Origin of the sequence: Candidatus Vicinibacter proximus (genome assembly GCA_016713905.1) — a bacterium.
In the GTDB taxonomy this organism is placed as follows: Bacteria; Bacteroidota; Bacteroidia; order Chitinophagales; family Saprospiraceae; genus Vicinibacter; species Vicinibacter proximus.
This window is the reverse complement of sequence record JADJOE010000002.1, coordinates 346,027-403,697: the sequence shown is the minus strand read 5'-3', so window position 1 is coordinate 403,697 and position 57,671 is coordinate 346,027. Positions and strand designations below refer to the sequence as shown.

Annotated in this window: 45 protein-coding genes and 1 pseudogene (2 of these 46 only partly in view); 28 read left to right on the top strand and 18 right to left on the bottom strand. The window is 38.2% G+C overall.

The annotated features are described in order from the left end of the window. A protein-coding gene (locus IPJ83_07945; protein MBK7880474.1) for a hypothetical protein crosses the window boundary here: on the bottom strand, positions 1 to 477 show its 5' portion. It extends 474 nt beyond the left edge of the window; 477 of the gene's 951 nt are visible here — the first part of the coding sequence; its start codon is at positions 475 to 477; the stop codon falls past the left edge of the window. A 611-nt stretch (positions 478 to 1,088) separates the two neighbouring features. Between IPJ83_07945 and IPJ83_07940 the strand changes: the two genes are divergently transcribed. The 4 genes from IPJ83_07940 (at position 1,089) to IPJ83_07925 (ending at position 3,588) form a co-directional block, all read left to right on the top strand. Continuing rightward, positions 1,089 to 2,666: a hypothetical protein gene (locus tag IPJ83_07940; protein MBK7880473.1), complete on the top strand. Its 1,578-nt coding sequence runs from the start codon at positions 1,089 to 1,091 to the stop codon at positions 2,664 to 2,666. Positions 2,667 to 3,028: 362 nt separating this feature from the next. Then, on the top strand, positions 3,029 to 3,133 hold the full coding sequence (locus tag IPJ83_07935; GenBank protein ID MBK7880472.1) for a hypothetical protein: 105 nt from the start codon (positions 3,029 to 3,031) through the stop codon (positions 3,131 to 3,133). Between the two features lie 30 nt (positions 3,134 to 3,163). Continuing rightward, positions 3,164 to 3,271 carry a hypothetical protein gene (locus tag IPJ83_07930; protein MBK7880471.1) on the top strand — a complete coding sequence of 36 codons (108 nt, stop codon included), beginning with the start codon at positions 3,164 to 3,166 and terminating at the stop codon, positions 3,269 to 3,271. Between the two features lie 59 nt (positions 3,272 to 3,330). Further along, positions 3,331 to 3,588 (top strand): hypothetical protein, encoded by a 258-nt coding sequence (locus IPJ83_07925; protein ID MBK7880470.1) that lies wholly within the window; start codon positions 3,331 to 3,333, stop codon positions 3,586 to 3,588. Positions 3,589 to 3,603: 15 nt separating this feature from the next. On the opposite strand, the gene IPJ83_07920 is transcribed toward IPJ83_07925, so the two are convergent. From IPJ83_07920 to IPJ83_07910, 3 genes are all read right to left on the bottom strand, one after another. Next, a complete protein-coding gene (locus IPJ83_07920) occupies positions 3,604 to 5,814 on the bottom strand; it encodes a TonB-dependent receptor plug domain-containing protein (GenBank protein MBK7880469.1) in 2,211 nt (736 codons plus the stop codon). Between the two features lies 1 nt (position 5,815). Then, positions 5,816 to 7,021, bottom strand: a complete 1,206-nt coding sequence (locus IPJ83_07915; protein ID MBK7880468.1) for a tetratricopeptide repeat protein — start codon at positions 7,019 to 7,021, stop codon at positions 5,816 to 5,818. Between the two features lie 122 nt (positions 7,022 to 7,143). Continuing rightward, positions 7,144 to 9,162 (bottom strand): DUF4331 family protein, encoded by a 2,019-nt coding sequence (locus IPJ83_07910; GenBank protein ID MBK7880467.1) that lies wholly within the window; start codon positions 9,160 to 9,162, stop codon positions 7,144 to 7,146. A gap of 96 nt (positions 9,163 to 9,258) precedes the next feature. Between IPJ83_07910 and IPJ83_07905 the strand changes: the two genes are divergently transcribed. The 4 genes from IPJ83_07905 (at position 9,259) to IPJ83_07890 (ending at position 12,749) form a co-directional block, all read left to right on the top strand. Then, the gene (locus tag IPJ83_07905) at positions 9,259 to 9,819 is read left to right on the top strand and encodes a sigma-70 family RNA polymerase sigma factor (GenBank protein MBK7880466.1); all 561 of its coding nucleotides are present in this window, start codon (positions 9,259 to 9,261) and stop codon (positions 9,817 to 9,819) included. Between the two features lie 2 nt (positions 9,820 to 9,821). Next, positions 9,822 to 10,601, top strand: a complete 780-nt coding sequence (locus tag IPJ83_07900; GenBank protein ID MBK7880465.1) for an anti-sigma factor — start codon at positions 9,822 to 9,824, stop codon at positions 10,599 to 10,601. 1,335 nt (positions 10,602 to 11,936) lie between these two features. Next, a complete protein-coding gene (locus tag IPJ83_07895; GenBank protein MBK7880464.1) occupies positions 11,937 to 12,293 on the top strand; it encodes a VOC family protein in 357 nt (118 codons plus the stop codon). A gap of 96 nt (positions 12,294 to 12,389) precedes the next feature. After that, positions 12,390 to 12,749 carry a DUF1801 domain-containing protein gene (locus IPJ83_07890; protein MBK7880463.1) on the top strand — a complete coding sequence of 120 codons (360 nt, stop codon included), beginning with the start codon at positions 12,390 to 12,392 and terminating at the stop codon, positions 12,747 to 12,749. 32 nt (positions 12,750 to 12,781) lie between these two features. Here IPJ83_07890 and IPJ83_07885 read toward each other — a convergent pair whose 3' ends face one another. The 3 genes from IPJ83_07885 to IPJ83_07875 form a co-directional block, all read right to left on the bottom strand. Beyond that, positions 12,782 to 13,711 (bottom strand): isoaspartyl peptidase/L-asparaginase, encoded by a 930-nt coding sequence (locus IPJ83_07885; GenBank protein ID MBK7880462.1) that lies wholly within the window; start codon positions 13,709 to 13,711, stop codon positions 12,782 to 12,784. 214 nt (positions 13,712 to 13,925) lie between these two features. Beyond that, the gene (locus IPJ83_07880; protein MBK7880461.1) at positions 13,926 to 14,468 is read right to left on the bottom strand and encodes a hypothetical protein; all 543 of its coding nucleotides are present in this window, start codon (positions 14,466 to 14,468) and stop codon (positions 13,926 to 13,928) included. A gap of 304 nt (positions 14,469 to 14,772) precedes the next feature. Then, positions 14,773 to 18,381: an HYR domain-containing protein gene (locus IPJ83_07875; GenBank protein MBK7880460.1), complete on the bottom strand. Its 3,609-nt coding sequence runs from the start codon at positions 18,379 to 18,381 to the stop codon at positions 14,773 to 14,775. A gap of 246 nt (positions 18,382 to 18,627) precedes the next feature. Between IPJ83_07875 and IPJ83_07870 the strand changes: the two are divergent. Then, a pseudogene (locus tag IPJ83_07870) lies at positions 18,628 to 19,440 on the top strand (KilA-N domain-containing protein). Positions 19,441 to 19,718: 278 nt separating this feature from the next. Here IPJ83_07870 and IPJ83_07865 read toward each other — a convergent pair. After that, positions 19,719 to 20,663 carry an SPFH domain-containing protein gene (locus IPJ83_07865; GenBank protein MBK7880459.1) on the bottom strand — a complete coding sequence of 315 codons (945 nt, stop codon included), beginning with the start codon at positions 20,661 to 20,663 and terminating at the stop codon, positions 19,719 to 19,721. Positions 20,664 to 20,729: 66 nt separating this feature from the next. After that, positions 20,730 to 22,367: an NAD+ synthase gene (locus tag IPJ83_07860; GenBank protein MBK7880458.1), complete on the bottom strand. Its 1,638-nt coding sequence runs from the start codon at positions 22,365 to 22,367 to the stop codon at positions 20,730 to 20,732. A 211-nt stretch (positions 22,368 to 22,578) separates the two neighbouring features. Here IPJ83_07860 and dnaX point away from each other — a divergent pair, with 211 nt between their 5' ends. Next, positions 22,579 to 24,393, top strand: a complete 1,815-nt coding sequence (dnaX, locus tag IPJ83_07855) for a DNA polymerase III subunit gamma/tau (protein ID MBK7880457.1) — start codon at positions 22,579 to 22,581, stop codon at positions 24,391 to 24,393. A 24-nt stretch (positions 24,394 to 24,417) separates the two neighbouring features. Continuing rightward, entirely contained in the window at positions 24,418 to 24,873 is a 456-nt protein-coding gene (locus IPJ83_07850; protein MBK7880456.1) for a GNAT family N-acetyltransferase, read from the top strand. A 38-nt stretch (positions 24,874 to 24,911) separates the two neighbouring features. On the opposite strand, the gene IPJ83_07845 is transcribed toward IPJ83_07850, so the two are convergent. Then, complete coding sequence (locus IPJ83_07845) at positions 24,912 to 26,315, bottom strand: phosphoglucomutase/phosphomannomutase family protein (GenBank protein ID MBK7880455.1); 1,404 nt, start codon at positions 26,313 to 26,315, stop codon at positions 24,912 to 24,914. A 99-nt stretch (positions 26,316 to 26,414) separates the two neighbouring features. Here IPJ83_07845 and IPJ83_07840 point away from each other — a divergent pair, with 99 nt between their 5' ends. After that, positions 26,415 to 27,065: a protein-L-isoaspartate(D-aspartate) O-methyltransferase gene (locus tag IPJ83_07840; GenBank protein MBK7880454.1), complete on the top strand. Its 651-nt coding sequence runs from the start codon at positions 26,415 to 26,417 to the stop codon at positions 27,063 to 27,065. A 237-nt stretch (positions 27,066 to 27,302) separates the two neighbouring features. Then, a complete protein-coding gene (locus IPJ83_07835) occupies positions 27,303 to 28,589 on the top strand; it encodes a hypothetical protein (protein ID MBK7880453.1) in 1,287 nt (428 codons plus the stop codon). Between the two features lie 218 nt (positions 28,590 to 28,807). Here the strand turns inward: IPJ83_07835 and IPJ83_07830 are convergent, their stop codons facing one another. Further along, positions 28,808 to 29,206: a hypothetical protein gene (locus IPJ83_07830; GenBank protein ID MBK7880452.1), complete on the bottom strand. Its 399-nt coding sequence runs from the start codon at positions 29,204 to 29,206 to the stop codon at positions 28,808 to 28,810. Between the two features lie 333 nt (positions 29,207 to 29,539). Between IPJ83_07830 and IPJ83_07825 the strand changes: the two genes are divergently transcribed. Together IPJ83_07825 and IPJ83_07820 are read left to right on the top strand one after the other, a co-directional pair. Continuing rightward, positions 29,540 to 30,712: an acyl-CoA dehydrogenase gene (locus tag IPJ83_07825; GenBank protein MBK7880451.1), complete on the top strand. Its 1,173-nt coding sequence runs from the start codon at positions 29,540 to 29,542 to the stop codon at positions 30,710 to 30,712. A gap of 3 nt (positions 30,713 to 30,715) precedes the next feature. After that, a complete protein-coding gene (locus tag IPJ83_07820) occupies positions 30,716 to 31,807 on the top strand; it encodes a site-2 protease family protein (protein ID MBK7880450.1) in 1,092 nt (363 codons plus the stop codon). Positions 31,808 to 31,859: 52 nt separating this feature from the next. Here the strand turns inward: IPJ83_07820 and IPJ83_07815 are convergent, their stop codons facing one another. After that, positions 31,860 to 32,540, bottom strand: a complete 681-nt coding sequence (locus IPJ83_07815; GenBank protein ID MBK7880449.1) for an SOS response-associated peptidase — start codon at positions 32,538 to 32,540, stop codon at positions 31,860 to 31,862. Between the two features lie 54 nt (positions 32,541 to 32,594). Beyond that, positions 32,595 to 33,365: an SPOR domain-containing protein gene (locus IPJ83_07810; protein MBK7880448.1), complete on the bottom strand. Its 771-nt coding sequence runs from the start codon at positions 33,363 to 33,365 to the stop codon at positions 32,595 to 32,597. Positions 33,366 to 33,693: 328 nt separating this feature from the next. On the opposite strand from IPJ83_07810, the gene IPJ83_07805 reads away from it, so the two are divergent. From IPJ83_07805 to IPJ83_07785, 5 genes are all read left to right on the top strand, one after another. Beyond that, a complete protein-coding gene (locus tag IPJ83_07805; protein ID MBK7880447.1) occupies positions 33,694 to 34,926 on the top strand; it encodes a trypsin-like peptidase domain-containing protein in 1,233 nt (410 codons plus the stop codon). Positions 34,927 to 35,091: 165 nt separating this feature from the next. Further along, on the top strand, positions 35,092 to 35,823 hold the full coding sequence (locus IPJ83_07800; protein ID MBK7880446.1) for a ComF family protein: 732 nt from the start codon (positions 35,092 to 35,094) through the stop codon (positions 35,821 to 35,823). A gap of 408 nt (positions 35,824 to 36,231) precedes the next feature. Continuing rightward, positions 36,232 to 38,319, top strand: coding sequence for a glycoside hydrolase family 97 protein (locus IPJ83_07795; GenBank protein MBK7880445.1), 2,088 nt, complete (start codon positions 36,232 to 36,234; stop codon positions 38,317 to 38,319). Positions 38,320 to 38,702: 383 nt separating this feature from the next. Beyond that, on the top strand, positions 38,703 to 39,737 hold the full coding sequence (locus IPJ83_07790; GenBank protein MBK7880444.1) for a Fic family protein: 1,035 nt from the start codon (positions 38,703 to 38,705) through the stop codon (positions 39,735 to 39,737). Between the two features lie 325 nt (positions 39,738 to 40,062). Next, a complete protein-coding gene (locus tag IPJ83_07785) occupies positions 40,063 to 40,761 on the top strand; it encodes a hypothetical protein (protein ID MBK7880443.1) in 699 nt (232 codons plus the stop codon). Between the two features lie 289 nt (positions 40,762 to 41,050). Here the strand turns inward: IPJ83_07785 and IPJ83_07780 are convergent, their stop codons facing one another. Next, on the bottom strand, positions 41,051 to 41,530 hold the full coding sequence (locus IPJ83_07780; GenBank protein ID MBK7880442.1) for a hypothetical protein: 480 nt from the start codon (positions 41,528 to 41,530) through the stop codon (positions 41,051 to 41,053). Next, positions 41,518 to 42,864 carry a vanadium-dependent haloperoxidase gene (locus IPJ83_07775; GenBank protein MBK7880441.1) on the bottom strand — a complete coding sequence of 449 codons (1,347 nt, stop codon included), beginning with the start codon at positions 42,862 to 42,864 and terminating at the stop codon, positions 41,518 to 41,520. Before IPJ83_07775 ends, IPJ83_07780 begins: the two co-directional genes overlap by 13 nt. A gap of 1,150 nt (positions 42,865 to 44,014) precedes the next feature. On the opposite strand from IPJ83_07775, the gene IPJ83_07770 reads away from it, so the two are divergent. From IPJ83_07770 to IPJ83_07745, 6 genes are all read left to right on the top strand, one after another. After that, positions 44,015 to 47,764: a hypothetical protein gene (locus IPJ83_07770; protein ID MBK7880440.1), complete on the top strand. Its 3,750-nt coding sequence runs from the start codon at positions 44,015 to 44,017 to the stop codon at positions 47,762 to 47,764. A gap of 902 nt (positions 47,765 to 48,666) precedes the next feature. Continuing rightward, entirely contained in the window at positions 48,667 to 50,898 is a 2,232-nt protein-coding gene (locus IPJ83_07765; protein MBK7880439.1) for a tetratricopeptide repeat protein, read from the top strand. Positions 50,899 to 50,953: 55 nt separating this feature from the next. Next, positions 50,954 to 51,580, top strand: coding sequence for a response regulator transcription factor (locus IPJ83_07760; protein MBK7880438.1), 627 nt, complete (start codon positions 50,954 to 50,956; stop codon positions 51,578 to 51,580). Positions 51,581 to 51,845: 265 nt separating this feature from the next. Continuing rightward, the gene (locus tag IPJ83_07755) at positions 51,846 to 52,565 is read left to right on the top strand and encodes a hypothetical protein (protein ID MBK7880437.1); all 720 of its coding nucleotides are present in this window, start codon (positions 51,846 to 51,848) and stop codon (positions 52,563 to 52,565) included. Between the two features lie 49 nt (positions 52,566 to 52,614). Continuing rightward, positions 52,615 to 53,814: a hypothetical protein gene (locus IPJ83_07750; GenBank protein ID MBK7880436.1), complete on the top strand. Its 1,200-nt coding sequence runs from the start codon at positions 52,615 to 52,617 to the stop codon at positions 53,812 to 53,814. Between the two features lie 78 nt (positions 53,815 to 53,892). Then, on the top strand, positions 53,893 to 54,909 hold the full coding sequence (locus IPJ83_07745) for a hypothetical protein (GenBank protein ID MBK7880435.1): 1,017 nt from the start codon (positions 53,893 to 53,895) through the stop codon (positions 54,907 to 54,909). Positions 54,910 to 55,386: 477 nt separating this feature from the next. On the opposite strand, the gene IPJ83_07740 is transcribed toward IPJ83_07745, so the two are convergent. The 3 genes from IPJ83_07740 to IPJ83_07730 all read right to left on the bottom strand — a co-directional run bounded on the left by IPJ83_07740 (position 55,387) and on the right by IPJ83_07730 (position 56,283). Further along, positions 55,387 to 55,644, bottom strand: a complete 258-nt coding sequence (locus IPJ83_07740; protein MBK7880434.1) for a Txe/YoeB family addiction module toxin — start codon at positions 55,642 to 55,644, stop codon at positions 55,387 to 55,389. Then, positions 55,631 to 55,894, bottom strand: a complete 264-nt coding sequence (locus IPJ83_07735) for a type II toxin-antitoxin system Phd/YefM family antitoxin (GenBank protein ID MBK7880433.1) — start codon at positions 55,892 to 55,894, stop codon at positions 55,631 to 55,633. Before IPJ83_07735 ends, IPJ83_07740 begins: the two co-directional genes overlap by 14 nt. 209 nt (positions 55,895 to 56,103) lie before the next feature. Continuing rightward, entirely contained in the window at positions 56,104 to 56,283 is a 180-nt protein-coding gene (locus IPJ83_07730; GenBank protein ID MBK7880432.1) for a hypothetical protein, read from the bottom strand. A gap of 372 nt (positions 56,284 to 56,655) precedes the next feature. Here IPJ83_07730 and IPJ83_07725 point away from each other — a divergent pair, with 372 nt between their 5' ends. Then, positions 56,656 to 56,835: a hypothetical protein gene (locus tag IPJ83_07725; GenBank protein ID MBK7880431.1), complete on the top strand. Its 180-nt coding sequence runs from the start codon at positions 56,656 to 56,658 to the stop codon at positions 56,833 to 56,835. A gap of 161 nt (positions 56,836 to 56,996) precedes the next feature. After that, positions 56,997 to 57,671, top strand: the start of a protein-coding gene (locus IPJ83_07720; protein ID MBK7880430.1) for an HYR domain-containing protein. 20,739 nt of this gene lie beyond the right edge of the window; 675 of the gene's 21,414 nt are visible here — the first part of the coding sequence; its start codon is at positions 56,997 to 56,999; its stop codon lies off the right edge, out of view.

Genomic DNA, 57,671 nt, shown 5'->3' with positions numbered 1-57,671 from the left:
CCCTTTCCACTTTTGCTCCATGGAATCTCTCATGGCATCATTGAGTAAAAGGCTCATTTTCATTTGTATTTCTTCATCCGTAACTCCTTCCAAACATCGCACTTTTGCGAGATTGTACAGATTGAGGTAAAATGCAGCTTTATAGGATCGTTCTCCTATTCGGAAGCTTGTATCTTCCATTAGCCGTGTGATAAGATTGAGTCGAGCATCACGGCTCAACTCTCGTGCTTTCAGGGTGTCTGACTCTTCCTTTAACTCTGTTTTGAGCGGCTCACGTCCCACTAAGTCAATGTATAGCCGATTGACATAGTTTTCTATCTTGAGTCGGGAAATGTTGGTTACAGAAGCAGGATTATTGCCGTCTATAATGTTAATATGATCTTTAGTGCAGCCCAGAAAAAAAAGCAAAGAAATCCACAAAACCAAAATAAACGGCCTGGCAAACAGGCACGGATGACTTGTGAATTTTTTTTTCATTTTGATTCCTTGTAGAGGCAAGGGTTAAAAATAGAATATAATCCAACTGAAAGAGGAAAATTTATCACATATAAATTTAAATAATATGTAATCTTGTATTATGCTGCTTTTTGAAGATTTGTAAATTATCTTTTGCAATTTAGCATCGAATCTGATGCCTCACATCAGTATCGATCAGATTTAATAAAATGATAAAATTACTTTCTAAAAATAAGAAATAGCTTCCCTATTGGGTAATGAGTTGTGAAAGATTTGGATTTAAAAAAGATGCTGAATGAATAAATTGCACTGTCTGATAAAGAAAAATCGAATGTGATGCTAAAAGCTTAAACGAATTTTTATTCAGGTATTGAAAATATATTTTTTAAAGGGACGTAGTAAGCCACTTCTTCTTTTAAAATTCTGATTTTATTAATCCTTGTAATTTAACCAATTACTTACAAACTCCATTTATTTTTACCCCTACATTTTGATGTGCCAATGAAATCTCAGGTTACTGGAATCCTTTTCTTTATTATACAACTAAGCCTGAGTGCCCAGTTTGAGGAAGCCTTTAAAAAGTAGAATACCCGCAAAGGCTAAGACTAATTGATTCGATCTACACCAGTTTCTTGTTAACTGGCCAAAGTTACAGCACCATCCATATAAACCTAGGTAAACTTGAAGCACTCGCAAACTTAAAAAGGGATGAAATTTCATTATTGATGTTCAGAGTGCTTGACCAAAGAACAAAACTGTATGAGGATAGCATTTCGATTGATCAGAAAATCTCAAAATTTCTCAAAGTTGTACATGAAGTTAATATTGATGGCCATGACCTGGTGGAGGCACATTCTTTATTATACCTTGCGCAAATACTAAAAGAAAATGGAAAAAGTGGTACATCTCTCAGTTATATGATGAGAGCCTTTGACCTTTCAAATAATGAGGTAGGCAATGAGATACTTATGCCACAAATGATAGCACTCCGAATAGGAGGCATCTTGTATTTGCTTGGAGATTACGTAATGGCCAAAGAATATGCCATTAAATCATATGCGGATAAAATGAAAGGGCATAGGAAAATACTCTCTTATGATTTACTCTCTCAGATAAGTCTGCAGCTTGGACAATATGACAGTTCCTCCATTTATATAAAAAAATGTATTGAAGTGTATGTTAAAGAGGATACAACTAGCCGGCCCATCAAAGGTTGGAGAGGCATTTTGTATGGATATGCTGGTAAGATACACTATTTTAAAAATGAATTCGAATTGGCTATACCCTTATTCAGAAATGCCATCCCCATTTTAGTGGATGCTGAATTATATAACAATATATCTTCTTTTGCCATAAGGTTGGCGGAATCTTATCTAAGGAACGGTAACATGGCAGAAGCAAGAGCCTTAATGCCTACCATTGAAAAAGTAATATCTCGAAACAAGGATGAACGGAATTTCCTGGATTACTATAAACTCCGAGTTATCCTGGACAAAAATCACCAATCTGTTTCAGGGATTTCATCAGTGTTGGATTCTATTCTTTTTTGGTCAAAAAAATTAAATCAACAGAATGACCAGAACGCCCTCATCAGGCATGAAATGGATTTTGAAATTAATGCGCACAGACAGAGAGAAGCAGAGTTGGCGCGAAATATAAGTAGGCAAATATACACCAGGTCTGTGCTTTGGAGGCTTCTGGGTTTTTCCGTTTTGATGGCAACTTTTATCTTCTATTTTAAGCAAAAGCAAATAAGACGACAAAAGAAAGAGTCACTGAAATCTTTGGAGGAGGCTGCCAGAGAATTGGCCCTTGCAAAAGAACAATTAAATGATTTCAAAAACTCACTGATTGAAAAAAGTCGAAGACTTGAAATCCTGGAGTCAGAAACAGATTCAGCCAGCAATCAACAAGATCTGGAAAGCCTTCGACTCAAAACAATTTTAACAGATCAAGAATGGTTTAAATTCAGGGAATTATTTGACAGAGTACATGCTGGTTATTTTACTCGTTTGAAAAGTCGTTTTCCGGCCCTTACCCAAGGCGAAATCCGAATTTTTGCTTTAATCAAATTATCCTTTACAAATAAGGACATGGCATCAACTCTAGGGGTTGGGCAAGGAGCGATACGTACCATGAAAAGCAGGTTGTTGAAGAAACTGGATCTTGCTGGAGAATTAAGTTTAGAGGAGATTGTTGAGAGTATATGATTCATTAATGATGAGCAATTTTTCTTAGCGAAATTTCTATGGTTAACTTTTAACAATCATACGACTCCCATCCGCTAAATTCATTAGAGCATATTACATTTAATTCAAAACAGTAATGCAAGTTTTTATAAACAAAAGTAATTGTTAAAGTATTTTTCAAACCAAAAAGATATTAAATATAAATTATCGCTTGAATGATTTTAAGTTTTATTATGATCTCATCCAAAACCTTAAACATGATACATTTAACCAACTATCAAAAGTCGACATTATCGAAATTGTATTAATCACAACAATGGAAACCATCAGATATACTAATTATTACAGGAATAGATGGGCCTGGAAAGTCTACTCAAACATTAATGTTAGGAAAGCATCTTTTAAAAATAGGCATGAGGGTACTGCTTACTTATGAGCCCGCCAACCAAACCAGTGATGAAATAATCAGAGAATGTATTCCAGGTTGAATAAGTCTGGATCACCAAACCATTGCAGGATTGTTTGTGGCCAATCGAATTGATCATATTCTCAATAAATCATATGACATGTTGCATAAAATTCACCAAGGTAATTTTGTGATATGCAATAGATATTATCTTTCGTAATGGCTTAACAGGGAGGTCATAAGTTCATGGATTGGATGATATAAGCCAAAAGCATTGCCATGGAATGGCTCAAACCCAATTTACACATATTTATTGACATTGATCCTGAAATTGCCATTGAGCGAATTTCAAAAAATAGGCCACACACTGAACTTTATGAAACACTTGATAATTTAATCATGGTGAGAAATAAATACCACGAAGCCATACAACTATTAAATAATTCTGAAAAAATTGTCATCCTGAATTGCGATCAAACGGAAAAAGAAATCCATCGACAGGTATTGGACATTTTAGAGAAAAACAATATTTTTTAGATTTTATTTTTGCCTCTAAAATTTAGCTTCGATTTTAAATTTGATATTAAATGGAATACCTGGTGTAAAGTGAATCTCCTCTACGGATTGTGCTTCATTTTTCAATCTTGATTCAGTGGTAAACTGCGCTTCATTCCAATTTGTATTCAATAAGTTCTCCGCTATTATCCCGAACTGGAGATTTCTAAAACTATAATTAATATTTGCATCAAGTAGTGTGTATCCTATCGCTGTTAGACTATAGTCTTCGTTGGCAGGTCTGTCACCTAAGTGTCTATATCTTATGCCTCCGGAGAATTGCTTAAAATTAAGCAGACTAATTCCTCCTGATGAACACCACTTTGCAGCTAAGGGTACAAAATTTGCGCCTTCAGGATCATCGGTCGTTTTTGCAATAGTATATGAAACATCCGCGTCTAAGGCAATATACTTCCATAATTGTGATCGAAATCCAGCTTCAAGACCTGTTCTTCTTGTATGACCGCTAGATTCCACAACGGCTTCATCACCAACATACACCAATTCATCTTCCAGATCAATATACCAAATTCCCAAATGAAATAATAAATTATCAAGTGGCCGAAGCTGCATTCCCAAATCAAGATTTGTACTTTGAGTTAATACATTTGGATTCTGATTTTGGTTAATCAATCGTGTGTCATTGGAGTGAAATCCCAATCCACTATTAAAATAAATCTGCATATATTTATTGGCATTGAAATTTAGGTTGAATTTTGGTGAAGCTTTAAATTCAGAGTGCTGGCCTTTATTATCTGAAAGTCTTAACAAATCCTCGTAAGCAATACTAAATAAATCAAATCTGCTTTGTACATTTATTTCCCATTTAGCTTTGGTCCAATATAATTTAACAACTCCATAAAAATCCGTTTCACTTAAATTTCCAAAAGCTTTCCTTTCCAATATTTCTGTTCTATTTTTAGTATTGGATAATTCGCTACCTCTTACCAAATCTGTTCTGTTACCAAAACTAAAACTGTAATCCAAACCAGCCAAGTTGTTTTGGTAAGTAGCCTCCACTCCCAATATCTTTCTTTTTTCTTTTTGCTTTATTTGATCCCCGTTGATACTGTCATTTAGGAAAAAAGTAAAATTAGAATACAGTTCGAAATTATAGTCAGAAACAAAAGCTGCTATCTTAAAATTCTCATGTGCACGGCCTGCAAAATAATACTCCAGCATTAGGTTCTTGCGATCAGTCTGACCACCTTCATTTGGATCGATGGCCCCAAATCTACCCAATCTTCCAGATTCTACTTCTCTGGTTGGTATTTGACCTGAAGCATTCCATTTGGTGTCAAAATAAGTACCAGTAAATTTTAGACCGCTTTTTTCATTTAGTTGATACTGATATTTTAATAGCCCATTGAATTTTACAAAATCTTGCGGACTTTCAAAATATCCATCGGATGTTAAATATTCGGCTGCTATATAAGAGCTTGATTTTTGCTTATTGATTAACTTTAATAAAGTTGCGATTCGATTGAATTGAAATTTTCCAGTTTCAAAAATAATGGAATTTTGACTAATCCTTTCCTTTAGTTTAAAATCAACAAAACCAGCCGTGGCAAAATTTCCTTTGGATGCATTGTAGGATCCTTTTTGAAAATTGCTACTTTGAACTGTTTCTGGAATTATAAAATGCAAATCCGCATAACCTTGTCCGTGGGCGTGAGAAACCATATTTACAGGCAAGAGTTGATCTACCATAATATTGACATCAGTCCCATGATCAATGTCAAAACCACGTAAAAACATCTGTTCAGCCTTTCCTCCTCCAGCATGTTGGGCAATAAATAGTCCCGGAACTTTTCTCAGTAACTCTTGTGTATTTTGAACCGGATTAAAATTGAGATCTATTTTTTGCAAGTTATTGTTTAAGGGTTCGGACACATCCACCTGACTTAATTGTACATAAGTTGATTCTAGGACAACTGTTAATTTTTCTGTGTTCGCAGCATCAAACTGGATGGTATCAGTCTTATATCCTAGATGGGAGAATTGGTACTGATCATCATCTTTAGCGTTTGGATCTGAAAAATTTCCAAATGCATCGGAATGAATATGGCCTGAAGTTCTTAAATTTAGGATGATCACATCCTGGATAGGCAGTTGATCTGAATCCAAAATTCGACCTGAAAATTGGGCCATTGAAATATCATTTACGAATACAATAAATACAAGGATTAGGTAAGGTATCTTTTTCATCTTACAATGCTTTTAGCTCATTACTAATTTCAATAATTTCAGGATTCTTAGAATTTGTTGCCATGGCTTTCTCAATAGCAAATTCTGCTTTTTCTTTATCTTTGGAAAAAGTATAAATCTTTGCCAAAAGCAAATTAATATCAATATTATTTGGTCTCATTTCCAAGTCCTTTTTGATATACTCCATAGCTTTGGTAGGGTCTGAATAAAAATCTAAAAACAATTTGGAGTACTCAAGACTCATATTATGACCGTTGGCAATATCGTCATTCAGCATTTCTTTTATAACCAGAAGTATGCTATCCAATTCTTCTTGACGATTTTGAATTTTATAAATTTCTGCCAGATTTACACAAAAAGAAACTTCCGGAATTATCTGACAGGCTTCAATTAATCTGCGCTCTGCTTCTTCGTAGTTTTTTTCCTTCACATTGATTTCTGCCAAGGCAGCAATGGCAAAGGGATAATCATCTCGTTCAGTTAAAATTTGATTCAAAATAGATTCAGCTTCTCTCACTTTATCATAGCGGAAACATAGTTGCGCAAGCTGGAGAGCAGCCCATGATTTTTCTTCACTCCCAGGACTTCCTGCTTCCACCGCCATTTTCATAGCTTCGATGGATTCATCAATCAAACCATGAATTTCTCTTAAATACGATATTCTTGAATAAGATCGAAGATCCGGACGAATGCTTACCATTTTATCCGCATATTCTACTGCCACGTCATAATTCCCAAGTTCAACATACGCATCTACCAGAGATCCATAAATTTGGGCATTGTGTGGGTTTAATTGCACCGCTTTTTGGGCTGTGGTCAGCGCATTTTTAAAATCATGCAAAGACAACTGTACACTTGCCTTAAAACTTAATGCCATGAACTCATCGTCTTTTTTCAATTCTTTATTGGCTAATATTGATTCTGTCATGGCTAAAGCTGTAGGATAATAATACCCATGTTCTCCTGTGATTCTAGCTTCTGAAATATAAAGATTGCACAATTGTAATTTTGATTCAATATTTTCAGGTTCTTGCTTTAATTTATGTTTTAAATCCGCAAATCTGTTTTTTGTTTCCGACCATTCAATAGAATATTGAAGTTTGTGCGATCTCTCTAACAATTCCGGCACTTCTAATACCAATTTGGTTTGATGTTTTTGACATGCTGAAAAAAATAAAAATATTGAAAATATAAATAAATATCTCATAAAATTCATGTTTTAAATGATTGATAAAAAATATGTCCTTACCTTATAAAAATGTAAGGACATATTAAGGGTTGTAAATAAATAAATTATCCGATTTTAAAATTCCTGAATAAAAAATAAAATTAGTTTTTAATCACCTTGGTATAAGCCGCAATTCTACCATCCAGTGAGGTGGCAGTAGCAAAATAGATACCTGCTGGTACATGACTCAAATCAACTGTAAATTGGTTGTCGCCATTACCAAAATTCTGATTGCTTAAATCCATAATAGTTTTTCCATCTTGAGAATTAAGTGTCAGTTTAACTTTGGTTTCCACAATAGAATTTATTCTAAAAGTAGTGCTAGAAGTAACTGGATTTGGAAAATTAACCAATGAAACTTTTGGTCTATCTAATCCAATAATTCCTCCACCAGGATTTTGCAATCCACTAATCAACTTACCCCCGCATTCACCATCACCTGACCATGGCTCAGCTACATATGGAAAACTTGTCCCAAATTCAGTATCGTTTTCCTCTACACCAGTTGTATAAGTTAAAACATTGATTAAGTTTGGCGTCACAGGATTGGGTCCACCCGCAGTATAATCGTCATACCATAGGCCAATGGCGGCCAAAACTACACCTGCTACCGCTTGTAATTCAATTCTGGTTACATCATCTTCCAATCTTCTACCATTTGGGAATCCATCCATGTTGGGAATAAATTCAATATTGGTATTTGCAAATTGTGGATCTGTTAAACCCAAAACTGCTGCTTGGATCAAACCTAAAGAACTAAATTTAGGATCATTTCTCGGTGTTGGAGGGACAGCCATATTTAATCTTAACATATCTCCACCGTTTGGTAAGAAGTTATTAATAAATGGCTTACCAGCAGCTAATGGGTTACCATTTTTACCAGTGGCCAATTGATAAGGAATTACGTTTGGTACTCCTGTGTGAAATGCTGGCCATAAGTCAACCGAGCGAGCTTTTCCTGGCCCTGGCAGCAACAAGGTCCCGAAAATCGCATCATCCAATGCTGTTCCATTTAAAGCTGGGTTACCTTTTAATCCATAAAGACCGTCTTTTCCATAACCAAAATCGAATCCTTGCAAGGATGCCTTTTGAATCCTAAGCTTAGACATTGCTGGAACGGCACTTCCAAAAAGTCTGTCGTCCATGTATAAAGCAAGCTCCGGATTAAAAAAGAAACCATCCAACAAAGTGTCTGCGATTTCTTGATAAGGAGTTAATCCATTCCAATAATCTTTAAATCCTATTGGAATAACAGCTTCATTGGTCAATGGCATACCTAATCTTGAAACTTGAATAAAGTCTCCACTAAAAGATTCAGATCCCGCGCTTAAAGTGCGGATTTGAGGTCTACTGGCGGAAGCCCAAACACCGATGACATAATTTGGATCCAGAATGTTTGCAGGAGAACCCACTCCTGTTTTTCTCAATGCAGTGATCGGAATTTGCAAAGCAATGGTACTTACATTAAGACAGGCTATTCCATCTCTAGGTTTTCCATTTTGGCGAGGGAGATTTCCTAAATCAAAAACTCCGCCCAAATCAACAAAAAACGGGTCATCGCTTGGCCCGCAAAACACCTTCATACCATCGTTTGTCGTTTGGATTGCACTTGACATCAAACTAGCGTAATTGGTATTGAGTCCGGCTCCTCCACTGATGGATCGGGCCCCAATGTTATTGGGAGGAACAACACCCTGCGCAATCACAGTTGTAAAACTCAATCCACCATCTCTACTGACCTCCAATCGGTAGGTGGTTTTTAAGTTTTGCTTGCCCAGCCTAATGTTGAAGAAGGTGGTTGGATCTTCATTCACTTGACTAAATGTAAAACGATATGTAATTTCATCACCCGGTTTGGAGGCATCGTTGTCAATGTGAATTTCATAACGGATGTTGGTGCCAAAACTGTAATAATTAGGTCCTCCATGTGGTAATTGCAATGGCACATAAGTTGCAATAATGGTAATAAAATCAGGATTGTCAGGGCTCCTGAAGGCATAAAGGTCGACATTGTCCGCAAGAGGATCATTGGCAATTAATGGTGCCTCTCGATGACTCGAAGCTTGAAGGCCTGTAAAGGCTAGTAAATAAAACGCTAAAAGGAAAATTTTCTGTAACATAATATTGTGTTTTCTTTAGTTACGCACCAAACTCAAGTTTGGATTTGTTTAAAGTTAAAATTCCAAAAATCTTTTACCTTAGCATGGAATTACAGGATGAAAGACCAAAAAGAAGCCGTACTTAATCAGTTCATGGAGCTTCGGGAAGCCCATCCCAAACAAGCTCTCAAATTGTTAATGGACACTTATGGTGATGCTATGAATGGTATCGTGGGTAAGATTTTGATTCGGGAAGATCTAGTAGAAGATGCATTACAAATTGGATTTACCAAAATTTGGAAAAATTTGCAGGAGTACAGCCCCGAGAAAAGCTCCCTTTTCACCTGGCTCCTGAGCATATTTAGAAATACGGCCATTGACATTTTACGAAAAGAAAATAACCGTAAAATCCAAGCGATCGATTCAAGCGTATATGATAGTATAAACTTTAGCGTTCAACCAAATATCGGTGATAGTGGTTTGATGCAAAAGATAAACTCATTGGATACGAAATACAAAGATTTGATTGAACTAATATATCTACAAGGTTATACCCAACAAGAAGTTTCTGACGAATTTAAAATTCCATTAGGTACTATAAAAACAAGGATAAGTACCGCTATTAAATTATTAAGAAATGCGCTTAATCTTTTAATTATATTTATTATAGCTCGTTAAATGTGAAAGAATTACTCGACATAAAAAAGTATATTGAATCAGGAATACTGGAAGAGTATGCCTTGGGCCTTACAAGTCAAGAGCAAAATATTGAAATATTAGAAAATTTAAAAAAGTATCCAGAACTTTCAAAAGAATTATCTCAAATAGAAGATTCTTTGGAAGCTTATTCTAATTTGTATGCTAAACCAATTTCTCCGGATCTTAAATCTAAAATATTAGAGAACATTTTTTCTGAAAAAAACAATATTCCTACACAAAATTTCTGGAAGAATAAATTTCCTTATCTTTTTTTTATAACAAGTTTTGCCGTATTGTGTATATGGTTGTACAATCTAAATCGAAACCTGCGAAATCAATTGAATCAAAGTATAAAAAGAAATAGTGAATTAATACGCCAAGCCAATCAAGATAGTCTAGCCATACTGGATTGCAATAATCAACTTAACTATTTTAAAAATTCGAATCTTCAACGAATTATTTTAAAGGGGATGCCAAAATCTCCAGAATCAATTGCTATGGTATATTATGATAGCGTCTCACAGAAATCGATATTAGATATTATTTCTCTTCCTAAACCTAGTCCGGAAAAACAGTACCAATTATGGGCCATCGTTTCAGGGAAGCCAGTGGATCTTGGTGTTTTAGATTTAAATGAAAAAACGAGAATGATGGAAATCAAATTTGTTGATAAGCCCCAAGCTTTTGCCATTACTCTAGAACCTAAAGGAGGACTTCCTGCGCCTACTATGGATCAGTTGTTCGTATTGGGGCAGATCTGATTCAAATTATATATGTTTAGATTGAGTCTAAAGTTAATTATAATTTGACCGGCTAAAATTAAATAATGATAATTTTTGAATTGAACATTTGAATTTTAAAATAAATTCATTCTCGAAGTTATTAAAAGAAATGGCATGATAAAAATTTCATTTTATCATTCTAATTTGGAATCAGTATGTAAAATTATATTATACGCACAAATTTGGTAAATTTACAAATTATTACTTTTGGAAAACATCCTATTTTTGCGCAAATTAATCAAAATATTTATTAATAGGTATTCTTTTTCGATTAGATCAAAGTTAAAATTCAAGAAATTATCTTTTGCTTAGTGTGTTTTGAAAACTAAATATGAATTGTAATTCAAAATTCTTTTATTAATAAGTCAATTTGATTCTTACAACGATTTTATATCGCATAGTCTCCTATTTAATTCAAAAAGTTTATTTGACAAAGAGCAGAAAAACATTTACTTTCTTTGCAATTAAATTGCTAGACATGACAAATCTTATTTTGGTAAGGGAAACATCTTATTTATTATTCCAATATTCGCTTTGATTTGCAGGGATGGTGAAAAAGTTAGATCGGGATAAAGAATTGAGATTAGAGTTGATGGTCGAGAATTTTTAAATTATTAATTATGAATGAATTTTAAGAAGAATGTTTTTATGCTTTTTTAATGACAATCGAGCTTTCTTCTATTTTAAGCTTTTACACAATCAACTTAAGTTAGAAGCAAATAATGAATACTTCTTTTTACAAGCCAAAGTATCAAATTGACTGGAAAAATTTAATAGACATATCTAAATTACTTAAAAGAATAGGCGATATGAAATTCGACTCTAAATTTGTATGGCGTCCAATGGTATAATAATGGGCATAAAGCCTCCAATATAGTGTTGATAGAAGCGAAAGAACGGAAACAAAGATTTACAATACGAGCTATGAAGACAACGCTGAAATTTTAAAATGTCATCCATATTTAAAAGTAATAAAGTCGGAACATGGAATGGAAATTGCTATTAATGAATTGATAAGGTGATTTATGCAAAATGAGTTTTACCTTGCGGTTCTATTGAGCAAAGGCTGAATAGACTTAACTGTTAATATTGTTTCATTTATTTAGCATAATTATTTTAAATGGATTAACTTTGATTTAATCAATAACAGCAAGTAGTTAGAAGTCGAAATTATATAACAGATCAATAAGAGCCTGCAAACATCAACCTCCTTTATAGATATTGAATTTATTAACCAATATATTTATATTTTTTGCTAAATTCGGTTTTCGTAGATATGAAAATATATAAAATTCATTTCTAAAATCATAGAATATGCTCACAGACATCCATCCCAAATTACCCATGCGCAATAAAGCTATAACAAGGGAGTTTTACTTAAACAAACTGAAATTCCAGGAATTTGGAGATGCGGATTATGAGGGTTACCTGATGGTGCAGAGAGATAGAATTCAAATTCACTTTTTTGAGTTTAGGGAACTTGACCCCAATATTAATTATGGCCAAATTTACATTAGGACAGATGACATTCAAAAACTATATCAATCATTGATGGACAACAAAGTGAACATTCATCCACAAGGATCTTTGCAAAAGAAGCCTTGGGGTCAACAAGAATTTTCCGTACTCGATCCCGACCACAATTTAATTACCTTCGGGCAAAGTATTTGATGCATGAAATAATTTTTAAATCAAAGCGGAACATTATTTTTATTTTGCCTAAAATTAGAGATTCCTATTTGATCTGACTAAAAATGTAAAAGTAAAATGAATACTGAAATAAAAACGGTTGAAGAATATATAGCAGGTTTTCCGGAAGAAGTAAAAGAGAAATTGGAAAAGATCAGAAAGATCATTAAAGACCAGGCACCGGGTGCCGTAGAAAATATTTCTTATGGCATGCCGGCCTACAAGATCAACAAAAAACCATTGATTTATTTTGCCGGATTCAAGCATCATATTGGATTGTATGCGACCCCTTCCGGGCATGATGCATTCAAGCAACAATTAAGTGCATATAAACAAGGGAAAGGTTCGGTCCAGTTTCCACTGGACGGTCCAATCCCATATGACTTAATCAAGAAAATTGTTGCATTCAGGGTGAAAGAAAACAATCAACTGAAATAGGTAAATAAAATAACTTTTGGTTGGTTGAATTATTAAGTGTAAATAAGCACTTCTTTATTTCCGTCCGAATCTTTTAACGCCCTGTACATACCCTCCGTATTGAAACTAAGACATACATTACCTGAATGGTCTACTCCTATAAGGCCACCGTCTCCACCAATCGAAGGAAGGATATCCTGAACAACTTTTTCACAAGCATCATGAAGGCTAAGGCGTTGATATTTCATCAGGGCATGTACATGAAATGCTGCATTGATGCGAATAAAATATTCTCCTGATCCGGTGCAAGAGATGGCACAGGAAGAATTATCTGCATAAGTGCCTGCACCGAGCATAGGGGTATCTCCAATGCGTCCAAACTTTTTATTGGTCATTCCTCCTGTCGAAGTTGCAGCGGCAAGATTTCCATGGCGGTCACGGGCTACAGCCCCTACTGTACCAAACTTATGCTCTTTAACGGAAATGTGGTCAAGCATAATTTCTTCACTCCCTTTTACGGACAACCATTGTTGATATCGAAACTCATCGTAAAAGTATTCTGTAGGCTGAAATTCCACCTGATGTGATTTGGCAAATTCTTCGGCACCTTCTCCTGCAAGAAAAACATGGCTGCTTTGATCCATGACCAGTCGTGCCAGATGAATGGGATTCTTTACATTTCGGAGCATCGCCACCGCACCTCCATCGAGATTACAACCATCCATGATGGAAGCATCCATTTCATGCTTCCCATCAAAAGTAAAAACGGATCCACGACCGGCATTAAACAGTGGACAATCCTCAAGAATGCTGACTGACTTCTCTACTGCATCCAGTGCAGAGCCTCCCTTGTGAAGAATTTCGAATCCGGATTCGAGTGCTTCTTCCAAAGCCATTAAATACTGACTTTCCTTTTCCGGAGACATATCTGATCGCAGGATGGTTCCGGCTCCGCCGTGTAAAGCAAGGGAATGTTTAAGCATGGATAGTAGATTTGAATCAATTGCAAAAATAATCCAAATCCAAGAAGCCAATGGGAATAAATCCATGAAGATTACTCCTGAAAATTTTTATCATCACAATCCTGACTTCTCCAATTGTACATATCAATTCTCAGGAAGGGTGTTCTAAAATTTAAATGAGTTTTAATTCATTGTCTGATTGTTGACCGACCAACTTTAGTCGTGCATGTTATTTCTAAAATCCTAAACCAACATGAAGACCGCCCAGTTGTGTATAACCTGAATTTTTCTCCGGACCAAACCTTGCGGGTGCGACCAATTCAAAAAAGAAGACTGAATTGTTTTTTCTTTTGAATCCTTTGTTGATCAGTGGAGTGAAGCCAATTTGATTTACCGAATTTTCATATGCCAGTCTGAAACCAAAGGTCCAACCATTTCCTAAAGGATATAAAATTCCCGGGTGAAAAAGTAGATGCACTTGAATGGGAACTCCTGAATTGAAATAGGGTTTGATGACTGGAACAAATTCCAGATCAAATTTCAATTTACCGGCTGTATTAAAAGTTATGCCTACAGGAAATCCAATAAAGTAAAAATCATATTTATCAAGCGTAGTAAAATTACCCTTATTAGCAGCAAACATAATTTGTACCACTCCAACATGATACCCCGCTAAAACCGAAATAGGATCACTCATTTTCTTTTCACTTTCTTGAGCAATCACCTTGGTTGAAATAATACAAACCAATCCCATTAAAAGGTACATTAACTTCTTCATATATGCGATTTATTTTTCGATCAATATTTTTTATTTTACAATTAAGACAAAAATATCTTAAATAAAAATATCAAGATAGTTTTTTGTAAAATTTATTTACAATCAAACTCAATTCTAAATTGTGAGTGCATGGTGGCTCCGACTTTGCGCAACATCTGAATTAGAATTTAGAAATTTTGAATGGTTTAATTGAAGATATTATGATACCTGAAATCAAAAAAGTTACCATCTCTTTTGCTGCAATAAAAAAGCCGGCTTCCATTGAAGGAAGTCCGGCTCATCATTGCTTCGGTTAATATACTGTTTATTTGATCACCGCGAATTTTCGCAACATTTTAGTTCCATTTGTTTGGTCCAAACTTAATAAGTAGTATCCTTCTGACCAATTTCGGACATCAATGATTTGTTGTTGACCTGTACAGGCGGTCGAGAAAACCAATCTGCCTCTAGCATCAAATACATTGATCTGCCCGTTTGCATGGCCAGTTGTTTTAATTTGTAATTCCTCCCTGGCTGGGTTAGGGTAAATCAACAAATCATTTTTGGGTTCTAAAGTGATCTCTCCCAGATCAGCTCCTGAACCAATGGATCTTTCATTCAGCACGTCCAAACAGTTTTCTACACATTTGAGTTGTTCAGCAGCAGTGGATGATTTGAGATTAGATGTGGGATTTCCAACCAGTGTTTGTGGTTGAATAATTACACAATAATCCTCCACTTCTCCATAGCTGAAAGTACAGCATGGATTGGATGGATAACCACCATACGCCATCGAAACCCTCATTCTTGTGCTGCGCGTAGGACAGTTACAATTACCGGGTATGGTTATATTTCCACACAAAACTCCTGTACCGGTTCCATAAGCTACCAGTTCGTCGGTATCATAAAAATCGCCATCTGCATTATAATCTATCCATACTTTCCAATAAACCTGGTATGTTGGTCCTCCGAATCCCGGCGTAAGACATAAACTATACGTCTTTCCCCAATTATAAGTAGTACAAAGACTTGGGAAATAAGCATAACCACCATTATTTCCTGAGTTATTGTTAAGATTGCCCAGGCTGACTTTCTGGATCCAGGTGTAATTGCTCCACTGACCTCTGGATTCGCAATAATTTCCGGTGTTATTGCATTTTACAGTTACGTTAAAACTACAGGTGTCATGATAGGCACCCTGAGTCGCAACATAGGTAACCTTAGTTGTACCACAAGGGAAAAGAGATCCACAAGGAGGTCCGGCAATTTGTTTAACTTCATAACATGGCACTTCACAAATAAACTCACGCAGGCAGTCCGTATACTGATCATTCCAGGTTCCATCCGGCAGTAGTTCTCCATAATCCTGATCGCCATTGGCATTATTTGGCTGACCTGGATACCAGTTTGTAAAACTGAGCGGGCTGTTGTCCACCCATTCGAAAAAGCCCTCCACATTGCGATCGTGTAAGCCTATATAGGCAGTTGCACCCATGAGTTTGCTGGCAACATAGTTATTTTCAGCAGGGCTGTTCATCACAGCCAACATACCTCCATTCAGTTCACAAATGCGTTTTGCCTCCGTCCAGCTTGCTGGTTTTCTGGAGCAAAAGTATTTGCTTCCATTATAGGTACCCATATAGATAAAACCGGAAAGGGAGTCTTTGCAGGATCCACAGGACTGAACAGTTGGATGGTTCCAATTTACATACGCTCCGGGCAAATTTGGATCAATTCGATCTACCACGATGTCTGCCGGGCAGGTAATTTTTAATCCTGCACCCAATACGGTGATCGTAAAGGAATGATTGACGTAATTTCCACAGGCATCCCTGGCCGTGTAAACCACGTGGTGAATACCGGCGGTGAACTTTTGACCGGGGACATAATTGGAAGTAATCTGTACAAAACCTCCACAATTGTCGGTGGCAGTTGGTGGCGTCCAGTTGACTGTAATTTCACAAGCTCCCCAGGCATCCACTGTTATATTGGGCGGACATGAATTCCATACAGGTGGAGTACGGTCATTTAGTTCTATTAACTGGTGACACTCATTGAAAAGTTTTGGATCATTTGGATCGGTAGCTTTCCAGATTCGGATAAATTTTTTGGCATTCGGACATGCTGAATAAATATTTAGTAAAGAATCGCGATAACTAAGGATTGGTGTTCCACAGGACGGATCAGACGGGCTAGCTTTAGCCTCTCCGGAAACATTAGGTCCACATTGTAGCACAGGGCATCCCAGGTAATTTGGTGGGCAATTAATGACCGGTGGTTTATTGCAACAATTGCTTAGAACAGTAATGGTAAAACTATGTTCGGCCGCATTTCCACAACCATCTGTTGCAGTATAAGTCACTTTGGTTATACCAATTGGGAAAACACTTCCTGAAGTATGACTACCTACAGGAGTCACTGCTCCGGCACAATCGTCAGTTGCGGTTGGAAAGTTCCAGTTGACAGTAGCTTTGCAATCGGTAGTATTGGTATAAACGGTCAGATTGGACGGACAACTGGTAAAACTAGGTGGGCTGTCATCCTTGAGTTCAACCAATTGCACACAGTTGGATTTTAACAATGCATTATTCGGATCGGTGGCAGTCCAAATTCGGATAATTCTTTTGGTACCGGGACATTTCCCCGGACTGATGGAATCAGCGTAGCTCACGATGGGATCAGCGCAGCCTGCTTGGCCTTTTGTAGCGGTTGCAAATCCACTGACCATTGGGTCGGTAGAAGTTCCCGGACAAGCTTTATAATCTGATGGACAGGTTATAATGGGTGAAACCTGACAACAGGTGGTCACCGTAATGCTGAATGAACAGCTGACAGTATTTCCACAATGATCGGTAGCTACATATTCAACTTTGGTATTGCCCTCCGGAAAAAGGCTCCCCGGGGGATGGGTGGCAACCAAAGATTTGATACCACACAGATCGGAAGCTACCGGTGGATTCCAGTTGACCATGGCCTTGCAATCAACTCCCGGACTGACAGTTACATCCGTCGGGCAATTGTTGAGTGATGGGAGACCTTTATCAATAAGTTCAATGTTTTGTTTACAGTGTGCCACCAACGAGGTATCAAAAGGATCTCTCGCGGTCCAGGTGCGTACCAGTTTTAAGGCTCCTTCACAAGGTCCTGTCGACAAAACTGAATCTTTGTAAAAAAGGACGGGGATGGCGCATTCAGGGCTTCCGGCAGTGACCCTTGGAGTACCTGCTTGATCCGGAAAAATACTATCCTTCGGACAACCTAAGAATGCAGGTGGACAAGTTATAGTCGGGGCTATTTTACAACAATTGCCACTGACGGTGATGTTGAATGAACAATAGGTAACATTCGCACAAAGATCTTCTGCTGTATAAGTAACCTTTGTAGTCCCTAATGGAAAAACATCCCCTGAAATATGGCTTACGGTTAAAAATAACTTGCCGCAATTGTCTGTTACGCTGGGCGGATTCCAGGACACGTTGGCTTTGCAATTTTGTTGGGCTGCAACGGTAATATCCGGAGGACAATTGATAATTGCAGGTGCCACGGAATCAGATAAAACAATCGATTGCATGCAGGAAGAATTCAACAATGGATCCTGAGGATCTGTAGCAGTCCAAACCCTGTTGATTTCGATGGCTCCGGCACAGGGGCCTTGAGAAACAATCATGTCAGAATAGGTGACAATAGGTTGATTGCATCCTGGCCCACCGGGTTCACCAATTGCAAAACCTGTATTATTCGGTAAAGTAGAAGCTCCCGGGCACGCAACAAAAGCAGGAGGACAGGTAATTTTTGGAGGGTTGGTGCAGGCGTGAATTTTGAAAAGGGAAAATTTTGGCCACCAACGAGCCTGGGCATGGATTTCCGGATCAAACAAGATCATATTGGCAATGAATGCCAAATACGTTAAAAACAAGGGGAGTAGTTTTTTCATTAATTTGTATTTAGTTCGTTAAAAAATACGCTTTAAAAAAACCAAACCCCGATTCTGACATATACATGTCAGACATCATCCTGATTGAAATCGATTACAAGGTCCTAAATTTTATCGAATAAACGGAATTTAATTTTTTATCCGTTATTCCTAAAATTGTCATAAGATTTCTATTATTGACCAAAATAGATTTAAATGCAAGCCTCTTCTTGAAATGTATTTAAATAGATCCAAATATTAATATATATGTCAAAAATCAATGTAAAGGACACAGAAATCACGATTCTATCTGTTGAGGAGCGGGATTATATTTCGCTAACAGATATGGCAAACGCCAAAGAAAGCGAAAGTCGTGCAGCAGACATCATCAAAAACTGGATAAGAACCCGTTATACGCTTGAATTTTTAGGAACTTGGGAGCAAATTAACAACCCCAATTTTAAAGTGGTGGAATTTGACCACTTTAAAACTCAAGCAGGTTAGCCGAGTTTTGTGCTGAGTGTTTCAGAATGGATAGAAAAAACCAATGCCATTGGAATCATTGTAAGAAAAGGCAAATATGGAGGAACGTATGCCCAAAAGGACATTGCTTTTGAGTTTGGCTCTGCAATTAGCGTTCCTTTCAAATTATATCTAATAACCGAGTACCAAAGACTAAAGGAGGAAGAATATAAACAGCTTGGTTGGACATCTAAACGAGAATTAGCAAAACTCAATTACCATATTCATACAGACGCAATCAAACATAATCTAATTCCAATAGAGCTCTCCACTTAACAGACATCAATAATATATGCCAATGAAGCAGATGTATTAAATGTAGCTATGTTTGGAATAACGGCAAAACAGTGGCGGAAAGCAAATCCAGACCTTAAAGGAAATATCCGTGATTATGCAACAATCAATGAACTGATTTGCCTCTCAAATATGGAAAACCTAAACGCAGTATTCATCAACGAAAAAACACCGCAAAAAGAGCGATTAATAAAGTTGAACAAAATAGCTATTCAACAAATGAGCATCTTGCAAGACGTGGACAAACGAAAGTTATTGAAATAGCAATAACTTTAACCCACTGCATTTCTTAGTACAATTGCAGTTTTTTCAAATGCCCAAAGCCAAACAAAAAACTTCAAAAGAGCTAACAATCCACTGCACCAAGACAGATACAAAATGACACGAAAAAACATAGCAGAAAAACAAGGTCGAAGTGCTAAAATCCCCTACAAGAAATTAGCCGTTCAATGGTTAAATGAAGCTATGTGCTTCGTAACAAATTTTGTGGTGGCAGACAGTTTTCGTCTCCGAAATAGCCTAATTCTTATAGCTACCGACTATTAGGCCAAAGTATCTTTCGAAGAATTATTTAATTGCATTTTACTCATTGCCAGCATCTGTCTGATGGTTTGTTCCATGTTTTCCGGACTTCCGTCCAGGAAAATGACATTACCTTGCCCATGTTCGGCAAAGTTCTTTACAGCTTCTGTCCACATGGAAAACATAATCAGTGAAGCATCCAAATTAGAGTCCTGCATCAGTTTGGCTGCATTGCTCATCCCTTTGGCAATTTCTTCTCTGAAGGAGGCAATTCCTTGTCCTCGGAGTTGAGCAGCCAGTTTTTCAGCTTCTGCAGAAATTTTGATAAAATTTCCTTCCGCTTCGGCGGCCTTGGTTTTGGTGATTAAGAGTGCCTGACCTTCGTTTTCTGCAGCAGCTTTAAGATTGTTGGATGCCACGACTTTGGCCATAGACCTCATCACCTCTTCATCAAAAGTGATGTCGTTGATTTGCAGATCAATCAGGTGATATCCCCATTCTTCTAATGTTTTATCCAAATGTTCTTTTACATTTTCGACAATTTCTCGTCTCAGGATCAATACTTCGGATTGACGTTTGATGGCTACAAATGCACGCACAGATCCTTCTACAGAACGAATCAGAGCTTGCATAAAATTTCTTTCATCAAAAAATTTGAAGGCTACATTTTTAATGGTCTCCTCCCGTTGGTCCAAAACTGAATACAACAACATAGCGGTAAAATTTACATTCGCCTGATCTATGGTGACGGCCTGAAATCCCAGTTCCACACTGCGGTTTTGGATGGAAATGCGTTTGTGAATTTGTTCGATGAATGGAATGCGTACATTCAATCCCGGACTCATAATGCGTTGGTATTTTCCAAAGATGGTTACCACACCAATGCTCCCCTGACTCACGGTAACAAAGGAAAATAACAGAAAAAGTATAAAAATTGAAAATAGAATAATAGTTGTTGGCTCCATGGTTTAGGTTTTGATACTAAACCCCAAGATAACCTAAATTAGTTTCGAGAGTTGAATTTTAATCGACTAACACAAATAATTTCCCTCTATAGGCAGCCTTCTCCCATGACCAAAAGCTTTGTTGGAAACTCTTAAGACCGGAGCAGATTGATGTCGTTTGAATTCTGCACGGTTCACCATTTTCAGAGACTTTAATACGACCTCTCTGTCAAAACCCATGGCTATGATTTCTTCCGGTCCTTTTCTTTGCTCTATGTATTGAAAAAGTATGGGATCAAGTACAGCGTATTCTGGAAGTGAGTCGCTGTCTTTTTGGCCGGGTCTGAGCTCGGCGGAAGGAGCTTTTTGAATGGAATTCAACGGAATGCGAATTCCATTTCGATTGATAAAATGGGCAAGTTGGTAAACCTCCGTTTTATACACATCTGCCAATACCGCAAGGCCTCCGCAAAGATCCCCATAAAGTGTTCCATATCCCACGGACATTTCACTTTTGTTGGTGGTATTTAAAAGTATATGACTGAATTTGTTGGAAAAGGCCATGAGCAACATTCCCCTGATTCTTGCCTGAATATTTTCTTCAGTCACATTGTGGGGCATATCTTTAAACCAGGGATTCAGAACCTCCAGATATCGGTCGTAGACTTCTTTGATGGCAATGATTTCATGGTGGATTCCTAAATTATCCGCAAGGTCTTTTGCATCCGCAACAGATCCTTCGGACGAATAATGAGATGGCATAAGCAATCCGGTAACATTTTTAGGTCCCAGCGCATCGGCAGCAAGTACAGCAGTTAATGCAGAATCGATCCCACCCGAAAGACCAAGGATTGCTTTTTTAAATCCCATTTTTTCAAAGTAATCACGAATGCCCAGGACAAGTGCCTGATAAATCAGGTCGAATTTATCTTTCTTTTGTTCCTGAATTTGTCCACCTTTTACTACTTCTTCCAGACTATAAATGCGAAGACATTCTTCAAAAAAGGGCATTTCGTCAAAGCAGTTTCCATCCGGTGACATCACCACAGACCCACCATCGAATAGGATGTCTGTCTGACCTCCGTAACAATTGGTGTAGAACATGGGTATTTTGTAACGCAACACATTGGCCCTGATGACTTCAAGACGGTCCTTTGCATGATCAAAACTGAAGGGGGAAGCCGATAGGTTCAGTATAAAATCGGGTCGCTGGTCCATCATTTCATCCAATGGACAAACTTTGTACAGTGGGTTTTCATTGCCTAGGTTCCAAATGTCTTCACATATGGTGAGGGCTATTTTTTTACCTTTAAATTCGACCGTTTGGAATTTATGGCTTGGTTCAAAATAACGGTATTCATCAAAAATATCATAGGTCGGGAGTAGCGTTTTATGGGCTATTTGTCTGACTTTACCTTCCACCAGAAAAAAAACAGAATTGTGCAGGTCTTTACCTTCAATCTCAGGATTTACTGTTGGGGCACCGACCACAATTGCAATACCATGGGACATTTTGCACAATTCGTTTACAACAGCCATCGATCTTCTGATGAAATCCTTAAATTCCAGAAAATCTCTCGGCGGATAGCCACAACTTGCCAATTCGCTGAAACAAATTAAATCGGCTCCCTGAGATTTAGCCTCGTTTACTGCTTTGGTCATCAATGCCAGGTTGCCATCAAAGTTGCCGATGTGATAATTTTGTTGAGAAAGTGCTATGCGCATGTTGTAACAATTGTGTGGTAAAAATAGCATTCCGGGAGGATCGAGTATCAATTATTCATGGTGCTTTGCATTTTTTGATGGAAATATCTACTTACCGGTTGAGGGTTAAATATAATTTACATTTTTGTGCATACCCATTTAAAAAACCGGTAAGTCTCAAACCAATGCATTAAAATTCTCATGAATAGGTTAATTTTGACCCATTATTGACATGGAAGGATTTCTTGTTTCAGCACGCAAATACAGGCCCCTTAAATGGTCTGACGTTATAGGTCAGGAGCACATCTCCAATACCTTGAAAAATGCTTTATCTCAGGGCCAGGTAGCACATGCCTTTCTTTTTACCGGCCCAAGGGGGGTAGGTAAGACTACTTGCGCAAGGATTTTGGCCAGGGTACTGAATTGTGAAAATCCAAGCCCTGAGTGGGAACCCTGTAATGTCTGCAAGACTTGTCAGGCATTTCAGGAAAACAATTCATTCAACATTATAGAACTCGATGCTGCTTCAAATAATGGAGTAGAGGATATGAGGGCTTTGGTAGAACAGGTTAGATACCAACCCCAATACGGAAAGTTTAAGATCTACATCATAGACGAGGTGCACATGTTGACCTCCTCTGCATTTAATGCTTTTTTGAAGACTCTGGAAGAGCCACCACCTTATGCAAAATTTATTCTGGCCACCACTGAAAAACATAAAATTATCCCAACCATCCTGAGTCGATGTCAGGTATATGATTTCAGAAGAATTCAGGTCAAAGACATCATCCATCAGTTGGAAAAAATTTGTGCGGTAGAATCCATTGAAGCAGATTCTGAAGCCTTATATTTAATTGCCCAAAAAGCCGATGGCGCAATGAGGGATGCTTTATCCATCTTCGACCGCATTACCAGCTTTTCGGGAAAGAAATTGAGCTACAAGGATGTAGCGGACAATCTGAATGTTCTGGATCAGGATTATTTTTTTAAGTTTTACGATGCTTTTCTACTTGAAGATGAGCAAACCGCTTTTCTTCTATACGACAAAATTCTAAAACTTGGTTTTGATTCCGAAGTTCTGCTGGAGGGTTTGGGTCTGCATGCCAGAAATCTTTTGGTCTGCAAAAGTCCGGAAATGGCCGCACTATTTGAAGGGAGCGAACATTCCAAATCAAGATATCTCTCACAGGCGCAGAACTACAGCAAATCTTTTCTGATGACTTGTCTCGAAAGTCTCAACGAATCTGAAATCAATATGGGTAGAGCGCGCAACAAGCGGCTTCATGTAGAGATATTGCTTAACAAACTTTGTCAATTCAGAAATTTAATCACTAAAGGAATCTCTACGACAACAGCACCAGCCCCTGAAAAAAAAACTTCTGAACTGAGCAAAGAGCAAATCCAAATTCCCCAAAACGTTCAACACAATTTTGAGTTAACAGATAAAGTACAGCAGACTGGACAGATTTCTAGTGTTCCTGTAGTTGTGTCCAATGAAAATCCGAAAACGACCCAGTTAGCTAACCAGACTACAACTGTGCCGGCTGCTTCCACGGATAAAGTGAGTAACCCAGGCCCTGCCGCAGTAAGTTCGATTCCCAGGTTGGCAGATCTTAAAATGATAAAGGAAAAGATTGCAAACGACGAAAGAATCCGACAGGAAAATAAAATGGAATTTTCTGAGGAAAGTGTTCGTATTTTCTGGGAAGGTTGCATCCAGGATCAAAAATCAAATTCACTACTCGCATATATGCGACAGGCAAAGGTTTTGATTGCAGAAAATCAGGTAAACTTTTTAGTTGGCTCTATACTTGCGCAGGAAGCCCTTAGATCTGAACTTAATCTGGAAGAAAAAATCAAATCTTTCTTTCGGGAGACAGGAATTCGGATGAGTGTTGAAATTGATCCCGAAATGGCGCAAAAGGAAGACCTCGTCAAACCAAAAGTACTTTATTCTGCCAAAGAAAAATGGGATTTATTGTATGCAGTAAATCCGGAAATTGAAGAACTCAGAAATGTGCTCGAGCTCAAAATTGATGAGGATTAATACTTTTTACGGCAGAACATTCTTATGCAAAACTTTCATTTTATTCTAAAAAAATTTGAAGAATTAAGTCCTTTTGAATTGTATGAAATCATAAGACTTAGAGTGGAGGTTTTTGTTGTCGAACAAAATTGTGTCTACCAGGATCTGGACTATAAAGATCTGCATGCCCATCACCTGATGCTATATGTAGAATCTGGGGAATTAGCTGCCTATACCCGATTGCTGCCACCAAAAATTTCGTATCCTGAATATCCATCCATTGGCAGAGTAGTTAGTGATTATAATTTTCGCAATCAGGGTTTCGGCAAGATTGTAATGGATGAATCTATGCGTCAAATGGAGAAACTTTTTCCAGGACAGCCGATTAAAATTTCTGCCCAATCGTATTTACTAAAATTTTATTCAGGCTTTGGATTTGTACCAGTGGGTGAAGAATATATGGAAGACAACATTCCACATACGGCTATGATTAAACATTGATCCTTTCGAGAATCGTTCCTGGATAAGGAAGGACCATCTTAGATGTTTAAAATTTTTCTTGCGGTATCCAGTAATTGGATGACTTCATCAGCATCCCTTCCCTGAGCATAGATCCTTAGAACAGGTTCAGTTCCTGAAGCCCGAAACATGAGCCAGTTGTCATGGTCAAAGTAATATTTATACCCATCTAGTTGCTCAAAGGATCGGGTGGTATAGCTACCCCATTGGACAATTGGACCGGAATTGAGAATATGCTTGACATTTTTCATTTGGTCAGGCCAGAGCTTAAGATCCAGACGGTCATAAGCAAATGGTCCAACGATGTCATAAATTTCCCGGATTAATTGAGTAATAGGTTTACCTGACAATGCTACAAATTCCAGTACCGTTAATGCAATCCAAATTCCATCCCGTTCCGGAATATGTCCCTTGATGGCCAGTCCACCTGATTCTTCACCGGCAACCAACACATCACCATCTATCATGTGTTCCGCGATGTATTTAAATCCGATTTTTGTGATCGTAGTTTTGAGATCAAAATAATCAGCAAGTTTTTTGACTTTGTTGGTGACAGAAAAGCTAACCACAACATCCCCTTTCATTTTTTTAATTCCTGCGAGGTAATAAAGCAACAAGAGGAGGATATGATGTGAATCAATTAAATTGCCTTCATCATCCAACATCGCCACACGGTCTGCATCTCCATCATTAGCTATGCCAAGGTACTTTCCGGGATTGGATTTTAAGAACCTTGAAATCTCCACAAGATTTTTTGGAATAGGTTCCGGAGGAATATCCATAAAACCTGGATTCCATTCGCAGTGAAAAGCTCTCAGATTCGGAAAAAGTTCTTTCATGACTTCTTGCCCGGCACCATACATGGCGTCATAAGCGACCGCTGTTTTTTTATGGATCTCATCGAGGTCAAAACGATTTCTAATGTGGGTAACATAACTATTCTGGAGAGGGATAACTGCAATCTGTCCCTGAGACAAATATTGTTCATACCGCTCAAGATGAGGTGCATATTCATCCGGAATCAATGCTTCAACTTCTTCAATTTGAGCAGGGGAAGTTGGCCCACCATATGAGGATTTTAGTTTGTAGCCATTATAGGAAGGAGGATTATGGCTGGCAGTAATTACGATTCCAAGATCCACTTTATGTTGAACAACCCCAAGAGATATCATTGGTGTACTGACGAAGCCGTCTGCGACAAACACTTTGATCCCATGTGATGCAAATACCCTGGCAGATTCTTCCAGAAATAAACGACCGCCAAACCTGCAATCATGACCAATCAGCGCAGATTTCAATTCGTTTTTCTTCATCCACAGAACGGTGCCCATACATACTCGTCGAAGATTTTCCAAAGTATAATCCTCAGCAATTATAGCGCGCCAGCCATCGGTTCCAAATTTTATCTGTGCAGGTTTATTCATTCATGAATGATTTTCTCCCTCAAAGATATCAGGATCCCGACAAATTGCATATTTCTAGACATATTAAAAAATAATTATATATATTCGTGCGATTTTAATATGATTACAGATAATTATCGACAAAAGGGTCTGAGGAAAAAGTTGGTGGCTGAATTGGTATCCAAAGGCATTAAAGACGAAATGGTATTGGAAGCCATTCTCAAAGTGCCAAGACATGCTTTTCTGGATAAAGCTTTTGAAGATTGGTCCTATAAAGACCAAGCCTTTCCAATTGATTGCGAACAAACCATATCACAACCTTATACAGTTGCTTTTCAAACCAGTTTGCTTAAAATCAGCAAAGGAGAAAAGGTTCTTGAGATAGGGCTTGGCTCCGGCTATCAGGCTTGTGTACTGTTTGAGATGGGGGCCAAAGTGTATTCCATTGAACGGCACAAATATTTACATGACAAGACCGCTGAAAGGTTGAAGCATCTTGGATATCTTGGCATACGTACTTTTTATGGTGATGGGTTTTTAGGTTTACCAAGGTTTGCCCCATTCGATAAAATACTTATTACTGCTGCTTGCCCCCACTTACCAACCGCGTTATTGAATCAGCTCAAACCCGGAGGACTCATGGTTTTGCCTCTAGAGACCGGACATGGGGTTCAAACCATGATCAGAGTTCATAAAGACACAAACGAAAATATTACAAAAGAGGACTTTGGGCACTTTAAATTTGTTCCAATGTTAAAGGGAACAGTATAAATATTAAAAAAAACTTAAAAAAAGAGGTATTATTTGGAACTTATATTATTATTGTAAAGTTTTTTATTTAGTATTTCATTCATTTCATTTCCAAGTTACACAAATCATGCTGGGTACTCGTACTTGCTGGCAACGGTAGGTCGATGTTGTTTATAACACATTATTAATTATAATAATATATATTTAATTAATAATATGTTTTAAAAGTGGATTTTATTACGCTTTAAATTTGAATATATGAAATATTTTTACAGTACATTTGTAGTTCATTGTCATGTATTTACTTTGTTTTTTGTAAAATTAATTTGTGCCAGCGTTTTAATTTTTCTCTTTGGGGGCATTGAGCTATTAGCTCAATTTAACCAAACAGAAAAACAAACAGAAAACACCCAGTGTGTAACTGAATTATATCATGATGAATTAGTGGCCTCTTTTGAAAGAAGGCGGGCAATAATCGAACAAAGAACCCGTAAAAGAGGTACCAGCGGTAATTTTGAAGTCCATTTTTATGTGGATACTTCCTACGAGAGAAGGCGAGTGGGTTCTTACAATAAAAATAATGAGGTCGTTGCCTACATGAATACCTTATCGAATAGCATCATCAATAAATTTAATATTGCTGCCCCTAACTGGGATGTCAACAAAGAACTCACGGTTACATTTTATGATTCACTTACCCCTTTCAGTTATGGAAATGGTATCGTAGAAACCTTGGAAAATTTTTTAGACTGGCTTATTGTCAATAATTTTCCTGGTGATGATGACATGTATATTTTCTATACTGGTAATTACTCGAATGTGGGGGTTACCTATTTAGGAACTTTATGTCTTCCGGGTGTAGCTTTGATGGGCTTTGTAAGCAGCCAGAATCCTAACGAAGCTTTATCTAGTCATGAATGGGTGGGGCATTCTTCGAATTCATTGCACTTCGACAGTGTAGCCAATGTAATGAAATCCACAAATGCCAGCTTTCCATGGCATATTCATTCATTGGGGGAGATAGAAGATTATCTTGATTTTTCAAGTTGTGTGGATAATTTTCAATCGCCACTTGGCATTCAGGATATTGAGTTTAGTGCGGTATGCGCTGCGGACGAATTATTAATGCGCTGGTCTGTTTACCAGGTGAATAAAGGCGACCGATTTTATATTCAATCCAGCCCTGATGGTGTTCTGTGGTATAATTTGCAGGAAGTCGAGTCCAATGAGGGATTATTTTATGAGACTCGTTTAAGAGCAAATACAAATGAAAAGGCCAATTTCAGAATTAAGTTGGAGAATAAATCTGGAACAGAAATTATTTCAAACTCAATTTTTTTAGACCCTTGCGAGCCAATCAAGGATTATTATCTTTTTAACCATACTCTTTACAATCCGGAACACAACGCCATCCAAATTATCAACTTAAATGGTGTAGAAATCCTTAGATCTAATGAAGAAGAATTGGATCTAGGTATCTTACAAGGTGAAATGTTTTATTTTATAAAATCCAATGGTAAAACAGATAAACTCTTTTTGCATTAAACAATTTTAGGATTAGTAAAGCCAACTTTAAAATTGAATGGCTCAATTTTTCAATTAATTTATCGGTTTCATATAAATTGTGATAGATATCTTTCAATATATTTTCTAACACCAATAAAAAGTTAATATCCATCAAGACCCTTGTTGGCAAAGATTTAATAGCGCTTGAAAATAAATGAGTCAACGAATAGTTGTAACAGATATTTTCCCTTCAAAAACTATTTTATTTTTTTAAGAAAAATTTCGATATCGTGCAAAAGATTAGATTCAGCATGATTGATTTTTCTTATTTGGGAGGCGATTTCCCTGCAAGTATGCATGATGTTTTCATGCGTAAGCCGATCAAAATGAGCTGCGTGTTCAAGTGCGTACTCTTTAAATTCATTTAGTGCGTCCTCAGAGCTGTATCCCTCCTCATCCAACCATTCAAAAATAGCTTCTGTTTCAATTCCACCATCTGTATCGAATTCATGTTTTTCATCATCAGTTTTTCTCCAAATTTTCTCTATTTCCTCGTGAAGTTTGTTGAATTCAGAAAGAGCTACGTTTCCATCAATTTTTGCGACAGCGTAAAAGAGGTAGGCTATTTTTTCATAAAATGCTTCCGGTTTACTCATATGGATCGATTTTTTTTGGTTTGCATCATTGTATTCAATATGTGTCAGCAACTTTGGTTGGTTGCAAATTTAGAATAAGTTTTTAGCTTTCTTAAGAATGCTTTATCTGGATTGAAGCTAAAACCTCAAATGGTTTTGGATCTGTTTGGTTATTTGCTCAAAAGCAATAGCTAATATCCTGTCCGCCAATGGAATTTAGTGTTAAGTCATAAACCTTAATAATTTTCAGAAACTATCAGTGAAGTAATTTTATTTTTATGTTGGCAGTGGGGTTTGGACCAAGTTGGGTATATTTTGCTCATTTCGATTATCTTCGCAAAAAAAATCCTAGCCATGTATTTTAATCTTTCAGAAGAGCATGAAGCAGTAAGACAAGCCGCACGAGACTTTGCCCAGCAGGAACTCTTGCCTGGCGTAATTGAGCGCGACACCCAAATGAAATTCCCAACCGAACAGGTCAAGAAAATGGGCGAAATGGGATTTCTCGGGATGATGGTTTCCCCGGAGTACGGTGGTGGTGGAATGGACACCATTTCCTATGTGTTGGCAATGGAAGAAATTTCCAAAGTAGACAATTCTTGTTCGGTGATTATGTCTGTCAACAATAGCTTGGTTTGCTGGGGAATTGAAAAAATGGGCACAGAGGCACAGAAACAGAAATATCTTCCAATTTTAGCTTCAGGTGAATGGATAGGATCCTTTTGTCTTTCGGAACCAGAGGCAGGCAGCGATGCCACGCAGCAAAAAACTACAGCCATTGATTGTGGAGATCACTACCTGTTGAATGGAACAAAAAACTGGATTACTAACGGTGGAAGCTCTTCTGTTCATTTGGTCATGGCCCAGTCTGATCCGGGATCAGGACATAAAGGGATATGTACTTTTATCGTAGAAACCTCATGGCCGGGTGTTGTGATTGGTGCTAAGGAAGATAAACTGGGAATCCGATCTTCAGATACCCACACCATACTATACAATGATGTTAAAGTACCCAAGGAAAACTTGCTGGGACCTCCGGGGAACGGATTTAAATTTGCCATGCAGACATTGACCGGAGGAAGGATAGGGATTGCCTCACAAGCCTTAGGTATAGCTTCCGGAGCCTATGAATTGGCTTTGAACTATTCCAAAGAAAGAAAAACATTTGGAAAACCAATCTCCCAGCATCAGGCGATTGCATTCAAATTAGCGGATATGGCCACTGAAATTGAAGCTGCCAGACTCATGGTACACCGTGCAGCATGGATGAAAGATCAGGGTATGGATTTTGGTGTGGCGGCATCTATGGCAAAACTTTTTGCTTCTGATGTTGCCATGAAACACACCGTCGAAGCAGTCCAGATCCACGGAGGATATGGCTTCGTAAAAGAGTATCATGTAGAGCGTCTCATGAGGGACGCCAAAATTACCCAGATCTATGAGGGAACTTCTGAGGTACAAAGAATGGTTGTATCCAGGGCTATACTCCAGGGTCAACTTTATCAACCCATGTGGAGCAGCCAATAAATAATGATAGAACAATCCTTACGCATCGGCACCTTTGCCGGAATCCCGGTGAAGATTCACTGGTCTTTTCTTTTCTTATTCGTGTATATTCTCGGCAGCGGACTAATGGCTGGAACCAGTCTGGACCTAATTGTGGTTGAAATGGTCTTCATGTTATGTATGTTTGTCTGTGTGGTGCTGCATGAATTTGGACATGCCCTCACTGCCCGTCGATACAATATCAAAACAGAAGACATTATACTTTTACCAATTGGCGGAGTGGCCAGATTGCGCAATATGCCGGAAAAACCTTCGCAGGAGCTTTGGGTAGCCTTGATGGGACCTGTAGTAAATCTGGTTATAGCGATTGTAATACTTATTTATCTGATGCTTCGTTATGGCACGGCCATATTGGCTCCTGATCTGGAAGTTCAAGAAAGCTTTTTGACCTGGCAAAATTTTATTCCCACCCTCATGGTGGCTAATATTTTTCTGATGATTTTTAATTTGATACCTGCATTTCCAATGGATGGAGGGCGTGTACTCAGAGCGTTACTTGCCATGAGATTAGGTCGATTGAGTGCCACCAAATGGGCAAGTAGAATAGGTCAATTTATATGTCTGTTGCTGATTGGTTATGGAATTTACCAGGAAGCCTGGGTTATGGTATTCATAGGGATCTTTATTTTTATGAGTGCGATGCAGGAATATAAAAGTGTAGCGATCGACGATGTCGTAAAAAATAAAACCATTGGCATGATGGCCAGAAAGGTAAATGTTTATTTACCGGACTACCAGACTCTTCAAGAATGTATGGATCTGGTCATTCGCAATGGATTGGCCAATTACCTGGTCATGGATCTGGAGGGAAATTATTGTGGTACCGTCTCCACGTATAAAATAGTAAAGCTTCACAAACAAAATCCTGAATTAAGGATAAAGGACATTTATCACCCGCAACTCATTTACATGAAGCCCTCGACACCATTGTTGGAGGCCATGCAGACTATACGTGGTGGACAGCCTGTTATTTTGATACAGGAGGAAGAAGGAGGTCTATCCTACATCGATGGAGAGGTTATTGAAAGATACATGATGCTGGAGGGTAGGACATAAACAATATTACCTTAGGATCATTTTTGAGTTCAAAGGCCTTTTAAAGAAATATTTAGATCCTCTTTATCAAATCTTCATCATTGTTACGTACAGAATTCACCCTGTTTGAAACTGTGTAAGTCTCCATCATTTCATCCGGAAAAGGCTTAACCATTTGGATTAATTCTTCACCGGAATGCTCTTCGGGATCCAGCCAAAGACGTTCTTCTTCCTGCAACAGCATGGCGGGCATTCTGTCATGAAGCGGTTTCATAAATTTGTTGGAAGGCAGAGTGATGATGCTGAAACTGAGGATGGTTTCACCCTTTTCGTTTTTCCAGCGGTCGTAGATGCCGGCCATACAAAATAATCCGAAGTCTTTAATGCCGATTCGATAGGGTATTTTCTCTTTACTGGAAAGTATTTTCCATTCGTAGAATCCATCCATTGGTACAAGGCATCTCCGGTGGAGAAGGGCTGATTTAAAGAATGGTTTTTCCAGGAGACCTTCAACTCTTGCATTGATCATTTTGGATCCAATTTTGGCATCTTTGGCCCATGAGGGAATTAGTCCCCATTGGACCGGCCTGAAATGGTCCGGGTCTTCCTGTAGAATGACAGGAAGCTTTTGCGTCGGTGCAATGTTGTAATTTGGTAGTGGATTGTAGCGTTCAAGATCCTCTGAATAGAAAGTGGATCCAAACCTTTTTTCTAGGTCTTTTTCAACTTTGGTCAAGGAACCCCTACCACACATGAAATGAAATCTCTATGCTCGAGACGGGCATTGGTGAAAGAAAGTTTACAGACCTTACTGCATTTTTACAAACGCAGCCTGACCTTTTGCTTTCAGATTTTTTACTGTTTTGTCGGCTGCTTCTCTGGAATCATATTGACCGGCAACTGCACGATAATACTCTTCATTTCCAAATACTTTTTTCGCTGCTGTGGAGTAGCCTAGACTTTTGAGCTTTGAAACTTGTTTTTCAGCATGGGAAGGCACTATAAAACTACCTGCCACCACATAATACTTACCTGATTTACTGGTTGTGGCTGAGGAAGAACTTTTTGCCATTTCTTTTGATTTAGCAGGAGCAGCAGTTTTTGTGGATTTATTGCTTTCAACAACCTTCGTTGATTTAGCTGCAGTGGTAGAAGATTTGCTTTCAGATTTGGTAGAATTTGCCAGATTTACGGAAGGCAAATCGTCAGAGCTTGTAGTGCTGCTTTTAACGGCTTTGCCATTATTGGAAACTGCTTTAGCAACCGGTGAGGTATTTTCTTTTGGTGTAGAAGCAGAACTATTATTTACATTTCCTGAATAATCGATTGAACCATTGTCCGGTTCAGTAATTCCAACCTGATTTGGTAATTCTCCGGTGAGACCAAGAATTACAGAATCTTCTGCGGTCATTGGAAGATTTTGTGAAGAAATGGCTGTATCCACAAACATGCTGTCCAGCATTTCTGTTGTAGGCTCCATATCTGTCGGGGTCTTGAATCTTTTATACATCATTACCGAGATGGCTACTACCAACAATACAAGCAGTAGATAAAGGAGCACGCGGATCAAATTCTTCATTTCCATAATATATTTTGATGCAAATATACAACATATTACAAATTATGAAAAAAAAGATATGTAAATTATCCGTTAATGTGCTTTTCCAAAAAAGCAAAGTGATGAGCCTATTTATATGATTTATTTTACGCTATTGCCATACGAAACCCATTCTATCATTTTGTAAAATTTGGATTTCCTTCAGTAAATCCGGTGATTCAGGTCAGCAAATTAATCCATTTCAAGAAAGAAATTTTACAAGTTAAAACTATGTTAAAATGAAAATTAACAAAAACAGTCGATCCGGCAATCTCGTTTCCGTTACAATTGAACATCAAAATTTAGTATTATGAGAGATTTATTATCATACGTTTTAGCCGGTCTTTTTGGAGGCCTTTTGGTTTTTGGCGGGATACAATATTATCCACCAGGTAGTGATGCTCTAAATGGAACAAAATCTAATTATGCTACAAAAGTCGCAGCTCAGGTAAATGAATACCCTAATGCTAATCCAACAGTTGGACCAGACTTTTCCATAGCTGCAGAGAAAGCACTTAACGTAGTGGTCCAGATCAATGCACAGGAAAGCGAACGTGTGGTCAAGCAAAAGGAATCTGAGCTTCAGCGTGACAATCCGTTTTTCAACCATCCTTTATTCAGGGATTTTGACATGCGTTCCTTCGGTTTTGGCATGCCTTATTATCAACAAAAAAAAGGTAGTGGAAGCGGGGTAATCATATCTAATGACGGATATGTAGTTACCAATAACCATGTTGTGGAATTTGCCGATGAAATCGAGGTAATTTTAAAAAATGGTAAAAGTTATAAGGCCCAAAAAATAGGAACTGACCCCCGTACCGACCTGGCAGTGCTTAAAATAGAAGAATCAGGATTACCGGTTCTCCAAATGGCAAATTCGGATCAGATAAAAGTGGGGGAATGGGTTCTTGCTGTGGGTAATCCATTTGGATACCTTACTTCAACGGTTACTGCAGGTATAGTAAGTGCCAAAGGGCGGGATTTGAATATTATTGATGAAAATCAAGAACAACAATATTTTTATGGACAGAAAGCACCAGAAAAAGGCATTGAGGAATTTATTCAGACAGATGCAGCAGTAAATCCGGGTAATAGTGGTGGTGCTTTGGTAGATGCGCAAGGAAGGCTGGTAGGAATAAATTCAGCAATTGCATCGAAGACCGGTTACTATAGTGGCTATTCTTTTGCCATACCAGTAAACCTTATGAATAAAGTTGTCAAGGAGCTTATGACCAATGGCACTTTTGAACGCGGAAAGCTTGGTGTAGTAGTTTCTGAAATTGATGAAGAAAGTATAAAAGAATTGAACCTTTCTTCAAAAGATGGAGTTGTAATAGAGAATCTCGAAGATAACAGCTCTGCAAAATATGCTGGTCTGCGTCAGAAAGATGTAATTGTTGGGGTTAATGACAAGCCGATAAAAAACTATGAAGATCTCCAGAAGGCAATTGGTTTGACCAAAGTTGGAGAAACCCTCAACATTAAGATCATCCGGGACGGTATGGCCAAAGAAATTGCGGTCAAGATTCGTAAAGGCGTGTAACAAGGTTTTTGTAGCTTTCTATAAAGTTGGTTTTTCGTTTTGTTTGAAGGTCCCGGTCAGTAATGACCGGGATTTTTTCATTTATGCCATGGGATGAAAGAATGTGAAAGAAGATTTTTTAGAATAAATATTCTTCCTACTTTTGTTTTGAACACCTAAAGTACAATGATGCATTTTTTTCGATCTTCCTCCGAAATAAGGAGGAAATTAGTTTATGCCGGTGAGGCATTGCTTGAGCTTTTCTACCCAAACTTATGCATGGTCTGTGGTGCAAGATCCCACTCAAAGGAAGAAATATTTTGTTTTAAATGTCAAGCGCTCTCCAGTCCAACTTCCCTGCACCTACACCCTGAAAATGAATTTACTGGACATTTTAAAGGGCGGGTAAATATACTTACTGGTGCCAGTTTGTACTATTATGTACCGGATGGCCTGGCGCATAAAATTCTTGAATTGATAAAGTATAGGAATAAACCGGAATTGGCAGAAGGGCTTGGCCAGTACTATGGCAAAATCCTAAGCGATGTCCCCTCTTACCGAGAAATTGATCTGGTAATTCCCGTACCGCTACATCCGAAAAGAGAATTGCTAAGAGGATACAATCAAAGTTTATTATTTGGAAGGGCAATAGCCAAAGAATTAAATGCAGAAATTTTACACAATGTTTTGATCCGATCCAGCAACACCAACACACAAACAGAAATGGATAGATTTCGCAGAAATGAAAATATGCGAAATGTATTTAGACTGATTAATCCGGATAGTATCCATCAAAAAAATATCTTATTGGTAGATGATGTACTTACCACTGGCGCTACCCTGGAATCATGTGCGATCGAATTGCTGAAAGGTTCTCCCAAAAGCATCTGTATGGCTACTATTGCGATGGGAAGGTGAGGAAAGTTGGAAATGAGTTAATTTGAAAATGAGCAAATGAGTTAATGACGAAGATTGCAAATAGTACTTGCTAAATTCCTCGTAAATTTCAAGCTAGGAAGCTCGAAATAACCGGGTTGTTGGAAGCTTCCCAGTGTTAAATTTACGAAGATCAAAAAGTGCACTTGATACACACGTCTTAATGAATTGGTTAATGTGAAAATTTGCAAATGAGCAAATTATGAAAGCGATTATTGAAAAGGTGGAATCATCAGTATACTTTTATGATGTAATACAAATAAGCCAAAATATCGCAATGCGATAATACTATAAGGCTGTAATGATAGAATGCTCTATTTTTGTCCCTCAAGAAAATATCAAATGAAATTAATAGGTTTAATGCGTGGGGTTCTTGTTGCATTTATTTTGATGGAGAATGTATTAAATGCTCAGGCTGCAAATGTTCTCAAACTTAATTCTCCAAATAATTTGATGGAATTAAAATTCTATCTGGATGAGCAAGGAAGCCCGCGGTATGGTTTCAAAGCAGAGGGTTTACCAATTATCAAAGACGGTGGATTAGGGATTCTTTTGAAGGATGCGATTGGTCTTGACAAGGATTTTGTGGTGGACAGTCATTATACTGTAGAAATGGATGACACTTGGACAACCGTATGGGGAGAAGAAAAGCAGATTAGAAATCATTACAGATCCTTACATATTAGACTCAAGCAAATTTTAGGACCAACAAAAAGGACTTTGATTCTAGAATTTAGATTGTTTGATGATGGTTTGGGATTTCGCTATATTTTTCCGGAAGATGGAAACCTTGGGCTTTTCACAATAAGTGATGAACTCACCACTTTTCCTTTGGATGCTGACCATGATGTATATTGGATTCCGGGCGACTATGACACCAACGAATACAGATACAGCCGGTCTAAACTAAGTCAGGTGCATGCACTGCAGTTTAGTGAAGACAATAACATTGCATTTAAACAATCGGTCCACGACAGCCTGGTTCAGACTCCATTGATGATGATTGCTGGAGATGGTTATTATCTTGCTTTTCATGAGGCTGCCTTGGTTCACTATCCTGCCATGAATCTTGAAATAGATCGGTATAAACTTGTTCTTAAGTCTCATCTGGTGCCGGATGTTTTGGGCAATAAGGCCTATTTGCAAGGTGGAGATAAGACGCCCTGGAGAGTTATATTATATGCTAAAAAAGCAAAGGATATTTTAACCAATAGAATCATACTTAATCTGAATGAACCCAGCAAAATTCCAGATCCATCCTTCATTAAGCCCGGCAAGTTTATCGGTGTTTGGTGGGAGATGCATGTGGGAAAAAGCAGTTGGAATTATTGGGATAAAAGCACGTCTCTATCTGCCAAATTCTGGAAACAGGCAAAGCACCATGGTGCCAACACCGCCAATGTTATCAGATATATCGATTTTGCGGCCAAACATGATATTCCTTATGTATTAGTGGAAGGATGGAATGAAGGATGGGAAGATTGGTTTGGTGCTTACAGGGAGCACATTTTTAGTTTTTCAAAGCCTTATCCTGATTTTGACATCAATGCGATCTCTGCTCGTGCTAAAGCCAAAAACGTGAAACTTATTATGCATCATGAGACTTCAGGGGCAGTAACGGATTATGAAAGACAGTTGGATACGGCCATCAGATTTATGATTCAACATGGTTATCCGGGCATAAAGGGTGGTTATGTGGGAAAAATAATTCCAAGGGGAGAACACCATGACGGACAATGGATGGTCGACCATTATGAGCGTGTAGCAAGTAAATTTGGATTGAACAAAATGACAGTGGATCTACATGAACCCGTAAGGCCCACAGGTCTTCACAGAACTTATCCAAATTGGTGGTCTAATGAAGCAGCTAGAGGCAACGAATTCAATGCCTGGAGTCGCGGTAATTTGCCGGAACACGAGACCATACTTCCCTTTACCAGATTATTGGGTGGTCCGATGGATTATACCCCGGGGATCTTTCAAATCAAGATGAATGTGTACGATTCATCCAAAAAAGAACAAGTACACACTACCCTCACCAAACAATTAGCCCTGTATGTTACACTTTACAGTCCCATCCAAATGGCTGCAGACCTGATTGAGAATTATGAAAAGCGTCCGGATGCCTTTAAATTTATCAAAGAGGTTCCTACCGACTGGGACACCACGGTTGTCCTGGATGCAGAGCCTGGAGATTATATATACGTCGCACGACGCGAGCGTAATGGCAAACAGTGGTATGTTGGGGCGATTACCGATGAACAGGAAAGGTTATTTGAACCGGATCTAAGTTTTCTGACTCCTGGAAAGAAATACAATATGATAATTTACAGAGATGGGGAAACTGCGGATTGGGAAAAAAATCCAATGAGCTATACCATTGACAAAAAAACCATTCGCTCTACCGAAAAATTAAAAATTCGCCTTGCACCCGGAGGAGGCTGCGCGATCCAGTTTACGCCTGCGGGAAGAAATTGATAATGGTGTAATGTAGGAGAATACAATATTTTTAAACGCTATAATCCTGCGGTTCTGGAATGCAATAATGGTATGACCGAAAGATCTCTGCCTTTGCCAGAGTATCGTGCATAGCAGGATTAGAAAGGGAGTTCTCCGCCCAATAGCGGACGTGTCCGCCTCTTGCCGGAACCCTGTCTGACGCTGCTAGCAGGCATGCGCGAAAGCGTCTAAATCATTTTAATAATGCGGGTATTGTGAAATTTGAAAATGGTATAATGAAATTAGTCCATTCCTCTATCCAAACTAGATAAGGTTTGTATTAATTTCTTGCCAAAGGAGGGAAAGTTAAGAAATTCAAGATTCGTATCAAATTCGTATATTTACGTATAAATACAAATCAAATGGACTTGACTGCGTTTAAATTCAATTTGGAATTGGACATGGAACTGATTAGACAACTCATTGTTTTTGAACGGTTTGATGCTATTTGGTCTAATTTAGAAAAGAGGTCAATGAATCAGCTCAGTGTTTTGAGGTCAAAAGCCACCACCCTATCTCTGGGTGCAGTTCTCAGATTAGAAGGATTTGATTGGTCAGAAGCCAGAATTGAGTCATTTTTGATGAACTACAATTTCAGGAAAGAGGATTCTTCAGATGTGCGAATTTTTGGTGGTTATGTACACGCAGAAAGCTATTTTTTGGAGAATTCACTGAATTTTGAGCTTAATGAACCCAGTTTAAAAGATCTTCAAAAAAACCTTTTGCAGTTTAGTCCGAAGGATGATTGGCATTGTGGGGATTATAAAAGAATAAACAACAATCTTGAAATCGTTCTTCCCGATGGAAGCAAGGAGCTTGTTTTTAGAGCAACCGAACCTGGTATCCATACCATTGAAGCAATGAAACAATTGTTTGATTGGTATTATGCTGACCAGAACACCATTGGAATTTTAAAAATTGCTATATTTATTTATGAATTTTTATGCATTCGTCCCTTTCAGGATGGCAATGGAAGATTGAGTTATTTGATCGTAAAAATATTGATGATGCAAAATAATTATAGTTGGTTTTCGTATTTGAGTTTTGAAAAGGAAATTGAGCAAAATCGACAAGAATATTTTACCATACTTAAGGATACTCAAAAGCACAGACCCGCAGAAAATATTATCGGTTGGTTGAAATTTTTTATGAGTTGTATGATTAATCTTCAGGATAACTTAAAAGGCAATATCCTAACCAAAACAATCACTACGAATCTCAGTGTAAAAGAAAAAAAGGTTTGTACAATAATCAAAGATAATCCAGGTATATGTTCTTCGGAAATATCAAAAATTTCCGGTATTCCATTACCCAGCATTAAAAAAATGCTTAAAAAATTAGTGATGCAAAAATTTATTTCAAAAGAAGGCATAGGAAAAGCCACCAACTATTGTTAGTTATAGTTTCCACATTTAAAATTTTCATCTATTTTTTTCATTAGAAACTAATGAGGTAGCGTTAGTAGATGAAATATTTTTGATTCGTTGTATTTTCTTAATTAAATCGAAATAATTCAGAGTAATGGATACCAATGGAAATATTTCTTTTTATTTTGAAAATCAATTACATTGATTGGATGATAAAAGTCATGTTCTAATATAATAAGGAACATTAAATACAATTCAAGACAAACTATACTTGAGTAAGAAATTTACCATGCTTAAACTGTATGCAGTACGTAATGGTAAAGGCGATTTGCTCAATCACTAAAATATTGTAACCATGAAAAAATTATTTTATGTTTTAGGATTTTTTTTGGTTTTGCTTGTATGGGTTTCGTGTGAGAAAGAGGACAGTTCGCCGAATACTCTGGGGGGAAGCACGGATATTCCACTAACGCCGGTCAATGGGGTATCGTCCGTGTTTGGCAGTTATGGCAACCAAAACATCAATGGTGGAAGTATTACTGTGGTCAAGAATGAAGATGGTTTGGTTACTTATAAAGCTCTTATTGATTTGAATCAATTCTCAAATGAGTTAAAACTCAAAGCTCTGAATTATTTAGCTCAACTTTCCAATTATTACAAGTTTGATACTGCCTTTACTCTTGCGCAGGATGGCAAGTTGAGTTTTGAATTCAAACTTAAAATAACCTCTGAAGGATATCAGGATTTCTTTATAGAAGGCAAACCTTGGGTTATTGGTAAATATGGGGATGGTGTGGGAACTAAGTACACCATTACGAATTCCAAGGGAGAGGAGTTAGTCAGGACCGTGACAGAAAAAACAGGATTAGATGAATGGCCGTTAGGGTTCTTTTATATTAAAACATCCAAAATCGAGCAGGACGCTCCAGCTGATGACCCTGTAATTTCTAAGGTAATATACAGGATAAATCACCGGTTCGGATTGGTCTATTTGGAGTATCAATTAAAGGATGGTACAACGCTTAAGTTAAGTGTGTTTGCACCGTTTGTATAGATTGACGATGGATTTGGCTGTGTAATTTAGATTTTTGAATAGTTAATTAGATTGCCTGATTTTAGAATCAGGTAAGGGTAATTTGGGTTTAGATTGTCTTGGGGTGATGCCACAACGTCACCCCATTTTAATTTTTTAAAATAAATTAATTCAACAAAGTAAGAGGTGTAGAATTCTTAGGAAAAATTAAATATGAAATTCAAATTTTAAAACAATTTTGGATTGGAAAACATATTTTGGTGAATAGAAATTATTTTCATTTACTAAAATATTAATTTTTGAATTCATTTTATTTGTCCGGACACATTTCCTTGGAAACTTTTAAAAATTCCTGATCTAGAAAAATTCGGTCTTCTCTTGAAATGTAAATGGAATCGTATAATTTCTTTTGAAGCAATTTGATTTGTTCTGCTTTCTCTTTTGTTTTTTGATGAAGAGGTTCGATAAGCGCGTTCATGGAATCCAGGAGAGGCCGAAAGTACTTTTGTTTTTCCGGAAATTGTAAAAGAGAATCTTCGGTGAATCTGATTTGGTCTGCCAGTTGGAATCTTTCTAACCTAAGTAGTTTTGCCTCGCAAAATAAAGTAGCAAGAAGTTTACTGTCCAGATCCGGACTCAGCGTTTTAGTTTGATGCTTACAGGAGAAGGAAGAAAGTAATAGTGACAAAAATAATGCCGCACCAATCCAAACAGGCATCCTGACGGATAAAGAAAAGTAACATAGATTCCTGATAGAAAGCAAGACAAAAACCGGTTTTATTCCGGCCATTGAATTTTTTTATTCACATTATCCCCGATGGAGCGTCCCATTTTTAGGCCGTTCAGATTATCGGTATTGTAATGTATGCCGCCGTACAGTCTTGAGTTGGCACATTCTTCTGCCATTTGATTAAAATTATCAAAATTTCTTACCGAAAAGCCGAATTGTAATTGTGTACGATCAGTGAAAGGATAAAAACCATCGCCATCTGTAAACATATCTGTAAAAATTCTTGCTCCTGCTGCTGCTTCTGTGGCATGTCCTGAAGTATAGGCAGGAAACGGTGGAGTGCCAATGACTGTGGCAAAACTGGCATCAATATTTTGCTTGATATAGCTTACAGGACGAATCAAAAAGTAATCATATTTCGTTTTCCAGCAAGCAATAAAAGCATCATTTTCTGCAATAGCGAGTTTAGCATAACCTATTGCACAGGTACCGAGGTTTGCATTGTTTTCTTCCAGTAGCTGCGTCATAATGTTAAACGTGTGACCAGTAGGAGTGCAGGTATTAAACGGATCATCGGCCCAAAATTTTGCTATTTCTTTTTGCTCGGAAGTAGCATTGGTTACGGTGTTATAAACCTGCATGGCTTCTTTATAAAATTCGGAAGTCACGACTGTTGAGTAAGCGGTGTGGGCTGCAGGCTGTCCTTCTGTGATATTGGCATTCAAAAAAGGTCTGTTTGAAGCCCAGCGAGGTGCCAGTGGATTTAAAGTTGCGCTGGTAGGTACCCAGGCACCATTATTTTTAGGCCAGGTATAAGGTAATTGAAAAGGGTCTACATAAGATTCATGACCACCGTCTGTTTTAGAATATTCAAAAATTGCAAGTGCAACAGCGTTGCCATATTCCTTGGATCGCTTAGCGATGGCCTCGGTGGTCTCCATAAGAAACTTATCGTACCATTTGGTCTCCAGGTCAAAGATCCTGTTTAGATTATCCTTACTGATCTTTTGCTCAAACATTTTCTTGATGATTTCACCAAGGGCATAATTAGCGACAATCCCCCAGTGATACTCCTGTCCAGTCTCCACGGCAGGGACAGATCCCGCAGAAAAGCCATTTAGCTGTCCGGTTAAACTTACAGGGGATTTCCATCCCTGAGCAATACTTTCATAGAGTGCTATTCCCGTGTAGCCGAAGGCTCTTGCGGCCTGCGGTGGAAAAAATCCCGCAGTTTCTTTAACAATGGTACATTCCAATTTAAACCACTCCTGAGTAACCAGTCCATCATAATCTGAAACGCTCTTAACTTCAGGTTTTACGGTTTCTTCTTTTTTACACTGGGAGACTAAGCAACACAAGGCTATAAGCCCTGTCAGAAGGAATAGTTTTTTCATTAGTTTAAATTTGAGTAATGCAAATATAATGCTTAAAACAGTGGAAGTCAATACCCAAGCTAAAAATGGCAAAATGCTATAATCTATAATGTTACATTGTGAATATCTAGCATGGATTATGGCGGTTTGCAACCGCGACATAAACAACGACTGCTTTGAGCCTCCCGACTTAAAGCTTGAAAGATGATCTCACATCCCAAGTAGTCTTCCTCCCTTCTCTTTTAAGAGAAGGGTCGGGGCCGTGCCCCCTATTTATTATGGGATGAGTTGAACGCGTCCCTCCGAGCCTAACTTAAGTCCATCCAACAGAGTAAAAATCGCAACTTCCTTTCCTCGTTAGTCTTAAGCGAGGAAGCATAAACAACCAGGGTTTCGTTTAGCCTCCCGCTTTAAAACTGGCGATTTTACAATCATTCAACTAACATTAACCCTTGGAAAGATCAGAACCAATGGTAATATTCTAAAGAGTGACACAATTAAAGGAGGTTCTGCGAATACATAAGTGATCACAGATTAAACTTAGACTGACCTTTTAACGCTATAGGCTTAAATATATTAAGTTTTACATGGCATGTATTGTCAAGGCTTATTTAAATTAAATTTCTTTGATCAAAGACTCAAATAAGTATGATAATTACTTCTATTAATCACCAGGATTTCATTGATTTTAAAGTGGTTTAAAAAAAGTTTTGGGAAATTGTATTTCTGATTTTTACTCCAATTGAATTCATAAGCGTCAATCATGCCACGTTCAAAGAAGTATATTCTATTTGATTCTATTTAAAATCTATAAGTTGTTTGAAAGTTGGCAAGTCAAAAAATTTTTACCCGTGTTATTCTCTTCATTCTTTTGTCTTTTGAAACAAAGGATATTAAAATGGAAGGAATTAACAAAATCCTGCTCATTTATTCCATATTTAGTCGGTTATTAGAGATTTAATATATAATCGAATTAATTTTTCTTAAGTTTGTCAATCTTTTAAAATGGAAAAGCTATTCTAAAATAGCATTTAACCATACAAATTAAGACCCATCTTTTTACTCATTGAAATAAAAATATTACAAAATGCATCATTCCCAGTTACCGAAAAATTTGTCAAATTACTTTATCATTAGATTAGGGCGTTTTTCAATTTGTCAACTTTTCATTTTGCTTTTATTTGCTGATATTACAATCGGAGCTACGGTTTCTAATGCCATAAAAAATTCATCTGCTACTACCATGATGGCTGATTATAGTATAAGTACAGTTGGAAATGTTATTGAAATTACAGACAACTCCAATAATTCTGATGTGCTTCTAGTGATTGAAAACGCTGCTAACATTGAGTTTAATGTGACTGGTACTACACGAACATTTTCCTTAAATGGAGGTATTGCAACCAATATGCCAGCTATAATTCCGCTCGCAGGAATTACCTCAATAATCGTTAACACAAAAGGAGGAAACGACAACATCAATTTTGGAGCTTTTACCAACAACGCACTTCCAAGTTTTACTGTAAATGGCGGAACTGGCGATGATGTGATCACTTTCTTTGGCAATATCAACTTTCAGGCAGGCGCTAATCTTGACCTAAACCTTCAAAACGATGATGCTCCTGTAGGGATGGATAGAATAATCATTTTGGGAGCTGTAAACTTGGTTCTTTCTGGGACTGGGACCGCAGATATAAAAGTTAGCAGATCAGTTATAGTTAATCTAGGGGCAAGTCTTGTCACTGAAAATGGGGACTTGACTGTAGAGGCAAATCAACAAGCTCCAACTACAGCTGGAAGTTTTTCAGCGGTAACAGTGGATAGAGGCTTACTTCAAGCAAATGGTTCCGGTAATGTCACCGTAAAAGGAAAGGGTGGTAGCACTGGCACAGCATTTAGCGTAGGTATCAGTGTAAACGGACCTAACGGGAAAATTGCCTCAGCATCCGGAAATGTAAATGTCACTGGTCATGGAGGAGGTACCGGTGCTTCTCTGGCCGATTTTGGTGTTGCGGTTCAATCATCCGGTATGATTTCGACCGGGGCCAATGGAACGATCTCTGTGACAGGTTATGGAGGAACTAACTCTTCTGGAAATTCAAATGGAGGTGTTTTGGTTAATACTGGTGGTTCAATTATTTCAACTAATGGCAGTACTACTGTAACTGGAACAGGAGGTGGCACAAGCACCAGTGCAAGCAATTATGGGGTCATCATCAATGACGCATCTTCAATTTCCTCAAGTGGAACTGGAAGTGTAACCGTAATAGGCAATGCTGGAACCACAACTGGAAATGATAATTTTGGGGTTTATGTAAACGCAGCTAACTCTAAAATTACTTCATCAGGAGGTAATGTCTCAGTAACTGGTCATGGTGGAGGATCTGGTGCTTCTCAATACGGTCATGGTGTTTTTGTGGACAATGGAGGACTCATATCTTCCGGAGGAAGCGGTACGGTGAGTGTTATGGGAACAGCTGGTACTCCGACAGGTAGTTTTAACTATGGCGTTTTTGTAGATAAAGCGAACTCCTTGGTTAGTTCAAATGGTGGAAATGTATCTATAACCGGACAAGGTGGGGGGACAGGTAATTCAGGCAATAATTTTGGAGTTGCAATTGGTACGCTCGGTAGAATAACTGCTGGGCTAAACGGTACAGTTACAGTTAACGGTACAGGTGGTAGCCCAACTGGCAATTTCAATACTGGTGTTTATGTAAACAGCGGTCATGCAAGTATCACATCATCGGGCGGAAATGTAAGTGTAACAGGCATCGGTGGTAGTTCCATTCCTGCTTCATCTTCTTCCGCAAATGCTGGGGTGTATATATTATCTTCCATCATCAATGCAGGTGGAAATGGTAACGTGGTGGTGCACGGCACAGGAGGTACCGGGGGAGTGAACAGTGGCACAGCTTATGGCGTTTTTTTAAATGGGTCTGCAGCTTCCATAAATTCCAACAATGGTAACGTTAGCGTTACCGGAATCGCAGGTGGATCAGGTACCACAAACTCCAATTACGGAATATTGGTAGAATCAGCGGCTACAATTACAGCAGGTGGCTCTGGCACAGTCACTTTAAATGGTACCGGTGGACCTTCAAATGGTGGTAACAACCATGGAATTTCAATCAGAAATGCAAACTCAAAAATCAGTTCTAATGGTGGAGCTGTCAATGTCACCGGGCAAGGAGGAGGTTCATCAAGTTCTCAACTTGACTTTGGAATAAATGTAGAATCAGGAGCTTCAATAACATCAGCGGGAACTGGTATGGTGACCGTTTTAGGTTCAGCTGGACAGGGTTCTGGAATTTTTAATGCCGGGGTAAGTGTGTCCGGAACCAATTCAGCAATTACTTCGGTCGGTGGAAATGTAAAGGTCACAGGCAATGGAGGTGGCTCAAGTGCCTCAGGAGCTAATATCGGCGTTGCTATCCAACAATCCGGAGGCATCTCTGCAGGAGGAAATGGCACTGTGGAAGTGATAGGATTTGGAGGAAGCAATTCCACCGGAAGCAATAACGCAGGTGTATTTTTAAATCTATCGGGAACTATCAATTCTTCAAATGGAAATGTAATCATCATGGGTACTGGAGGCGGATTAGGTAGTTCTGCAGGTAATTACGGAGTCTACGTCACTGATGCCTCGATTATTTCTGCAGGCGGAATAGGCACTGTCAATGTGCAAGGCACAGGGGGAACCGCGACAGGAAGTGACAACAACGGAGTTTTACTTGAAAAACCAAACTCTGTGATCACTTCTTCAGGTGGCAATGTTTCCGTGATTGGAATTGAAGGTGGAGGTTTGACGGCATTTGGGATTGTCACTCAGCTCACTGGAACGATCACAACTGCCGCCAATGGTGGTAATATCTCCCTGAGCGCTAATAGCATGAACATGCTAGCTGCAATAAGCACCAATGGAAGCAGCAGTGCAAGTATTTTTCCTTATACCAATGGTACAGCCATTGACCTGGGATCTGCATCTAACACTGTTGGTGGTCCACTGGTGTTGTCAGATACTGAACTAGACTTAATCAGCACGGGCACACTAATCATTGGTAACGCCAATGCTGGTAACATTACCATAAGTGCCAACATAACCCGCAGTCTTTCTACAAATATCCAACTAATCAGCAATGGAGACGTGCTTTTTACTGGCGGTGGAATCAATACTAACGGTGGTACGCTCTTGCTTGATCCCGCTAACGCTCCATACGCAGTTAAACCGACGTATACAGGCACAGATGTGACTGCTGGTATTTTGTCATTTGCCAGCGACTTGGCCATTCTCATTAGTGGTACTACACTTGGTGATGGTAGTGGTGCTACTTATAGCCAACTTGCAGTGCTTGGTTCTGTTAACCTTTCGGGAGTAAATCTTTTTTGTAGTGGCTCGTATGTGCCTGTCCATAATGACTCTTTTACTATTGTAAACAATGATGGTGTAGATGCTGTTATTGGAAATTTTACCGGTTTATCAGAAGGAGCATTCATCAGTAATTTCCTAGGCAGCGGATTAATGGCTACTATAACATATCTCGGAGGCGATGGCAATGATGTGGTAATTAAAATAAGCAATCCCATATTCAATGTTACGGATAACATCTATTATCCTTCAATGAATGCGGCATTAACATCTGGAACTACAGGTGATGGTGACATTTTAGAAATTCCATCCGGCACTTATTTAGAACCATGTATCACCATTAATAAATCCGTAACCATCAAACCAGTGGGCGGACCTGTTATTTTAAATTGTGTGATCATGAATGGCATGGGAAAAACAATGGTATTAGGAGGTAATTTTACAATCAATCAACTCACTTTAACAAATGGAAATATACGCACGAATGGTAATCAACTGAAGTGTGGAACCATTGCCGGAGGAAGTTCGGAATCTTATATCATTACAGATTGAGAAAGTATTAATGGTATAATGTTATAATGCTGTAATACTATAATTCTGTAATGGGGAAATGTAATATTTGAAAATCTAAGGAAAAGTAGGTTGCATTGAGCATCCCGGCTTGGTTTGAACCACCCATCTAAAAGCTTATTTATTACTTACAATAGACTGCAATTTCCTCCTTTTCCATCCTCCGTTTGTTTCAAGCGAGGACGCATGAAACAACCCTTTGGGTTGCTTTGAGGCTCCCGGCTTAAAGCTTGAAGCACTTCCCGAGCAGTCTTCCTCCCCCCTCTCTTTCAAGAGAGGGGCCCCAATTTATTGGGGGGTGAGTTGAACGTGTCGCGCTGAGCCTACTCTAATTAAATCCCTCAAAGTAAAAATCGCAACTTCCTTTTGCCCTTTAGCTTCAAGCGAGGACGCATGAAAAAACCCTTTCGGTTGCTTTGAGCCTCCCGGCTTAAAGCTTGAAGCACTTCCCGAGCAGTCTTCCTCCCCCCCCTCTCTTTCAAGAGAGGGGCCCCAATTTATTGGGGGGTGAGTTGAACGCGTCCCGCTGAGCCTATTCTAATTACATCCCACAGATTAAAAATCGCAACTTCCTTTTGCCCTATAGTTTCAAGCAGTGACGCATGAAACAACCCTTTCGGTTGCTTTGAGCCTCCCGGCTTAAAGCTAACGTACTGTTTACAAAAGAATGTTTAAGGTTCTTTTCACCCTCGGTATAATTGTTAAAATGTTGTAATGATATTTTCAGTAGAGGTAAAAAGGGTGCATTTCAATAATTATGACTCAATCACTCAAGTGAATAAGTCTTCCTTTATAAAACAACCAACCAATTTGAAATTTTGAATATATTTCAATAAATTTGTTTATGCTCCGGGTCTTTACTTTTAAAATCGGGAGGCAATGCAATGGCAGAAAGGAATAGAATTAGTTTACTTTTTCTACTGATGGTACCATTATGGCTTTCCACTGTCCACACACAAGTAATATATACTCCTAAAGATTCAATTGAAATTTATCGTTTGCTCAATGAAGCAGATGAGCTTGATTTTCAAGGAAAATTGGATGATGCTATTCGGATCATCAATAAGGCAAGGCAGATCAGTAAGGAGAGAAAAATGAAACGTGGAGAAGCGTATGCATGTTTGAAAATGGCTGATTTACTCTTGAAGAAAAGTGAATATGATAAGATAGAAGAAAATCTTAAAGAGGGATATCAATTAGGTTCATCCATTCACGATAGCTTGATCATGGGCTTGGCTTTTCTACAAAAATCTCAGTTTTTGAAAAGTTTAAATGATTTTGAGCAAGCGATTGTGGCTTCAAAATCCGGATTGCAGTACTTATCGTACAGAACAGACTCACTGTATATTGCACTGGCTTATAATGAAATCGGAATTAACTATGATAAATTGGGTGACTATGCAAATGCTGCAGAGAATTATCTTCATGCTCTTCGCATATTTGAGTCCATGGGTATTGAACAGGAGGTGGCGAATACTATCGGGAATCTTGCTGTAAGTTATTACCGTTTAAATAAACGCGAGGAGGCGGCCAATTTATTTAAAGAATCTCTTGCTATTCGTGAAAAAATTGGTGATGTAAAAGGTATTGCTGCAAACTTAGGAAATTTGGTAACTGTTTATTCATATATTTCTTTAGACACAGCATGGATATATCAAAAGAAAGCCATCCACTATGCAGAATTAAGTGGGATAAAAACTATGCAGGCACAGGTATATTCAAATTCTGCCACTTTATTGACCCGGCAAAATAAAAATACGGATGCTTTTGAATACCACGAAAAAGCAATTGAGATTTATAAGTTGACTGGTGATCAATACAAACTCACTTTACAATACATTCAGACTGCAGAGTTATCTGAAAAGATGGCGGATTCTTTACAATCAGAAATTTTTTATGAGAAAGCATATCTACTTGCAACCAAGCTTCAGAGCAAACCTTTATTGCAAGCACTATATTCCAGTAAGACAGGGTTTTATAAAAAGCATAATGATTTCAATAATGCCTTAAAATACATTCAATTGAATTATAACTACAGAGACAGTTTGTTCAATGAGAAAACAAAAACAAATGTCGAAGAACTTAAATTAAAATACGAAACTGAAAAAAAGGATCTGCAATTAGCCAAATTAAGTGCCGAGCAAAAACAAAGGGAACTTGAAATTGACAAGCAAAATAAACTGATGGAGATCAGTAATTTGCTTAACATAAAGGGGCAACAGGAAATTACCTTATTAAAACAAGATCAGGAAATTCAGTTGGGTCGCTATCAAAAAATAGAATCCGAAAAAACCAAACAGGAATTGATCAATCAATCCAATAACCGGCTATTGGAATTAACCAATCAAAACGTAAAAATTCTTGAACAGGATAAGCTCCTCAATGAAAGACAGATTCAGCGGCAACGAATATTAAGTCAAGTTTTGATAGGTTCTATTTTTATTTCCTTGGTGCTGGGCTTTTTATTATTTAACAGATATCAGTTAAAAAGAAAAATTGCCCAACAAAATAGCCTGCTGAAAATACGAAACAACATTGCAAAGGATTTACACGATGAAATTGGAAGTACACTTACAAGTATAAATATCCTTAGTTTAGTATCCAGTCAATCACTGGATAAGGATCCATCGCAAGCAAAGGAAATGTTAAATCAAATAACCCAACAAAGTAAGACGATACAGCAAAATATGAGCGATATTGTTTGGGCTATCAGACCTGATAATGAAAAAATTGAAGCACTTTCTGCCAGAATGAGGGAATTTTCAGGGAAAGTTTTGGAATCACAGAATATCAAAGTTTTTTTTGATGTGGATGAGGGATTATTGTCCAAGGCTCTTCCGGTTGAATCGCGTAAGGAGGTTTTACTTATTTTTAAAGAAGTGATCAACAACATTGTGAAGCATTCAGGTGCGGACACAGTACGCATCATTTGGAAGCAGACTAAAGCCAGCTATGAGTTGGAGATAACAGATAATGGGGAGTGGAAAGGCAAACTAGGTAGTACCGGTACCGGTATTAAAAGTATGCAAGAGCGAGCCATCTCTATAGGTGGAAGTTTTGAAATTCAACATGGAAATGAAGGAACTTATGTGCGTTTAAAAATACCCATCACATGATCATGTTAGGATTTGTTTGAAATGAATTGACTTACCTTTGGAAAAATTTAAATGAATGTCTGTAAGAATTATTATTTATGAGGACAGTGATCATTTAAGATCCAGCTTGTGTTCATTGTTTCAATGGAATAAAGAAATGGAGGTCATGCTTGCAAAACCTAATCCTTCTGAGGTATTAAAGGATATAGATGAATACAGACCTGATGTTATTCTCATGGATATAGACATGCCGGTAATCAATGGGATAGAAGCAGTAACATTATTGCGATCAAATAATTTAACCCTACCGATTATTATGTTGACTATTTTTGACGATAGTGAACATATTTACAATGCAATCTGTGCAGGTGCAAGTGGTTATTTATTAAAAAATGATTTTGAAAATATTATCTCTGCCATTAAAGATGTTTTAAACGGAGGGGCACCCATGACAGGAAGTGTAGCTCGTAAAGTATTGAATTCATTTGCTAGACCTTCAATAGTAAAGAAGGAAAATATTGAGCAACTTACCGAACGTGAAAATGAAATACTGCAAGAACTTGTAAAAGGTTGTAGTTATAAAATGATTGCGGATAAATTGGAACTAAGTATTGATACCATCAGAACACATATTAAGAAAATTTACAAAAAGTTACAGGTAAACAGCGCTACTGAAGCCATTTACAAGATCACAAATAAGTAGTTAGAATATTTTTTAGGTGAGAAATTTAAATTCAGCAAATCTAAGTTATTCGTATTTATTTTAGTGACCGGTATTTACCTGACACCTTAATTATTTTACTTCGTTAACTAATTTTTATATTATCAGCAGGAATAAAAAGTTGCATCACATCATCATGTGATGGTTAAACCTGCATTTAGACATGATCATGCTATGCCTGATTTTAAGTGGTGATTTTAAGGCATCCTAACTTTGTATCATCAAAAAATTTATAAAAATTTAAATTATGAAAAACAAGGTTTTGAATTCAGTGATGAGTTTTATGATCACCATAATATTTAGTTCGGTGAGTAGTCAGGTTATTATTCACAGTGAACAAAATTACAGAGGTACTCGACAGGCGATCTCTGCCGGTGATGGTACACGACTACCATTCAACGTAAGATCTATAACTATTCCGAGTGGATATTTGGTGATTATGGCCAATGAGGATGGGTGTACGGGTCTTTGTCAGTATTGGAGAAACATGGATGGTTCTGCAGGATTGTTAGGAGCCAGAGGATGTACCATAACAGTAAAAAGAATAGATGCTTCAGATGCAAGTCTTCGCATTTCTATTAAGACCGGAGGAGATGATTTAAGAAGTGGAAGCTATGCAATCTTTCACTGGCGTATAAATGGTGTCGGCAATCGATCCAATCGAATGGTTGGTGCTGGAGGTAGTCTTGCATCCAACTCAAGTCGTGATTTCACGATTTCTATACCCGGGGTTAGAATAGATCAAATTTTAGATATGGCACTATCCCACAGTGGACTTCCGGAACATAGAGGAAATATTTTCGAACATTATGACAATTGGGATGTGAATGAACTGCAAGTAAGCTACATAAGTCGATCTTATCCTGATGGATTGGTAGTTTATCGCGGTAATGGTGCGCCAATGGTTCGATTTACAGGAGAGAATAAGCGGTACCCAATTAATGTAACCGGCAGAGCCTGTAACTAATTTTTAAAAATCTATAAGCAATATTTATAAACGATTAAAATTTTAAATCATGAAAAATATCATTCAATTTTCAATGGCGGTATTGTTTAGTATTACACTAATTCAAGTGAGTTCCGCACAAAGTAAGATAACAACCAAAATAAAGGACACTCCTCTTACAGGACAGGATGCTCTGTTAAATCGAAAAATGACTGCGTTTAAACCAGAAGTCCACGGGTTTAAATTTGTGAATGACATTCATTGGGAATTACCACTCGCTTTGGTGGATGGTCCTGTGCTGGCAGGTGCTTGTGGAGGGATGGCTTACACCATGTTGGATTATTATAACGCAGGACGAACGATTCCTCAACAATCATACAGACCATTTAATGGCTCTCCATTGTCTAATTTTATAGAAGCCAGACAAAAGAAATCCATTATTTCCAATGCAGACAAGTGGGCGGAATTAATCAATAATCCTTTTGGCTGGAGAACCAGTGAATTTTTTAATTGGGGAATTCAAGGATTCAATGGAGGAAGGTTGCAGGAGCTGAAAGAAAGTATTGACGCGGGCAAACCTGCAGTCCTGGGACTTTTCAAGGCAGGTGGAGGAGGTGTAGTTTCTCATCATCAGGTGATTGCAATTGGATATCAGTTAGGTCGCTACAAAGGAGATTTGGGAAAATATAAAGAAGACTTTAAAATATTCATTTGTGATCCTAATTTTCCGAACCGAACAATGACTTTGATTCCAGATGTTGCAAGAAATTGTTATCATTATATAGAGGATGTTTCCTGTGAATGGATGACCTATTTCGTAGATAAAAAGTACAGCAGATCAATACCCCCGACCACAAATACTCAAGTTCTTTCCAAGGATGGAACTGTTCACGAATTATTATTGGAAATTTTTACCGGTGGTGATGATTTAAGAGGAGGAAATGACAATGTTCAGGCCATAGTTAATTTTAAGAATGGCACTTCGCAAAAATTTGAAAACATCAACAAAGGTGCCCGATGGATAAACCATTATTACCAGGTAGTGCCGATTGAATTGCAAAAAAGTGTTAAATGCGAACAAATCAAAAGTGTTGTCTTAAAAACAACTTTTGGTGGAGGCATAGGCGGAGACAATTGGAATGTGAATTCATTCAGAGTTTTTGCCCAGGAAGGAACTTATCAAAGAGAATTGTATAATGGAGCAGGGGATCCGCTAGTGCGTTTTGATGGCAACAACCGACCTTTTGAGGCAAGTATTGTAATTCGTTAATATTAAAATCTAATAAATTTCAAGACGCATATTTTCATTCATCCATATTATTTCATTTCCTACTTTAAAATTATACCAATGAAAAATTTAGCAAACCTGCATTTCAGGTTAATGATTATGATGACATTTATGGTCGTAAACATTTATTGTTCGCAAGCACAGAATAAGATCGAACAAAAAATGGATAAAGCGGTATCGGCCACAGAAAAGATTCAGCAGAAAAGTCAGAAAGTACAGAATGGGAGTGTGGCTATGAATGAAAACATGCAACAGGCCGGGGAAGGGATCAAATCTACTGTACAAAATGTCAAGGCCATTATAAAAATATTTGACCCGATCCGCGGACTTCATTTTAAAAATAAAAACAATGATGCAACAGAAAATACAAATGATGACCAATTGCCAGATCCCCCATCGGATCTTTCAGAACCATTGGAAGATAGTCCGACCGAAGTAAGTGAAACAGGATCCACCGCTGAACAATTTGAAGTACCGGAATCCGCTTCATATAACACAGATGGCTCAGCTAATCTGGGGAATCAAAACAACCAAAAATATGGTTGTTACCTGGACATGATGAGTGGTCTTATAATGGACGATGTGGACGCAGCCGGAAATACAAGCAGCGTCGATATTATTTTTACCGCAACGGATTATTACGGATCAGCGCCCATGTATGCATTGTTGACTCCGGCATACGTAAAAAATGACCATTTTGCAAATTACTATTTTAGGGGAAGCAACTATAAAGATGCAAACATACCGGTTAAATTATGGGAAGAAGTCAATGAAAGTGAGATTGCTTTAACTGCGCTCACATCGGATAAGTTTGAAAAAATCCAAAACAATAATCAATTATTGGCTGTGATCAAGCAGACCCCTGCCTTCAAAGACAAATTTGAAAGCCGAACTAAAATAAACGGAAAAGTATTTGCCATCAAGACAAAAATGCAAAATCGTGAGGCCTATGGATTAATGTTGGTTGAAGATCAATTTGGGACAACGGGTGCAAGCGGATATTTGAAGGTTAGACTAAAAGTTATGGGCTTTGATTCCAATGGAGACGGTAATCCGGATGCAAATCTGTACAAGTAAAAATCTTGCTGTAGCACACTACAAATTTTCCCAGTTTGCAACCTCGACTCTTTACGATCCTGATCATGGAGATAGTCGAGGTTTGCAATCTCAAACACCCTGCGATCAAAGTTTTTAACTTAAAAACGCAATATCAAATCGGTTGCTTTGAGCCTCCCGGCTTAAAGCTTACGCACTACTTACAAAGGAAAGCAAGAACCTCCTTTTCCAGCCTCCGTCAGTTTCAAGCGAAGACGCATGAAACAACCCTCTCGGTTGCTTTGAGCCTCCCGGCTTAAAGCTTACGCACTACTTACAAAGGAAAGCAAGAACCTCCTTTTCCAGCCTCCGTCAGTTTCAAGCGAAGACGCATGAAACAACCCTTTCGGTTGCTTTGAGCTCCCAGACTTAAAACTAAAATGAAAAGAAAAAGAAAAAGTCGGGATTGTCCTTCTAATCGCCAGGACGAACGTAAATTATTTCATTAACTTTTGAGGCTTAATAATGAAATCTGCATTGGATAATATGTATTCTGTCCTCATAAACTGCATAGACCAGTCGATGTTCGGTATCAATTCTTCGTGAATAATAGCCTGCCAGATTTGATTTTAGAGATTCAGGTTTGCCGATACCAGCAAAAGGGTCTCTTTGAATGTCGACGATTAATTTGTTGATTCGTTTGAGGGTATTTTTGTCATTCAATTGCCAATAAAGATAGTCTTCCCAGGCGTCTTTGTCCCAACTAAGATCCTTCATGATCACTGATCAGTTTATGTTTTTTAAACTGTCCTTTTTTATCCCGTTTGATGGCTTCTGAGAGCCTTTTTCTGTTATTTTCTGTGCTGAGCAGGTGCAATGTTTCCTGCCAGCTATTGTATTCTTCCAGCGAGATGATTACCGCATTATCCTCACCCCTGGTAATAATAACCGTCTCGTGGTCATCTACAACAGAATCCAGTACAGCTTTAAGATTAGACCTGAGCGTTGAATAATTTAAAACTTCCATATAGCGTAATTACGTACTTAATAACGTAAAGATAGTTAAATATTTTTAAAATAACATGGCTTAGTCAACATAATGCAATAATGATCGAGGTTTGCAACCGCGACAAAAACATCAATAGCAGCATCAAGGTTGCTTTGAGCCTCCCGGCTTAAAGCTTACGTACTGGTTAATAAAGGGTAGTAACAACCTCCTTTACGCCCCCGTCAGTTTCAAGCAAGGACGCATGAAACAACCCCGGGTTGCTTAAAGCCTCCCGCAGCATCATGGTTGCTTTGAGCCTCCTGGCTTAAAGCTTGAAGCACATCCCGAGTAGTCTTCCTCCCCCCTTCTCTTTCAAGAGAGGGGCCCCAATTTATTGGGGGGTGAATTGAACGTGTCCCGCTGAGCATACTGCAATTTTTTAGATGGTAACACATCTAGAGTAGTCTTCCCCCCTCTCTTTCAAGAGAGGGGCCCCAATTTATTGGTGGGTGAGTTGAACGCGTCCCGCTTAGCCCCTCCTCTTCCACCCACAAATTTCCACCAAACCCAAGGACAAAACCGTTCATCTTGTCCTTGAAAGCCTAAAAACAACCAAAAAACCACAAAAATCTACCATTTGGGAAGTTTCATATAAAAATAATTTACAAAATCGGCCTAAAATTCGTAGATTTTACTACTTTTGGTCCAAAGACTCGACCGGATCCTATTCGGAAGAGTGTTTGTTTTTTATACTTTAATAACTTTATTTTACTTAGAAAACTACAAAAACCAAAACTTCTATGCTTCATCCGTACAGATTTCAGGAACACGCACCGACGGTAAGCAGTCATTCTTTTGTACCAACCATTTCAATACTTCTTCAGCTACCTGCCTCAGGGTCAGGATCAACAAACCCTTTCAATACCTGCGTTTGTAGAGATGTATTCGGCACGAGTCATGAACAAAACCTAATCCAATGAACATCCAAAATTTTTTCAATAATGAGGACCACCCCTGTGTAAAAGTTGCACAGCCCTTCAATATGCCTACAAGTTCAAAATACCATAATCACCTGCCAGAAACCCTGGAAAAATCAGAATCAATGAAATCACATCCTCATCCCTCCTCAAAACAAAGTTTTATGAATTTACATCTACCCTCCATGCAGTTGAAAAACTTCAATGCACTTAGTTTGATCCTTGCCTTTTTGCTGAGCACAGGATTCACTTTTGCAAATGGCTACCATGCCGCTTCACCAAAACCTGCCGCAGCCCAGTTGCAGTATATTTTGGATCATGCAGCGGACGGTCAGATGATCGTATTGCCTGCTGTGGTGGAAGAGGTGTTGACGATCAGGTCCGGGGTGAGTCTGTTGACTTCCGGTACTTCCGTAGTGAAGGGCATTGTCATGGATGCACCGGGTAAAACCGCCAAACTTTTGGGCAATCTGAAAGTGGAAGGAACTCTTGAATTTAAAGACGGCATTTTGGATGCCGGCGAATATATTTTGGAAACCAAAGAAATTCTTGGTGCAGATGTAGACAGCTATTTAGTAATGGCTGTTCCACCTCCACCCCCAGGTTCACTAACCTTAAATGTACCTACTTCCGGGACAGTTGTATTTCCAATTGGCACGAACAGCGGTTTTACTCCGGTTACTGTTTCGGCTACAGCGGCCCATACCACCGACTTAATGACTGTTGCAGTCGCCGATAAGATGAATTTGTCAGACTTTACAGCACCAACTCCAGTGGGTCCTGCATTTGCTGAGTTTGAATGGAATGTTTCTGAGACCGTTAATGGAGGATCAGAAGTA

Coding starts and splice junctions, on each gene's coding strand:
- IPJ83_07935 (MBK7880472.1), top strand. CDS start 3,029: ATGTTAGGAAAGCATCTTTTAAAAATAGGCATGAGGGTACTGCTTACT.
- IPJ83_07925 (MBK7880470.1), top strand. CDS start 3,331: ATGGAATGGCTCAAACCCAATTTACACATATTTATTGACATTGATCCT.
- IPJ83_07920 (MBK7880469.1), bottom strand. CDS start 5,814: ATGAAAAAGATACCTTACCTAATCCTTGTATTTATTGTATTCGTAAAT.
- IPJ83_07915 (MBK7880468.1), bottom strand. CDS start 7,021: ATGAGATATTTATTTATATTTTCAATATTTTTATTTTTTTCAGCATGT.
- IPJ83_07910 (MBK7880467.1), bottom strand. CDS start 9,162: ATGTTACAGAAAATTTTCCTTTTAGCGTTTTATTTACTAGCCTTTACA.
- IPJ83_07905 (MBK7880466.1), top strand. CDS start 9,259: ATGAAAGACCAAAAAGAAGCCGTACTTAATCAGTTCATGGAGCTTCGG.
- IPJ83_07895 (MBK7880464.1), top strand. CDS start 11,937: ATGCTCACAGACATCCATCCCAAATTACCCATGCGCAATAAAGCTATA.
- IPJ83_07890 (MBK7880463.1), top strand. CDS start 12,390: ATGAATACTGAAATAAAAACGGTTGAAGAATATATAGCAGGTTTTCCG.
- IPJ83_07885 (MBK7880462.1), bottom strand. CDS start 13,711: ATGCTTAAACATTCCCTTGCTTTACACGGCGGAGCCGGAACCATCCTG.
- IPJ83_07880 (MBK7880461.1), bottom strand. CDS start 14,468: ATGAAGAAGTTAATGTACCTTTTAATGGGATTGGTTTGTATTATTTCA.
- IPJ83_07875 (MBK7880460.1), bottom strand. CDS start 18,381: ATGAAAAAACTACTCCCCTTGTTTTTAACGTATTTGGCATTCATTGCC.
- IPJ83_07865 (MBK7880459.1), bottom strand. CDS start 20,663: ATGGAGCCAACAACTATTATTCTATTTTCAATTTTTATACTTTTTCTG.
- IPJ83_07860 (MBK7880458.1), bottom strand. CDS start 22,367: ATGCGCATAGCACTTTCTCAACAAAATTATCACATCGGCAACTTTGAT.
- dnaX (MBK7880457.1), top strand. CDS start 22,579: ATGGAAGGATTTCTTGTTTCAGCACGCAAATACAGGCCCCTTAAATGG.
- IPJ83_07850 (MBK7880456.1), top strand. CDS start 24,418: ATGCAAAACTTTCATTTTATTCTAAAAAAATTTGAAGAATTAAGTCCT.
- IPJ83_07845 (MBK7880455.1), bottom strand. CDS start 26,315: ATGAATAAACCTGCACAGATAAAATTTGGAACCGATGGCTGGCGCGCT.
- IPJ83_07840 (MBK7880454.1), top strand. CDS start 26,415: ATGATTACAGATAATTATCGACAAAAGGGTCTGAGGAAAAAGTTGGTG.
- IPJ83_07835 (MBK7880453.1), top strand. CDS start 27,303: ATGAAATATTTTTACAGTACATTTGTAGTTCATTGTCATGTATTTACT.
- IPJ83_07830 (MBK7880452.1), bottom strand. CDS start 29,206: ATGAGTAAACCGGAAGCATTTTATGAAAAAATAGCCTACCTCTTTTAC.
- IPJ83_07825 (MBK7880451.1), top strand. CDS start 29,540: ATGTATTTTAATCTTTCAGAAGAGCATGAAGCAGTAAGACAAGCCGCA.
- IPJ83_07820 (MBK7880450.1), top strand. CDS start 30,716: ATGATAGAACAATCCTTACGCATCGGCACCTTTGCCGGAATCCCGGTG.
- IPJ83_07815 (MBK7880449.1), bottom strand. CDS start 32,540: ATGTGTGGTAGGGGTTCCTTGACCAAAGTTGAAAAAGACCTAGAAAAA.
- IPJ83_07810 (MBK7880448.1), bottom strand. CDS start 33,365: ATGAAGAATTTGATCCGCGTGCTCCTTTATCTACTGCTTGTATTGTTG.
- IPJ83_07805 (MBK7880447.1), top strand. CDS start 33,694: ATGAGAGATTTATTATCATACGTTTTAGCCGGTCTTTTTGGAGGCCTT.
- IPJ83_07800 (MBK7880446.1), top strand. CDS start 35,092: ATGATGCATTTTTTTCGATCTTCCTCCGAAATAAGGAGGAAATTAGTT.
- IPJ83_07795 (MBK7880445.1), top strand. CDS start 36,232: ATGGAGAATGTATTAAATGCTCAGGCTGCAAATGTTCTCAAACTTAAT.
- IPJ83_07790 (MBK7880444.1), top strand. CDS start 38,703: ATGGACTTGACTGCGTTTAAATTCAATTTGGAATTGGACATGGAACTG.
- IPJ83_07785 (MBK7880443.1), top strand. CDS start 40,063: ATGAAAAAATTATTTTATGTTTTAGGATTTTTTTTGGTTTTGCTTGTA.
- IPJ83_07780 (MBK7880442.1), bottom strand. CDS start 41,530: ATGGCCGGAATAAAACCGGTTTTTGTCTTGCTTTCTATCAGGAATCTA.
- IPJ83_07775 (MBK7880441.1), bottom strand. CDS start 42,864: ATGAAAAAACTATTCCTTCTGACAGGGCTTATAGCCTTGTGTTGCTTA.
- IPJ83_07765 (MBK7880439.1), top strand. CDS start 48,667: ATGGCAGAAAGGAATAGAATTAGTTTACTTTTTCTACTGATGGTACCA.
- IPJ83_07760 (MBK7880438.1), top strand. CDS start 50,954: ATGTCTGTAAGAATTATTATTTATGAGGACAGTGATCATTTAAGATCC.
- IPJ83_07755 (MBK7880437.1), top strand. CDS start 51,846: ATGAAAAACAAGGTTTTGAATTCAGTGATGAGTTTTATGATCACCATA.
- IPJ83_07750 (MBK7880436.1), top strand. CDS start 52,615: ATGAAAAATATCATTCAATTTTCAATGGCGGTATTGTTTAGTATTACA.
- IPJ83_07745 (MBK7880435.1), top strand. CDS start 53,893: ATGAAAAATTTAGCAAACCTGCATTTCAGGTTAATGATTATGATGACA.
- IPJ83_07740 (MBK7880434.1), bottom strand. CDS start 55,644: ATGAAGGATCTTAGTTGGGACAAAGACGCCTGGGAAGACTATCTTTAT.
- IPJ83_07735 (MBK7880433.1), bottom strand. CDS start 55,894: ATGGAAGTTTTAAATTATTCAACGCTCAGGTCTAATCTTAAAGCTGTA.
- IPJ83_07730 (MBK7880432.1), bottom strand. CDS start 56,283: ATGCTCAGCGGGACACGTTCAATTCACCCCCCAATAAATTGGGGCCCC.
- IPJ83_07725 (MBK7880431.1), top strand. CDS start 56,656: ATGCTTCATCCGTACAGATTTCAGGAACACGCACCGACGGTAAGCAGT.